Below are 57,671 nucleotides of genomic sequence, written 5' to 3'. Positions count from 1 at the left end.
CCGCTTAGTCCAGCTAGACGATATTGCTTCTCACCCACTGTAAAGGTCCCGACAATGCCATTTTTCAGTTTGACCAAAACAGAGTGGTCATCACTGTCCCATGTAATTGTGGCCCCCATTTTATCTGCCTGTGTTCGTAGTGATGCATACCCGGATGGCTGAATGTCTGCCGCATGGGTCAGTTCTGGTGATACCAGAACCCCCGTTAAAATGGCTAATAATGCTAGTTTAGTTGACTTCATATGTATGCCCCTTTTCTGAAGTGAAAATGATATAACCGACTCAGTATAAAGCGAGAATATCAAAAGGATACAATGAAAATGTAAAAGGAATGTAAAGGCGGTGTAAGCATTCAATGGACTGGCTTCCAGTATTGTTGTCTGTAATTCTTTGGAGACATTCCGAACTTTTCTTTAAAGCATTTGGAGAAATAGCTTGCTTGGGAGAATCCTGTTTCCTCGGTAATTTGTTGGACAGACCAGTCAGTTTGCAGCAAAAGACTGCGTCCTTGATCCAGGCGATAATCCATTAAATACTCAAGCGGTGTGCGCTGGAAGGCGACCTTCATACATCTGGCGAGATAGTTCTGATGTACGTGAAAATGGGTCTCCAAATCTTTATTAGTGATTGTATTTTTGTAATTCTGTTTTAGGTATATTTCGATCTGTTCCGCCAACTTAGAGGAGCTGTCTTTATTATTCTGATCATACTCCAAACTCTGAAAAACATTCACAAACGTCTGTTGGGCCTCCCATAGTGCCAGCTTTCTAGGTTTTAAAGTAGAGGCTAGTAAATAGTCTAATTTCGAAAATAGCTCATGCGGATTCACCACTTTTTGAATTTTGGGCAAATGAATGGTCGTATGTTCTGAATGAAAATGCAGCTCGGGAATGGGGGTGCTGGGTATAATAGGATTGGGCGAGGATTGTGCGCACCACATGCTATTGGTTTGAAAATGGAACCAGTAAAAGGAGGTTTGTTCTGTACATGCCTCAATGGGAAAATGATGTTTATCCGGTTCAAGAATGAGAGCGTAATTTTCAGTTACCTTCCACACTTCGTCCTCTTCGCCAATGTGCAGCAATCCTTCTTTAATGATTATTACGTCAAAATAACCCAGATTATACCTATTCGGGTGCCAATCCCCTTTTTGATATGTAGTAAAATTCCCCTCAATGAAATAAGGCAGCGGAGGGACAAGGAATGATAGAAAGTCTGTTTTGCTCATGGAAGCCAGCTCCTTTGTGTGTGAAATCGTATAAGTTTTAGTTAAAGATCGCGATTTTTTTTATAAATTCAGGTTGATAAAATAAGGACGTAGCAAGGGGAGCTCAGGTTAGCTTGTACGATATTATCATTACTTTATCCTTATTTTTTCAAAAATGAAAGCGTTCTATTTCCAGGAAGGGATGTTTATCCAATGAAAACGGCAAAGCCAGTTAAGCATGTCATCGTTGATGATTTATTTTGGAAAAAGTATAAGCAGGTTGTGGCGGAAGAGGTTATTCCTTATCAGTGGAAAGCATTAAATGATGAATTACCAGATACAGAACCCAGTCATGCGATTGAAAACTTTAGGATTGCAGCCGGGGAATCCAGTGGGGAGTATTATGGAACCGTTTTCCAGGACAGTGACATTGCCAAATGGCTGGAGACAGTTGCCTTTAGCTTAAGGGATCATCCGAATCCTGCGCTTGAAGAGCGGGCTGATGAAGTGATTGAATTGTTGGGAAGAGCTCAAGCTGAGGATGGGTATCTGAATACGTACTATCTGCTGAAGGAACCCAATAATCGCTGGACGAACCTAAGAGATAATCATGAGCTGTATTGTGCAGGGCATTTTATAGAAGCGGCTGTTGCTTATTATGAAACGACGGGCAAAACGAAGTTTCTTCACATTATGGAGAAATACGTAGACCTGATTCAGCAGATTTTTGGTACGGAAGAAGGGAAACGGAAAGGCTACCCGGGACATGAAGAAATTGAGTTGGCCTTGATCAAATTATACGACGTAACTGCAAAGGATCAATATCTCGAATTAGCGCAATATTTTATTGAACAGCGGGGACAGCATCCTATTTACTTTGCAGAGGAACAAGAAAAGAGAAAACATATTCAAACAGAGCCCACCTGGAATGATGATAACAACATTAATTTTGGCTTAGGCTTCGAATACCAGCAAGCACACCAACCTGTGCGGGAACAAAAAGAGGCAGTCGGCCATGCGGTGAGAGCGGTGTATCTGTATATTGCGATGGCGGACTTGGCCGCGAAAACAGGGGATGCTTCCCTGTTACAAGCCTGTGAAACGCTGTGGGATGATGTAACGAATCATAAAATGTACATCACCGCAGGGATCGGTTCTACTGTAAACGCGGAAGCGTTCACTTGCCATCACGATCTTCCCAATGACAGCATGTACTGTGAGACCTGCGCCTCTGTAGGGCTGGCCTTTTGGGCCAATCGTATGCTGCGCTTAGCGCCAGACCGGAAATATGCCGATGTTTTGGAGCGTGCGCTATACAACGGAACGATTAGTGGGATGGACCTGGATGGAAAACGGTTTTTCTACGTGAATCCGCTGGAGGTTAATCCTTTTCAAAAATCCAGAAAAGATCAGGAACATGTAAAAACAGAACGGCAAAAATGGTTCTTCTGCGCCTGCTGTCCGCCCAATTTGGCACGAATGATTGCATCGGTTGAGGACAATATGTACACCCAAACGGATGATACGTTGTATACGCATCTGTATATTGCCAGCAAGGTGAACATGACTTTATCTGGTCATGAGGTTGAAATTACACAAACTCATCATTATCCATGGGATGCGGATCTAACCTTTTCGATCCACGTAACAGAGCCGACTTCCTTCAAATGGGCACTACGGATTCCGGGTTGGTGCAAGCAGGCAGAGGTGAAGGTGAATGGAGAAGCTATATCATTAGACCATCTGGAAAATGGCTATATCGAGATTCAGCGTACTTGGAAGGACGGAGATGTGGTAACTCTGCATTTGGCTATGCCAGTTGAGCGCATTCGGAGCAATCCACTTGTCTCCATGAACCAGCAGCAAATTGCTCTCCAACGCGGCCCAGTCGTGTTCTGTCTGGAAGAAGTGGATAATGGAGCGAATTTGGCAGGATTAAGATTGACGAAGGATAGCCTCATTACGGAAGAGTTTAGCGAAAACCTGCTGGGTGGCATTGTAAAGTTGACTATAGAGGGATACCGGGTAAAAAATTCGAACGCATTATATAGCTCGGAGCCTCCTGAATTTGTTCCTCAACAAATTACCGCCATTCCTTACTATGCCTGGTGCAATCGGGCAAAAGGGGAAATGCGTGTATGGGTTTATGAATCATAATTCATTCGCATGGGGAGAGGAAAGATCATGAGTACGAGAATTGTGAGTACGGAACCACCGGAAAAGGCAGCAAGTACCGTTCCTTTTCATCGTAAAATCAGCTATTCATTAACGGATACGGCAGGCAATTTACTATACTGTGTTATTTCCAGTTATCTATTATATTTTTATACAGATGTATTCGGACTTTCTATCGGGATTGCCGGGACATTACTATTTATCACCCGTTTTATCGATGCCATTGATGCCCCGATTTGGGGCATCCTGATTGACCGAACCAAGTCGAAATACGGCCAGAGCAGACCCTATTTTCTATGGTTAGCTATTCCGTTCGCTGTGTTCATGGTCCTTACGTTTACGACACCCAATTGGAGTGAGTCGGGCAAAATTGCATATGCCGCCATTACGTATATCATAGCAGGTATCCTTTATACCGGAATCAGTACGCCAATTACGTCTATTCTGCCTAATCTGAGCACCAATTCTAATGAACGCGTAGTCTTGAACTCCTTCCGCATGGTCGGGGGGAATGTGGGTTTCTTCATCGCCACGACGTTTACGTTACCTTTGGTCGCTTTCTTTGGACAGGGGAATGATCAAAAAGGATTTTCCTTAACGCTCGTTTTATTTGGAATCATGGCGATTATTATGTTTTTCATAGCGTTTGCCGATTTGCGAGAAAATGCAGCAGTGAAAACGAAATCCGTTCCCATTGCTAAAAGCTTTACAGCCATCAAACGAAACTGGCCATGGATGCTCGTTGTAGCTGCCAACTTGTGCTACTGGATTGGTTTGAATATTCGTTCAGCAACGCTAATCTTTTATCTGCAATACAATCTGGACAGTAAGGACTTAGTGCCTTTAATCAATGGACTGACCTCCTTGCAGTTGATCTCGATGGTTCTGATTCCGTTTTTCGCCAGAAAATTAAGTAAAAATGCGATTATGATTATCGGATTGATATTAGCTGCGCTGGGTCAAGTCGTGATTTTAATGGGCAGTACAGACTTAACCCTCATTATTATCGGCTGGATTATTGGTGCGTTAGGATCAGGCTTTGCATGTTCTATGCCGTTCGCGATGTTGTCAGATACAGTCGATTATGGGGAATGGAAAAATGGTATTCGGGCAAGTGGTTTCCTGACCTCCATTGGAAGCGCATTCTGTATTAAAGCAGGTAGCGGAATCGGCGGATTATTGCCAGCATGGATCATGGGCAGCACCGGTTATATCGCTGGGAAAGTTCAAACCCCTACGGCGTTGTCCGGCATTCAGTTTAGCTTTATCTGGCTGCCATTTATCGTCTTCTTGATCGGAATCATTCCTATGTTTTTTTATAAAAAATTCGAAAAGAATGAAGCTTCTATTCAACAAGATTTAATTGCGAGAAGATCATAGACATTCTTTTAACAAGGGTTTAATGATATATTAAAGCATTATAATGCTGCTCCAAAACCTGTTCGCTGAGCTGAGCAGGTTTTTTTGTTTTTTTCTATTCAAATGTGAGTAAAGCCATTGACAGGATTTTCTTTTGGAGTAATACTTCTATGTAGAGAAAAGTGTACAGAATCAAGAACTAGACACATCTAGCCTTGCAACTTTATACATTTTTTCGCCATGAAGGCTCTTCTGTTGAAGGGTTTTTTTCAATTTGAGAAAAAGAATGTGATGATATGAGTCAACTGAGTGTAAGGATGAGAACACATGGCTTTCTGAATAAGCATTTTTCAGGAGAGTCTATCGATTATCGACAGATTATTGCGCTGTTTATCCCGCTTCTGATTGATCAGGCTTTTATTGTGGGTCTTAATTTGGTGAACACGGCAATGATTAGCTCGTCGGGGATGGCGGCAGTCAGTGCTGTAAATATGATCGATTCTTTGAATATTTTTCTGATTAATGTGTTTGTTGCAGTGTCTACCGGGGGAACGGTTGTCGTGGCACAGTATAAGGGGAGCGGTAACGACCTCATGGTCTCTAAAGCTGCATCCGGCACCATTTCCTCCGTTTCCTTGCTGGCCTTATGTATCAGTTTGTTTATGATGGTTTTGTACAATCCGATTTTAAGTGTTCTGTTTGGTTCGGCCTCGCCTGATGTATTAGCTAACGGTAAGGTATATCTGCTGGGAAGCTGTATGTCTTTTGTGGGGATTGCAATCGTTGAGGCAGTGTGTGGGGCGCTGAGGGGCATTGGGAAGACGAGGGCATCGCTGGCTCTTTCGCTCATCATGAACCTCTCGTATGTGCTTCTTAATGTGGTATTCATTAATGTATTGGATATGGGTGTGCTGGGCATGACGATTGCCGTCAATGTGTCCAGATATGCAGGAGCAGTATGCGCGCTGATCTATTTGGTCAGGGTAGATGATGACTTGCGTGTTCAGCTTAGAGATATGCTTTATTTTAATCTGGCTATGCTTAAAAAGATTCTGTTTATCGGGCTTCCCTTTGCAGCGGAACAGATGTTTTTTAATGGGGGCAAAATTTTAACCCAAATTTTCATTGTGAGCCTGGGGACAAATGCGTTGGCGACGAATGCCATTTGCTCATCCCTAGCTAATGTGTTCCAAATCCCTGCAAATGCTTTGGCTCTTACGATTGTAACTGTGGTCGGTCAATGCATGGGGCGTCGAAATGTCGCGGATGCCCGGAAGTTTACCAAATCGTTTATTTGGCTGTCGTCTTGTTCATTTATTGTAATGGGATTAATCCTGATGCCTTTGTTTGAGCCGATGGTGGGGCTATTTCATCCGCCTGCCGAAATCGTAGATGACATTTTTGTTGTCATTCTGATTAATACGTTGGCCCAGATTCCGCTCTGGTCCATTGCCTTTATTACACCCTCTGCACTAAGGGCAGCAGGTGATTCAAAATTTACGTCCCTCACCTCGATGCTGTCCATGTGGTTATGTCGGGTGGTGCTTGGATATATTTTGGGAATAGTGTTCAATCTGGGGATTGTTGGTGTCTGGTTGGCTATGGATATTGAATGGGGCGTGCGAGGGATCGTTTTCCTTTGGCGCTTCCGCGGCAACAAATGGGTCCAGCATCGTTTGATCGACTGAATAGGTCCACTACCATAAAATTGACTTCTGGATGAAGGCATTTTACGGTAGTGGATTTTTTTCTATTCCTATACTTCGTTCAGACCCCTTACCCTATCCTGATTCCTATATTGCCTAACTGCGCTCCCTGCTGCATACGGTGGAAGGCTTGCGGTGTGTCTTGTAGAGGAAATACGCTATCTATAATCGGATGGAGTGCATGGCGCTCCATAAACTGAAGCATAGCTGCGAATTCTTCGCCACTGCCCATAGAGGTGCCGATGATGCTGATTTGAGGGAAAAATATAGACCGCAGCGGAATCTCTACTCGATCTCCTGAGCTTGCGCCAAATGTAACGATCCGACCGTTCGGCTTGAGGATATCAAAATATTTATCGAATGTAGCAGGACCGATACTGTCAAGAACCAGATCCACAGTGTCTCCGTTCATACTTTCTTTCCATTCGCTATGGCTGTCGAATGCATGATTAGCGCCATGGGCGAGGGCAGCCTGACTCTTGGCTTCGCTGCGTGATGTGACGGTGACCCGTGCACCTGCCGCTAAAGCCATAAGCATGGCATACGTGGCTACACCACCGCCAATACCGGGAATGAGGACGTGCTCACCCTGCTGTAACTGGCCTCTTGTGAAGAGCGCGCGATAAGCGGTCAAAGCAGACAAAGGCAGTACCCCTGCTTCTTCCCATGAAAGGTATGCTGGCTTGCTGACGGCATTTTGGACGGGGATGACAACCGATTCAGCGAATGTCCCGTCCGAAGGTCCGCCCAGAATGGCTGGAACCAAGGGAACATGATGCGTATTCTCCCATCCGATACAGGGATTGATAATTACATCGGTGCCTACCAGCGAGGTTGGGACACTAGCACCCACAGCCTCAATCACACCTGCTCCATCCGATCCGAGAATGAGTGGAGCATCGTTGGCAGCTCGATCTGCCATGAGGAATAGGTCCCGATGGTTCAAGCCTGCGGCTTTGAGTTTTACTCTCACCTCATCGTGCCCTGTCTGTCTGTCCGTAACGTCTGTATACATCAGACCCTCAGGGCCATTTTTGCTGGCATGTATCACGGCTTTCATTTTAAAACCTCCCGTGGTGCGAATTTAGATGCAATTGCATGTATATTGAATTGTACAGAGCGGCAAGCATCCGGTAAAATGAACAAAATCGAACGTGAGTATCACAAATGATCATACCAAGCAGGTGACGTATACATGGAAAGCAGTGATTTGAAAATTTTTCGGGCCGTCGCTCGCGAGGGCAGTATCACAAAGGCTGCGCAAGCCTTGAACTATGTACAGTCCAATGTGACCTCGCGGATTCAACAGCTTGAGGCACAATTGAAAGTACCGCTATTTCGCCGATCTAACCGGGGAATGGCGCTAACGCCAGCAGGAGAGAATCTGCTGGAATATGCGGATACCATACTGACCTTGCTGGACGAGGCTGAAAAGTCCACTCAATATTCAGACCAGCCTGCGGGACCTTTGCGACTGGGGTCGATTGAGACGGCGGCGGTTACGCATCTGACTTCTTTATTGACGGAATATCACGCTCAATATCCTGATGTCCATCTATCGCTTATGACAGGCAGCACCCATGATCTCGTACAAAAGGTATTAAATTACGAATTAGATGGAGCGTTCGTCTATGGCCCCGTCGATGATCCGCATATAGAGTATGTTGCAGCTTTTGAGGAGGAGTTGGTGCTCATCTCGGAACCAGGGAAAAAGGACATGGACGAGCTGCTTGCCAAGCCTATGCTGTTTTTCGACGTAGGGTGCACGCATCGTACAAGAGCGGAAAGCTTTCTGAGCGAAGCAGGTGTGGCTGCGTATCAGGTTATGGAGTTTGGGACATTGGAAGTCATTTTGGGTGGTGTAGCCTCTGGTCTAGGGGTGTCCATGTTACCACAATCGTCGATTGCAAAGGCAGAGGGGGCGGGAAGTATTGTTTCTCATCGTTTGCCCAAAAAATATCGCAAATTAGAGGTGTGGTTTGTTCATCGGCGGGATTCGGTTTACTCCAGTGCACTGTCAGGCTTGCTTCACTGGATGAAAAAGGATGCTATACTTAACCGGGATTAAATTGACAACAGAGGTGTATCATTTGGAGGAACATGGTGTAACGAACAATCCATCTACAGTCGCTCCGGGACCATATGCGACGAATGGCGGCTATCATCGACGAGAACCGGATAGGATGGCAGTATTATCAGAAACATACGGAGCCTCTATTTTTTTCAGAAGATGGGCGGCTTGGATGGTTGACTTCATTCTTATCGTCTTTGGGTATGGAGGGCTGGTTTATTTTACAGCGAAAAAAGTATCTGAAGCGGAAACCCCAAATATGGGCCTGGTAGTGATGCTTTTCCTGATTGGCTCCTTCTGCTATTATCTGTTACTGGAAGGACTTACGGGCTATACGCTGGGCAAATTTGTACTTCGAATTCAGGTCGTGAATGGAGAAGGAAGGCCGCCGGGCATTGTGAAATCGTTGATCCGCACCCTTATACAGCTGGTAGATACGAATCCTCTATTTTTTCTGGGACTGCCCGCGGGGTTATGTGTGCTGGTGACACCTCGGAAACAACGGATTGGGGATATGGCTGCGAGTACATATGTGGTTAAGGTAAGGGATTTGGGAAAGGCGGGCAGAAAGAAAACCGGGATTTTTGCAGGAGCAATCATCCTGATGACGATCATTTCGATTGTCTTTGCTGTATTTTTAATTTCTACGCTCATTACTCAAATCGTGAAGCCTGAGGTATTTACCAGTAAGGATAGCCAGTTTGCGGTTACGGCTCCGTGGAATTGGTCACGAGATAATATGATTAATGAGGAAGCGGATATTTCCATTAAAAATGAATTGACCGAAAGATATTTGATTGTATTATCTGAACCGAAAAGCGATTTTGACAGCAGTATGACTCTTCAAGAATATAAAGGAATCATTGAGGAACATTTGGTGTCAGGAATTACGGACTCTGAATTGGGGATTGCCTCCGACTTGGTGGTGAATGGATACCCAGCCATTGAGTTTACCCTAAAAGGAGAAGTAGACGGGACTCCGATCATGTATAACGTGACTACGATTGAAACGCCTTCACATTATCATCAGGTGCTTGCCTGGACCTACGCTTCCCGATACAGCAGGGCACAGCAAGAGCTACGCAAGATTAGAGACAGCTTCCGTGAAATGAACATGCTGTGAAGTGAACATGGAGCAATAACGATGAATCGAAGTTATAAGGCAGTAAGCAGAACAAGCAGACAGCTTATAGGAGCGTCTGCTTGTTGTTTTATAAGCTTCCTTTAAAAAACGAACATCAAAACGGAGTAGGCGAAATAGTAGATTTATATAGATAATTTGATCATACAATAGAGTGTCTAATCACTCGTAATCCAGCTACTTTCGCCACTTTACCTTGTGGATGGGCTGTGAATTGAATCGTCACTTCATTCTTCTGGCTCGTCACAGATAGAGGAAGCTCATAGGCGAACGTTTCGAATTTATTCATTTCCTCAGACTCCAGCTTGCCTTCCCCTAAAATCTGACCATCCGCAGTGATGTCAAAGTCACCATGAGGACGGCTCAAGTCCTTCAAATAAGTGACCGCCAATTGGACAGGCTCATCCGAAAGCACCTTCATGACAAAAGAGAACCAGCCCCCAGGCCAGGTATCGCGATATTTGCGGTTATAGATGGACCCCAGGCCTACATCCTCGCCAGTAAAGGCATGATCCCGTTCAGGCTGCATTTCGGCAGGCTGCACAACGTCCACTGTAAGTCGTTCCAGCTCTAGCTGATACGCTAACGCGGTACGATATTCTGCCTCGGTTGCTGTCCATTCGTCCTTGGAAAAGAGATCCCAATAGACGGTATATGAACGATCATACATCTGATAAAACGGACGAAGCTTCAAGTCTCCGATATAGCCTAAGTCGGTCGTATGGAATGTATTGGGCTCGTTCCGGTCAGCAATCAGCTTCGTTGTTAATGAGTCGGCCGATCCGATCAGAACAGACGCAAGCAGACGTTCTTCGTTGGATTCCTGCTCAACAGGACCAAGGTCCCCAGCCAGCACTAGCGGCCCATACATAAAAGCAATTCGGCGTGGATTATCCGGCATTTCCTCGACTCTCACGGTCATAGGAATGTCATACTCGATCGTATCCCCATTGTTCCATTCCCGTTCAATTACAACGTAGCTGGTAGGACAAGCCTCTGTGACGTACTCTTCCCCGTTGATTTTAATCATCATCCCTTGCTCCGCCCAATGAGGGCATCTTAGCTTGATCGCGAAGGATTTGGGCTCCTTGCTGATGACGCGCAGCGTTCCCCGTCCATTTTGCGGAAAGAGAGTGTCTTGTTTGAGCTGTACGCCCATCTCGTCCCATGTCAAGGTAGAAGGGACATATTGATTGACATAGATCGTTTCTGGCGTATGAAAATAAATCGCAGTGCCGTACATGGAGTGGCTTTCCATACCGGAACCGACACAGCATGTAAAATCCTCATATTGAGAATTAAAGGACTTGTGTCCTCCCATTTCCAGCGATACAAAATAGCACACACGTCCATCTATAGGCTGCTGTGAAGCCAGAATATGATTGAACATCGCTCGTTCATAGTAGTCGGCATAGGCTGCATAGGCGTCCCACTCGAACATATGTCTTGTTAATTTCAGCATATTGTAGGTGTTACAGGTTTCACAGGTACCTTCGCCCAAGCGGTCATTCAGCTTCCCGGGTTCACCAAAATGTTCATTATAGCTATTGCCGCCGATCACGTAGGAATGCTTGTGAACAACCCGATCCCAGAAAAAGCGAGACAGGTCCGCATATTGCGGTTTTCCCGTCATTTCAAATTGCCGTGCAGCGCCAATGATTTTGGGAATTTGCGTATTGGCATGTCGCCCTGCCAGCGTATCTTGGCTATCTGCGAGATCATTGAGCACCTCTCCGTGATAAAAGCGTTCCGCCAGGCTCAAAAAGCGTTCTTCTCCCGAATGTTCCGCCAGATCGGTCAGCACCTCGTTCATACCGCCAAACTCGCAATGCAGCACCTGCTGCACCTGATCATCGTCCAGCCCTTGAAGTACATCCTCCAGCCAGTTGCCGAGTTTGATTTCTATAGACAGGGCCTTGGGATGATGCGCCAGCAGATGTGCATCACGCAAGCCCGCAAAAAGCTTGTGCATGGTATATAGCGGCACCCAGCCGCCGTTTAGATCAAAGCCCTGGGAGCGGATATCTCCGGCTTTTACTTCCTCAAAAATCTCTTTCCCACGTGGAATGCCGGAAATGTATCCGTTTCCATGACTGTTTTGGCATATTTCCAGTTCGTCGACCACATAGTTCACGCGTTCCAACAGTCTTTCGTCGCCTGTGGAGGCAAACATCAGTGCACAGCCGGACAGGTAGTGACCGAGTGTATGTCCGCTGATGCCACGCGCTTCCCAGCCTTCATAGTGAGCCGCTTTGGGCTCCAGTCCCGCATATTCACGAAAGCGCGATAGTAAACGGTCGGGTTCCAAACTCAGCAGGTAGGCCGTATTCAGTTCCATCGCATGTAAAAGTGGGCCGGAATCAATTCTTACTTTATGCAAGTCAAAAGCTTTAGCTTTCAAAATCATCGCTCCTTAGCTAAGATGAAAGTGTATATTTCTCCACTACATTAGCATTGCAATCGCGGTATGTCAGTAGCTTAACCATACAATGGGTGGACAAATCCGAACATGAACCTAAAGAGGCGATAACATGACCTATCTAAAAGTAAATGTAGATGCTCCGATTCAACTGATCTCGGCAGGCGAGTTTGTTAACGAGGTACCTTGGAAGCATATGAGTCGTTCCATTGAGAATTTTGAGCTGATCCTAGGTGTCCAAGAGACGGTATATATACGGGAGGAACGGGAAGATTTTGAAGTAGGCGAGGGAGATATTCTATTGCTTTACCCCGGTCGTACGCATAAAGGATACCAGGAGTCATTGCCAGGCGTGAAATTTTATTGGTTTCATTTCGATGTTCCCACGACCCCGAATGTATTATCTAATGAAGAAATGAAGCAGGAAACAAGTGCTATGGATGGGCTTTTGCAGCGTCACGGTGTGATGCGTGATATCTATTTACCGCAATGTGTACAGGCAGACAACGGAGATCGGATTCATATTATCGTCAATCAGATTTTGCATGTAGCCAACTCACATTACCTTACGTATCACAGTGCAAATTATTTGTTCACCTCGCTGCTGATCGAGATATCTGAACTGGCGCTTAGCCGCTTGCTTTCCAATCCTGTCAGTTCACAGGGGAATGTGAGTTTTAACAAAATTATCGAGTGGACTCGAATTCATGCTGAAGAGCCGTTGACTGTGACGGATTTAGCCCGAAAATTCAATTACAACAAGGATTATATCTCTCGTTTGTTCAAGCAAAATACAGGCATGCGTCCCCTGGAGTTCATTCATAGTATTCGCATTAACAAAGCCAAAGAGTTGATTTCCCGTACAGATATGAGCATTAAGCAGGTTGCCGAAGAGGCAGGATATACCGATGAGAAGTATTTTATGCGTTTGTTCAAAAAGAGAGCCCACATGACTCCTTCCCAATACCGGAATGCCTATCACAAAACATTTATGAACAATGTCTAGTGCATTTCCGCTTGGATAGGGAAATTTTATAGATAAAACATGGAGGAAGAGTCGGCTAAAATAAACTTGTAAGCGTTTCACCTATAGATAGAAGGGAGGAGAGACATCCACCATGATTACTAGAGAACAGATTTATTTGGATGAGAAGCTGGAGACCAAATCGGCTGTGTTTGAGTTTATTGCTCAAGAGGCTGAAAAGCTGGGTGTCACCGTCCATAGGGAGCAACTGGTGCAGGATTTGTGGGAGAGGGAAAAGGTATATTCGACAGGGCTTCAGGATCAGTTTGCCATACCTCATACGCAGAGCGAAGTGGTCACCAGACCAGCAGTCCTCGTGATCCGATTGGAACATAGCATTGACTGGGCCTCTCATGATGGCAAGCCTGTCCAGTATATTTTTAGTATTTTGGTGCCTAAAGGGTCCGTGGATGTATCCCATTTACAAATTATTTCCTCGCTCGCAACCCTGCTCTTAGAGGATTCCTTTAAAGAGGCGGTAGCGGGTGCCAATAGCAGCGGCGACGTGTATCATTTGCTGGAACAGTATACAGAAGGGTTGGTGTCATAATGAAAATTGTAAGCGTTACATCCTGTATCGCAGGGTTGGCTCATACTCCAATGGCGGCAAAAGCACTGGAAAAAGCAGCGGCACAGCTCGGTCACCATATTAAAGTGGAGCAGCAAGGCGCACTAGGCCAAGTGAACAAACTTACGGAGGAAGACATTGCAGCGGCGGAATTTGTACTGATTGCCTCGGATCAGACAGTGAAGGATGCAGAGCGTTTTGAAGATAAAAGAATCGTTCGCGTTAAAATCGGTCATGCGGTCAACAATGCGGAAGCGGTTCTTACCAAAGCGGTGGAGGCCATCTCTGCTCAAAAATAAGATTAGGGAGGCAACACGGACAATCAGCGGCGTAGATGATCTGAATGATATCCGATGAGCCTTTGAATAACAGTAGTATTCATGATGGGGGAGAACATGATGAAAAAATGGCTGAGTGAAGCTAAAAAGCATCTGATGACAGGTATTTCTTACCTGCTTCCGGTTATTATTGCAGGCTCCTTGATTGTTGCCGTGTGTAAAATTATCGGTCTGACAATGGGTGTCACTGACTTTGGTCCATATGCTGACAAAAGTGGATTTCTTCATATTTTATACTTAGTCGAAAATGTAGGCTGGCGCGGAATTGGACTGCTAAACATGGTTCTGGCTGGGTATATCGCCTATTCAATTGCCGACAAGCCTGCACTTGCTGCAGGGCTGATTGGCGGCGTGCTGGCACAGGAGACGAATGCGGGATTCTTGGGCGCTCTTGTTGCAGGTTTTTTCGCGGGGTATGTCACCCTCTGGGTGAAAAACAAAGTGAAAATCACAGGTCCGGCCGCAGGCTCTGTTCCGCTAATTATTTTGCCGCTCATTACGGTAGGCTTAACCGGGATTCTCATGTCCGTCATCCTAGGTGGGCCGTTGAGCGCGATTAATGAAGGACTGGTCAACTGGATTAAGCATATGAGTGAGAGCGGAACCAGCACCTTGGCGCTAGCCTTAATTTTGGGAGCCATGATTGGGTTCGATCTTGGGGGTCCCGTCAATAAAGCTGCCTGGATGGCGGGAAATGCGTTATTCCTGTCGGGTGTGTATTTACCCAATATTTTCGTAAACATTGCCATCTGTATTCCACCGCTAGGCTATGGAATTGCAACCCTAATTCTGAAACATCGCTTTTCCAAAACATATCGGGAAGCTGGAAAAGGCTCTGTGATCATGGGCATTATCGGAATTACGGAAGGGGCTATCCCGTTTACACTGCGTAACCCTGCCAAGCTGATTCCATTGAATATGATTGCCTGCGCAGCAGGTGCAGCATTGACGGCTTTGCTGGGCGCACATGTCATCATGCCTCCAATTGGCGGTTTGTATGGCGCCATCTCCGTAGGTACTCCGTTTGCATATCTGGCTGGAGGGGTTACAGGCGCATTAATCATTGTGGCAGGAACCTTGCTCGTCAATTTCCGTGAGGAAGAACAGCAGCAGGCTGAAACGAAAGAGGCCTCTGTTAAGAAAAATGGAGAAGACATTGAGCTTGTATTTGACTAAATATCACTAGATAAAGAATAGACAGCATGGAGGGAGAACGAGAATGAGCCGTACGAAAGTGCATGTCATACCACATACTCACTGGGATCGAGAATGGTATTTTACCACTTCCAGATCCAAAGTCTACTTGGTGAAGCATGTGAAAGAAGTATTGGATGCGTTGGAGAATGGGGACGGTTTTAAATACTATCTTTTGGATGCCCAAGGGTCCTTGCTTGACGATTATACCCGCTGGTGCCCGGAGGATGAAGAGCGCATTCGCCGTCTGGTAAGCGATAAACGCCTGATGACCGGGCCGTGGTATACGCAGACGGATCAATTGGTGATTTCCGGTGAATCGATGGTCCGTAATCTGTATTACGGTATGGAAACGGCGCAGAAATATGGTCATGCCATGAAGGTCGGTTATGTGCCGGATGCCTTCGGCCAGTCGGCGCAGATGCCGCAGATTTATCAGGAGTTCGGTATTCGGCATTTTCTATTCTGGCGCGGGGTAGCCGATAATACGAATCCTAAAACCGAGTTTTTGTGGAAGGGGTCGGATGGCAGTCAGGTGTTTGCGGTACAGATGCCGTTTGGCTACTACTATGGTGGGAATATTCCAGAGGAAGCGGGAGAACTTGAGGCGTATCTCGACAGCCAGATCGGTGCGCTGGAAGAAAAAGCGTCTACCCGCCATGTTTATTTTCCCAACGGCTTCGACCAAGCACCTATCCGCCTGAACTTGCCAGAATTGATTCGCACATTCAACGAGCTGGACCCGGAACGGGAATATGTGATGAATGAGCCGGAACGTTTCCTTGAAGAGATTGAAAAGGACAGCAACGACCTTCCTGTACTGGAAGGAGAGCTTATGGAAGCCAAGCATATGCGTATTCATAAGTCGATTTTTTCCACACGAGCTGACCTTAAGCAGCAAAATAACGAGATTGAACATTTAATCGTGAACACGCTGGAGCCTGTACTGTCGATCAGCCATGCACTTGGGCATGAATATCCACATTATATCGTGAAGGATATATGGAAGCTCTTGTTTGAAAATGCAGCCCACGACAGCATTGGTGGATGCAATAGTGATACGACGAATCGGGATGTGGCTTTTCGTTATAAGCAGGCGCGGGATATCGCGGAGAATGTATTGGAGCTGCACAAGCGACTGATCGCGTCGAAGATTAAGCAGGAGGAGACTTTTGCCTTCACCATCTTTAATACGTTGCCTTACCCGCGCAAGGGAGTGACAGAAATTGATGCTTACTTGCCGGAAGGAAGCTTTGTCATTCGGGATACGAACGGTCAGCAGCTTTTGTATACGATTACCGAGAAAGTGGAACAAACAGACTACGTGCTCGGTCAGCATATTGATCTGAATCCGAGCAAAAAGGTGTACCTGCCTGAGCGTGTATTCCGTGCCAAGCTGTTGGTGGAGCTTCAGGAAGTACCTGCTATGGGGTACACACAAATTATATTTGATTTTAGTGCAACAGGGGATACAACAGTAGAACGTAGCAACGGAAAACATATTGAAAATGAATTCTATAGCATAGCCGTACAGGAGAACGGGGCATTAAGCATCACGGATAAAATTTCGGGACGTGTGTACTCAGATCAGATGGTGTTCGAGGAAAACGGAGATGACGGAGATTCCTACAACTATTCTCCACCGGAACGTGATCTTACAGTTTCTTCGCTGGGTGCTGATGTGGAGACGATAACATCCAAAAGTACGGTATCCGAAGAATTGTCCCTTCGGATGAAACTGAAGGTTCCGTATGATTTAAATGAGCGTTCCGCTGCTGGGACTTCAGCTGAGTTGCCACTCCAGGCATCGGTGTCCTTGCGGAAAGGTGAACGCCTGATACGCTTCTCGGTGGATGTGGACAACCGAGTGCTGAGTCACCGTCTGCGGGTGCTATTTGATACTGGGATTGCCTCTAAGCTATCTATTGCAGATCAGCCGTTCGGAGTCATTGCCCGTCCAACTACGCTGGAGGAAGTAAAGGTATGGGAACGGGAGCAGTGGACGGAAAAGCCGATCACCATTGAAGCTATGCAAAGCTATGTTGCATTAAACGATGGTTCCCATGGGGTAGCCGTGATGACTGAAGGAGTAAGGGAATATGAAGTCATTGGGCATGAACATGATACAATAGCGCTGACGTTATTCCGCACTTTTGGTTATATGGGCAAGGAGAATCTGCTATACCGCCCGGGTCGTGCCTCAGGAGAAAAGATCGTAGAAACGCCAGATGCACAGCTGCTCGGTGAGCTTACATTTACGTTTGCTCTACATGTCCACGAGTCCGGGTTTGATGAGGCGGGCATTGCTCAAGCGGCCAAGGAATATTTAACACCATTGTCCAGCTACCAGTTGTCTGATTTTCTGAACGGCCGTTTAATTTTTGCCTTCCGAGACGAAGAAAGAATATTTGAGCAAAACTATAGCCTGTTATCTTTTAGCAAGGATTCCAATGTAATCTTGAGTGCATTCAAGAAAGCAGAGCATAGTGATGGTTATATCGTCCGTGTATTTAATCCTTATTTAGAGAAAAATGCGACTGCACATATCACATACAGCGAATCGGCCCATTACGAGTTGGTTTCGCTGGATGAGCGTTCGAAGGGAGAAACATTGGTTTCGTCCGATACGGAAGGTGCACAATTGCCGGAATTGCAGCATTGCAAGCTGTTAACGGTACTGGTAACCCCGGAATTGAACTAACGTGGAAGTAAAATACGGTTTATCGGAAAGGAGGTCTTATATCTACATGATTTTTCCCTACAAACGCTTGAAAAAGCTGTACCAGCTCGTCAGTGGAAATGATCAAGGCTGGTCTTGGACCACCAAAGCGCTCGCTGAGCGGCTGGAGGTAACAGAGCGGACCATCCGCGATGATCTTAAGAAGCTGGACAGTATGCTGAATGAATATGGAGCATATCTGGAATCCAAGAGGGGTAGCGGCTATACGATTAGGGTTGATGACCGTGAGAAATACCATTTTTTTGCGGATGAAAGTCAGGAAGAAACAGAAGTAAGTCAGCAGCTACCGGGGGCTCCAGAAGAGCGCATACGGTATGAGCTGTTCAAGCTGCTGAATGCGAGGGAATACGTGAAGATGGAGGATCTCGCCGATGAGCTGTATATTAGCCGGGCCACGATGAATAATGATTCTAAAATCATCCGTCGGATTCTGGAGGATTATAGCCTTACTCTGCGCACCAAGCCGGGACATGGTGTAAAGGTGATTGGGGAAGAAAAGAGTATTCGTTACTGCCTGGCTGAATATGCTGACGTCCGCGATGAAGAGGGACAACGCAGCGACATGCCCTTGGAACAACAACAGCTGTTTCAAGGATTGGATCTACCGCAGATCCGGACAATTATTCTAAAGCATTTGCGGAGCGTTGGGACCAAAATGGCTGATTTGGCGCTGAAAGATCTCATCACTCATTTGGCGGTCATGGTGCTGCGAGTGAAGGAAGGACATGGTTTAGAACGCTTTGAGGCGGTGGTGGGCAGTCCGCGGGATATTGAATTGGCTAGCGCCATGCTGAGGGAGATGGAAGAGGCCTTTGGCATCACCTGTCCAGAAGGAGAGTTCGATTATGTTCTGCTGCATGTCGTCAGCAAAAAGATGGCCGAAACCGAGTGGGAGCGCCTCCAATCTGACCGTCTCTTTTTGGCAGTGCGCGGGATGTTGGCATTCGTCTACGAACGCTTTACCTATGACTTGCGTGACGATGAACGGCTGTCCAAGGATTTATTTGTACATTTGAAGCCAATGCTGACCCGGCTGGAGCATGGTATGAACATGCGTAATCCACTGCTTGGACATATTCGCAAGTATTATCCGCTTGCCTATGAAATCACAGTTGGTGCGGTAAAAGAACTACAAAAATCGTTTCCGTACGACATCAACGATAACGAAATCGGTTATTTGGCACTTCATATCGGGGCTGCATTGGAACGCAAATACAATATCCCTCATCGGCGTCGCAAAACCGTGTTGCTGGTGTGCGGCTCCGGCTACGGAACCGCCCGGATTCTAGAATCCAGGCTGCGTTCGCTGTTCGCTGAGCTGGATGTATCCCGAGTGGTTTCACTTCGGGAATACGAGGAGATGTCCACCGTCGATGAGGACCTCGTCGTTTCGACCATTCACTTACAGCAGCGTAAGGATAAACCGTCCGCGGTGATTAGCCCGATTCCTTCGGAACGGGATATGGAGACAATGACGCGGATGGTACGGGCCAGCGATGAGGAACAGGAAACTTCACTGCTACGGTATTTTGACAAGCAATGGTTTATGACCCGATCCGATCAGCCGAGCAAAGATGCCCTGATTGAAGAAATGAGTGGTATTTTAAAGCAAAAAGGAGTGGTGACTGACAAGTTTTTGCCAGCAGTCAAAGAAAGAGAGAAGCTGGGCTCTACTGCATTGGATCGAGGGATGGCCATCCCCCATCCCCTGGAGCTAAGCTCTAACCGAACGGTCGTAAGCGTGTGCTTGCTGGAAAATCCAATCCCTTGGGATGCCAACCATGAGGTTCATGTGGTATTCCTGCTTTCAATCTGCAAAGAGGACTATGAACAGGCTATGGGGATTTATGATTTGTTTGTAGAACTGATCCGCCAGGAAGAGACGCTGGAACGATTAAAGCATTGCCACTCCTTTGATGCCTTTATGCTAATCGCCCGTCAGGTGCTTGCAGTCAAGAGCAATGATTACCATTGAACCTAAAAAAGAGATCATTCGTGATCTCTTTTTTAGGTTCACACATGTAGTTTGGAAGAGTGGAGCTCGATTAATAAAGCCAGCTGATTCAACGAAAATTTATGATTAACCATATCTACAGTAAAGTCTTCGGCTGCTTTCTGATCCATTTTAAATTGAAAGCCATTGTAGCGCAAAAAAATGAGTAATGCAGTAAAAGCTGTTCGCTTGTTTGCATTGTGAAAAGGATGGTTTTGCCCTAGGGATTCGAATAATGCAGCGGCTTTGCTGAATATTGTGGGGTACGCATCTTCACTAAAAGCTGATGATTGAGGACGTAGAACAGCAGACTCAAGTAGACTGGTATCTTTGACGCCGATTTGTTCGCCTTTGCTGTATCTTTCAATCATAGCGACATTAATAGCTATAACTTCTTGAATGGTTAAGAAACGAATGCTGCTCATCTATCCTTAAGTCCTTTAAGGGTTTCGTCATATGAATCCATTACTTGAGAAAGATTTTCAAGAAAATCATCACTTAACCCTGAGGGCAGAGTTATTTTGTTCGATTTTTGTATAATGATTTGTCCGCTCTTGTGATCTACTTCAACCTGAACTGTATCTCCTTGGCCCAGTCCGAGCTGCTTAATGGCTTCTGTCATAGTAATCCCTAAGCTATTTCCGAATTTAGTAATTTTACGTTCCATTCCAATCACCTTACCCATCTCTTTATCCTCCTTATCATACTATTCAACTGTTATAACAATTATACATGGTTTCAGGGTATATAAACATATACTTTTTAATTCAACTTATATCTGCTAGAAAAATAGATTGTCAGGCTTTTATTTGGTAATCTGGGGTAAGGGTTTAAATGGTTGCAGGCTATATTATTACTTCATGAAAAGGGGCGAGCGAGATGCTACAACCACTATTAAAGGATGAACTGACTCGAATACTGGAAGGGCATTCACTGGATGAAGATTTAAAAGAAGAGATTCATCAGGAAGCTCAAGCTGCTATACAATTTTATGTGGATCATGAGGAAAATTACGAACACATTGGAAATAGTCGGATCGCCGGCTATCCAGATCTGCCACCCACGATAGAGTGGCCGTGTGATTCAGACGGAGAATATTATACGTTCATTGCTCAAATTAATTTGGGCGAGCTACCTTTTTCACCATTTGAGGGATTGCCTCATCAGGGCATACTTTACTTTTTTCTTGGGCTGGATGAGCCCGCCTATGATATTGACCATAAAATCTTTTACTATAACGGTGACAGCAGCGCTTTGAAGAAAACCTTGCCACCGACCGGGAAGGTTGAAGTATGTGCTGAGAACAGGGGTTTCACATCTTATGCAATTTCTTTTCAGCCGATTGTTACCCTGCGGTCGGAGGGTGAACTAGGAGATGTTCTTGTAGATCAGTATGAAGAGCTGTATGAGCTTGTTTGTGAACAAAGTGACACGGTGTGGGGTCAGCATCAATCTTTTGCCGGGAACACCCTGCGGGATGCTTACCTACGCCGAAACGGGCTAGAGGGTCTTCTGTTTAACTGGCATAAGAGTGAGAGTCAGATTCATAAGGAAATCGAGCAAGCTATGCATAGGGAAAGTACGGATTATGCGGAGCATTTACGATCCGAAGTGCTGCCTCAGCTGCAAGAATATCAGACGAATCGAGAGAAGCACGATCGAGCTTCGGAAAATTGGCATGTTCTGCTCTCGGTCTCTTCTTTGGACGAGGTTGGTATGTGCTGGTGGGACGCAGGGTATTTGGAATTTTTGATCGATCAAAGAGACTTGAAGAACCTTGATTTCACGCGAACGTATGTTAATTTGGCAACGAGCTAGCTAAAGTTCTAGACTGGGAAAATAAAGTATTAAAGCGACGTTGTTTTATTAAGCTAACGGGCAGGTTAGTTTAACTCCAGAAACAAGAATAGGGAACAAGTGTTCTTTACATGTATTATATATGAGTATATAATCAAAACGAACCGGAGATCTGGTTTGCTTGATAAAACAATGTAGATTCTTCTTTAGTGTAAGAATATTATAAATAAATCAATTTTGGAGGGTCTGTATGCCATATTGTAAAGTCAAGAATGCCAATATATATTACGAGGAAATTGGTAAAGGCAAACCAATTGTAATGATCCATGGTTTTACACCAGACCATCGGTTAATGAGTGGGTGCATGGAACCGATATTTGAAGATAATCCCGATTGGCGTCGTATCTATCTTGACCTGCCTGGAATGGGACAAACAAAGGACTACGATCAAATATGTAATTCAGATGATATGCTAGAAGCAGTTATAAATTTTATTGAAACTCTTGTCCCAAACCAAGATTATCTCATAGCAGGCGAATCGTACGGTGGATATATTACAAGGGGAATAATTAATAGACATAAAGATCGTATTGGTGGAGCTGCTCTGATTTGTCCATTAATTATTCCTGAACACAAAAGAAGAATACTGCCCGAGCATTTTGTTGTTCATTGTGATCGCGAGTTTATGGGCACCTTAAGTGAAGAGCAAATAAGTGATTTTAGCGCAAATCAAGTCGTTCTCAATGAATATAATTGGAAAAGGTATTCTGAAGAGATAGTGGCAGGTTGTAAGATCGCTGACTACGATTTTCTTAGCAAGATTCAAAGAAACTATGGATTTTCTACCAATATAGATAAATTAGTTTTTGATAAACCAACAGTATTTACCCTTGGGCGACAAGATGCAGTCGTTGGTTACATAGATGCTTTTAGAATTTTAGAAAATTATACTAGAGCAACCTTCGCCGTTTTAGATCGAGCAGGGCATAATCTTCAGATTGAACAGGCTCTATTATTTGAGTCACTTATGCGTGAGTGGCTTGAAAGAGTAACAGAGTTTGGATTTTAGTTTTATATTAATCCATGGAACTAACGGGAGACGTTGATTCAATGAAACAACGACAACCTAGGACTTTATTTTCTGCTGACAGTATGATTGGAATGATAAAATACAAAAGCCCTTCCAGCTTTAGCTTCTCATGAGGGAAGCAGCGGAAGGGCTTTTGTTATATCTACTTGTCTATACAGTGAGCGTGCTTATTTATACTCGTTGCACGGTAAATTCGAATTCCAGCTTTTGATCGGCTGTAATTTGGTATTCTTCATGTACCGGAGCCCCCCAGCTATCGTCGCCGCCTACGCCCATTTGTTTACCAGCTATGGTGACAACGGTGTAATACACGTTTGGTAGCTCATACAGATGGTAAGCACTTTCCAGCTCGAACGCTGTGTACGGTGAAATGTTGCATTCCACAGGCGCGGTACCCGGTGCAGTAATGCGAATACCGCGTTGAGAATCGTCGGTAATATCGACACGGCGCACGCCTGTACGGTTACCGGATTCCTGCGGTACGACATACCCGGATACGTTATCCGCAGCTTCGTTACGGAATACGCCTAGTCTCGCGCCAAAGGCACGGTCGATGTAATTCTCTTCCGGTCCCATCGCGTACCAGTCCAGATGGCGGTAGTCTGCCGGAACCTTGAACGAAAGGGCAAAGATCGGCAGATTAGGCAGTCCTGAGACGCCTTCATAAGTCGATTTTACGTTCAGACTGCCATCCGCCAGGACGGTGTAGGTTACCGTTATCTGTACGTCTGCATGGATGCTCAGCGTGTAGCGGAATGTAACGGTTACACGGTCTGTCTGCTCTTCCGTGACCTGAATGTCCACGCATTTACGTGTCAGACTTGCAGCGAACCAGCCACCGGCTTCAAAGCCCAGAGCAGTTCCCCGATCATTGTCTGTGGTCGCCCGCCAGAACAATGGGGCAGGAGGCATGGCAATCATCTCACGTCCGGCGTAGCGAAGTGAAGTCAGGCTGCCTGCTCCTTTGGAGAACATCATACTGAAATCTGCACCGTGAACGCCAATGTTAACATCACCATGCACCACTCGTAAGGCACCGCCCGTAGGGATCTTCAGCGGATTTGGATCTTCCACAATGAAAATATGTTGTCCGAAGGCTACTTCATGCCCAGCCTCAGCCCAGAGCGTCGCTTCCTTCAATACGAGCGCCGTGTGAATGACATATTCCCCAGGCTTCTTGTCTGTGCTTGGGAACGTCAGTGGAATATAGGCTTCGGTCTGAGCCGCTACATCTACATGAATGGCATTACGTTCGATTTCTTGGCCTTCATGCAGTAGACTGTATACTAGCTCATAGTCGTCCGTTCCCTCGAACAGGCTTTCGTTGCGAATGGTTACACCTTTGGTATCCGGGATGAGCTTCAGATTTTGATACAGGAATTTGACCTCCTGCATCTTCGGCGAAACCTTCCGGTCCGCATAGACGATTCCGTCCGTACAGAAGCCATAGTCTGTAGCACGGTCGTCAAAGTCGCCGCCGATCGCGAGGTACTCGCGTCCGTAGCGATCTTTTTTCATAACAGCCTGATCAATATAATCCCATATAAAACCGCCCTGGTACAGCTCGTATTTGTTCTCCAGCTCGGTATACTTGTGCATGCCGCCTACGGAATTACCCATCGCATGCATGTATTCGCAACTGATATACGGCTTTTGCGGATTGTCGTTTAGATATTGCTCGATATCTGCGGGTTTGGCGTACATCCGGCTCTCCATATCGCTGGTATCATCGTACGTACGGTTGTGAAACACGCCTTCGTAGTGTACCAAACGGCTCGGGTCGGTGGCTCGGAAATAGTTGGCTACATTGCGCAGCACTTCACCTGCATACGACTCATTGCCGCAGGACCAAATCAGAATGGACGCATGGTTTTTGTCCCGTTCCAGCATGGAAATGGCGCGATCCATGACGATATCCTGCCACTCAGGCAGATTGGCGGGAATATTCCACGATGGCTCGACGGCGCCGAGTTTTTGCCAGGAACCGTGTGTTTCCAAGTTCATTTCATCAATTACATAGACCCCGTACTCATCGCATAGCTCATACCACAGAGTCTGATTTGGATAATGAGAGGTACGAACAGCGTTCATATTGTTCTGCTTGAGCGTCCGGATATCCCACAGCATATCTTCACGGGAAATCGCACGTCCGGTGCGAGCGTTAAATTCATGGCGGTTCACACCTTTAAAGACGATGCGTTTGCCGTTCAAATGCATGACCTTGTTTAGCAGCTCAAATTTACGGAAGCCAATTTTTTGTGGAATGACTTCCACAAGCGATCCACTGGCATCATAAATTTGAATGAACAACGTGTACAAATAAGGTTTCTCCGCGCTCCAGCGCTGCACTTGCTCCAAGGCTGCTGACAGCGAAGCTGTGCCATCAGTAAAGTCAGCTTTCAAAGAAGCTACAACATGGCCGGCAGCATCTTTCACATCGACAGTTGCATAGGCCGTTGCCGGCTTTTCCAAGGTCAATTTCAGCTCCAGAAGACCCTGCGTGTAGGAAGCATCCAGATCCGCCTTGGCATGCAGGTCACGTACGTGAAGAGTAGGGATGGTATAGAGATATACGTCTCTGAAAATACCGGAAAAACGCCAAAAGTCCTGATCCTCCAGCCACGCTCCCGTACTTCTTTGATATACCTCCACTGCCAGCTTGTTTTCGCCTGCTTGCAAGAACGGTGTCAGTTCAAAATCAGACGGTGTAAAGCTGTCCTCGCTGTAACCGACAAATTGTCCGTTCAGCCATACATAGAAAGCCGACTCGACGCCTTGGAAAGAAATGAACACAGGCTGCGCGCCCGAAGCCATATTTTCCGGCAAAACAAAGCTTTTGATATAGCTCCCGACCGGGTTGTGGTCCTCCGGAATATGGGGTGGACGAACGTCCGAATGTCCGTCCCATGGATACATCGTATTCACGTACTGCATTTGGCCAAAGCCTTGCGTCTGAATGTGACCCGGCACCTGAATATCGCTCCAGCCGCCATACTCAAAGCCAGGAGTATAGAACTCTACCGGACGGCTGGCTGGATTCGTTGCATAGTTAAACTTCCAGCTCCCATTCAGGCTATGACGCCAAGCCATATCAGCTTGCTGCTCCGCTTCTTGAAGCGTAGCGTAATATTTGTGATCGGAATAGGCGGGCAGCCGATGTACAGCAAATTTGGTTACGTCGGTCAGCCAGTCCAGACTAGGGGTATGGATGGTCAAGGCGAACACTCCTTATTTTTAAAATGAAATGAAGATATTACACAGTAATTTGTTATTTTACCGAACCAACCATGCCCGCTACAAAGTGTTTCTGCATCAGGAAGAATACCAGTGCAGTCGGCAGTGTGGACAGGACAATGGCGATCATGATGACACCGTAATCCGGTGCATAGCTGGAGCCAAGGTTCGAGATCAACAGCGGAATCGTTTGATTCTCCGGCGTTTGCAACACAATCAGAGGCCAGAGGTAGTTGTTCCAGCTGGACATGAATGTGATGATTGCGGCAGCGGCATAGGTTGTTTTCATCGTAGGCATATACACCCGGAAGAACAGACCCAGCTCGGATAATCCATCCATACGACCTGCTTCCAGTAGATCCTTTGGAAACATCTTGGTGCTTTGACGGAAAAAGAAGATCAGGAACGCCGTAGTTACGGTCGGAATGACGACAGAAGAGAGTGTATCAATACCGATCCACGGTATGACATTAGAAATACCGCCGAACATCCGGTAGAGCGGGATCATGATCGCCGCAAACGGAATCATCATAGACATCAGCAGGATATTGAAGACAACGTCTTTCGCTTTACTTCTGTAAATTTCAAAGCCATAACCGGCCAGTGATGCGATTAGCATAGCCAGCAGCGTAGTTGAGATGGAGACTTTTGCAGAGTTACTTAGTGCGGTAACGATGTCTACTTTTTCAAGCAAATTGTGCATGTTATCCATCAAATGGGAGCCAGGCAGAAGCTTGCCTTTGGTCACATCGACCGACAGGTTCGTGGAGCTGGATAGCATCCAGAGGAACGGGAAAATCGAAACGAACGACACAAGGATCAGAAAGGCGTACGTAAATGCTCTTTTTGTTTTCATCATTTTTTCTCACCTGCCACTTTGAACTGGATAATCGACAAGATAATGATCATAATGACGATGGAATAAGATACGGTCGCCGCATAACCAAAGTCGGATGAATATTTGAAGGAGAGATTGTAAATATATTGCGAAATTGAAGATGTTGCGTTCCCTGGCCCACCCTTGGTAATATTCATAATTTCATCGAAGAGTTGGAGTGTACCAATCGTTGATGTAATCGAAGTGAACAGGATAATCGGCTTAAGCAGTGGAACTGTAATGCTGAAAAACTGTCGGATAGGGGAAGCTCCGTCAATACGGGCCGCTTCGTAGATGGAACTGTCAATGTTCTGAAGACCGGATAGGTAAAAGATCATATTATAACCAGTCCAGCGCCATGTGATCGCGATAATAATTGTAACCTTGGCCCAGAAAGGATCTGTAATCCATTGGATGGGCGTGCCAATCACGTGCAGATTCAGCAATAAGGAGTTTACCAGACCGTCAGACGAGAACAAGTACTTGAAGACAACCGAATATGCTACAAGGGATGTGATACACGGCAAGAAGATAGCTGTGCGGAAAAAGCCCTTGAATTTCAGGTTTTTATCATTCAACAATACCGAAATGAACAGAGCCAGAATGACCATCAAAGGTACCTGGAAAATTAAATAGATAAACGTATTCTTCACGGCGGTTATAAACATTTTATCGGTGAAGAGTCGCTTGTAGTTATCAATGCCGTTAAAGCTCAGATTAGACCCTGTACCTGTCTTAAAGGACAAGATAAGCGCCTGAATCATCGGATAGAAATAAAAAGCGGCGATCATGATCACTGCGATGGATATGAACAACCATCCTGTCATACCTGCTTTGAGACGTGTTGTAGTTATTTTGGGCGCGGCTGTCTTCATACCATGTCAACTCCCTGTGCAGCAATAAAACCTTGAACTCGCAAGCCCAAGGTTTTAAGTGCTTATCGTTTTATTGTTTAGCCTTGGCTAGATGGACTGTCTTATTTAAGCTGTGCTTCCGCCTGTCCTTGAGCATCTTTCAGAACTGCGTCTACATCTTTTCCGTTCAGATAGTTTTGAATTTCAACGGTCATGATATCCTCAATGGCATACGTGTGCAGGCCATAATTGACTTTTGGAACTTGCTTAGTCCATTCTGCAAATTTCTTGTATACTTTGTCGCCTCCGAAGTACGGATCTTCCACGTCATAAGCTTTACCGCTGGAAGCTGCGTTCAATGAACCGACAATTCCAATTTTGCTCAGCATATCTTGATACAGTTCTTGATCTGTTCCGAATGTCTCTTTCAGGAAATCAGCAGCGGTATCTTGACCGTCCGAGTTAAGGACATACCAGGAGCTGCCGCCGAGGCTGGAAGCATTCACGGATTCAGGTATATTTTTCAGCTTAGGGAAAGGAACAACGGCCCATTTACCCGATTGCGAAGCTTCTGCTTTGATCGAAGGTGTAATCCAGTTACCTGTAGGTACGGAAGCAACTGCACCGCTGTTGAATGCGGCCAGGAACTGACTCCAGTCGGCATTCATTTTAACAATGTTAGCGTCGAACAAGGATTTGTACGTCAAGAGCGCTTCTTTCAGAGCTGGATTACCAGCCAGGTTTGGTGTTTTACCGTCTTCTTTCAGGTACCATGAACCTGCAGTTTGGATCATACCACGGATCAGACCGAGGTCATTTGGATCTTGAGTCAGCATTTCTTTGCCTGTTTTTTGTTTTACGGCTTTACCAATTTCAATAAATTTGTCCCAATCAATATTAGTCAGGTCCGCTACTTTGTAGCCGGCTTGTTCCAGATAGTCCGTTCTTACATACAGTCCCATAACACCGGAGTCGAATGGAACACCATACTGTTTGCCGTTGTAGCTAGTCGGTCCGATTTTATAATCAGCGAAGTCGGTTGCTTTGATCGTGCTGCTCATATCATGGAAAGAATCGGGATAGGCTTGCAGGAAGTTCTGTGCCCGATAATCCTCGATCAGAACCACGTTCGGCAGTCCTTTGGTAGAACCGGAGTTAAGACCGGCATTCATTTTTTGTACGATATCGTTTTGAGCATATTCAACAATGTTTACGGTTACATCTGGATGTTTGGCAACGTAGCGATCTTTTGCCAGCTTCAGGGCTGCGATATTAAAGTTCGGGTCCCAAGCCCAGACGGTGATTTCTTTTTTGCCTGAATCTGTGGTAGTCGCTGCTTTCTCGGAATTGCTGGAGCATGCGGATAGCAAGATCAAGCTTGCAATCAGCAGAAGGAAAGTCATTTTTTTCATTTTGTTCAACCCCTACTCTTTTTTTATATGTTGCTTGCTAGTTCTAAACCTCTTAAATGAAAGCGGTTACCTTATTTATAAATCTAGTGTACCATCCATACTTTGTCGGTGTTAGGAATATCTTTATACGGATTGGTCTTATTATTATGATTTATCAAAAAAGGTACCGCTTACATTTGTATTTTGTTTTGGTTTAGGTACTTTTTTTAGGATGAGCTTGAAATTAGATGGTGTGCTACTACGCAGGAGGATGGTGCTTCCCATCGCCACCGCCCCCGGATTTCTTGAATAAATTCCATAAGGTAGAAATCCGGGGACAAAAGCGACCGCTTCGCTTGTACAGCACCATTCCACCCACTCCGTTTTACATGCGCATTTTTTAAGTTCAATCTATATTTATTAGATAAGAGGGGCGGGTTTTACGATCAATGGCAGTGTCATTCTTACTTTGGTGCCCTCGCCCTTTTTACTGGAGATGGTCACGCCATATTCTTCTCCGTATAAAAGGGTAATGCGGTTGTGCACATTCTGGATGCCGATGCCTGTGAACAGTTGGCGCTTGCTCTTGGGATTCGGAAGTCCGTCTTGCGCCGTATGCCCGTCCAAATCCATACCGTCTCCATCATCGACCACCTCACAGATCAATGTATCCTCCGTTTTGGACACCAATATATAGATGTGCCCTACGTTTTTTTCATTAAACGCATGGAAAAAAGAGTTTTCGATAAAAGGCTGAATGATGAGCTTGGGCACATGGTACTCCAGACAATCGGGTGATACAAAATAATTCACTTGTACCCGCTGCCCGTAGCGCACATGGTTAATGAACACATAATTTTGCATGTTGGCCATTTCCTGCTCAATGGTGATCGTTTCACTCACATTGCTGATTGTATTTTGCAGTAAGGAAATGAGTGCATTGATCGTCTCGGCGGCTGTTTCCTTATTTCCTTTGAGCACCAGCATTTTGATCGAAGCCAGTGTATTGTACAGAAAATGCGGATTGATCTGCCGTTGTAGTGCAGCAAGCTCTGCGTTCCGTTGACCCTTTTGCGTCTCTAAAAGCTTACGGATATAGTCATTTAATTCATCCAGCATGTAGTTGTAAGCATGACTTAATTGTCTAACCTCATAGCTGCCCGTTACCGGGATATAATTATCAAAATTTTTCTCGCGTATGGTCGACATTTGCTTCACCAGTCGAGTCAGGGAACGAATCAGTCGACGGGATATGAGAAAAACGATCACCAAAGCAATCAGTACGATGGCAATGCAGATCCATACAACGGATTTAACGTCAATAATTTGCCCAATCGCCGCTTGTCTGTCGATCATGTTCACCAGATAAAAATCAAATGAAGGGATATAGTTGGAAAGGAGGATACTCTCCTTATTCATCACTTCTGCATTAATGTAGTTAAGTCCCTGTTCATTGATTTTTGTGGCATAGCCTAGCAGCTCACTGGAGCGTTGTCCGATCAGGTCCTGGCGGTTGCTTGATACAATCAGTCCCGACTTGTCCAAAATAAGCACATCATTGCCATTGCTTGTGAAATTGTTGTAGAAACGGCGAAATTCAGGTTCCCGGATAGCGATGTAGATCATGCCGTACAGGGTGCCGCTGGTCCGCTCCATAAATGGTTTGGAGGCGATAATATAGGGTGTTGGCTTTTGCGCGGTATTATTCATTTGTTGCTGAAATAATTCAGTATCCAACTGATACATAAGCTGTGCCGGTCGTGCTACACTTCGGGCTGTAATAGCATTGCTTTTAAGCTCTTCCGCAGTTACAGGCCAATAGGACGAGTCAGAGTAAAAGCTCCGGCCGTTCAGACCTGTTACAGCGACACCGACATCATAGGCATCGACGTTCGATTTAATTTGCTTCATTTGCTGTGCCATTCCGAAGTAAATTCTTGCCGAGTTAATCGAGTCAGATTGACCGCCAGTCAGATAGTTTTTGACCGTTCCATTTTCCGAAGCATGGGTTACGGCATTCACGATAGAATCATTGAAGGATTCAAAGCTGGATTGAATCTGGCTGAGTACCTTGGCATTTGTAATACTGAATGTCTCAGCAAAAAGTCGTTCAGACATCCGAATCGTCACCAAAGAGGTCAGCAAGGACACCGCAGTGATGCTGACCACCATAACAATAAAGATTTTGAAGAACAGACCTTGATATTTGATCTTATGGATGTATCTTTTCATATTCAATCTCTTTTCTGCTGGCAGATGTGGCTTACTCCCTAATGGAGATGCTCCCGGCGGTACTGACTGGGCGAGTAGCCCTTCACTTTTTTGAACACTTTGGTAAAATAGCTGGGGTCCGAATAGCCTACCGTGCTGCTAATATCCGAAATGGACATCGTCCCCGACCGTAGTAACTCCGCGGCTTTTTCGACCCGAATTTTGTTTAGATACTCGCTAAAACCCTCTGTATGGTGTGCTGTAAAATAACTGGACAAGTAGGAAGGGTTAAAATGAAAATATTGCCCAAGTGTCGTCAAATTGAGCGTTTCAGCATGATGCTCCTCAATATACTCCAGCAGTTTTTTCATGCTTGCGCTACTTCCTTGCTGCGTTTTAGCCATGATCTGTCTGTTCGCTTCCTCCAAAAAAGTCTCCAGAAGGCGCACGGCTTCATGTACATGAGGGGCATCATTAATTGTTTTGAAATAGGAATATTTCGCCGCATCCAGCTCCTTCATATCATACCCCTGATTCCCGAGCAAAATCGTAATGTTAAACACGATATTTCCGAGAAGCGATTTGAATTCAAAAGCGGTAGAGGTATAGTTGCCGGACATGGCGGCTACATAGGATCTCAAATCCTGAAAAGCTGTATCAAAATGCTCACGCTTCATCTCTTCTGTAAACTGTTTTAAGTTGAACGAGCTGTTCACCTGTATAGGCGGAGGGAGTTCGTCTTCTATTAGCAGCGCTGTTCCTGGGAAATAAAAGCGGTAACTCAGCAGTTTTGGCAGTTCATCCTGATAGACGTCACTAATCTGATTGAAGTCATCAAATAAATGGCTGACTGCCCAGCCTGTCTGTGGATCGACTCGCTTTGTCTCCTGAGCAACTTCCCTAACCGCAGCCATCCAGGAGTCTACTTCACGTGGATCAAGATTGGCTAAAAACACAGCCGCATAGACATCGGACGGCAGTTGTCGCAGTACGATGTGCTTACAGGCAGAGGACACTTGATCTGATAGCTTGGAAAATAGGTCCGAGGCAGAGATAGAGCGTCCTTTATTCTGCGGTGCTGACTGCTCCACGCCTATGAGCGCAAAACGGCTATAAGGAAATGCTTGGTTCAGCAACTCAGCGTCATAGTCCATGCTATACCCGGAGATCAGCTTTTCGATCACATGATCTATTGTAATTTGACTATTATTAGCATCTGCCTGATATTGAATGGATGGAATTTTGCGAGCGGTTCTCTGGAGCACTTGGAGTAGCTCATCCGTGTCCAGCTTGGGCTTTAAAATATAGTCAGCAACCCCTTGTTGAAAGGTGGATCGCACGTAATTAAATTCACCGTAACTGCTAAGCACGATGACTTCGATATCTGGATAGTTCTGTCTGACTATGCGCGTCAGCTCCTCGCCATCCATGATTGGCATTACGATATCTGTAATGACAATATGAGGGCGCAAGGTTTCAATCAGCTCCAATGCTTCTTTCCCGTTAGAAGCCTCACCTACAATTCGAAATCCATACTGTTCCCACGATAAATGGTGTTTAATCCCTTGCCGTACCAATATCTCATCATCGACAATCAAAATGTTGCATAGCTCATTCATGGCAGCACTCTCCGTAATTATACCTATTCGAGGATTTTGCAAAAATCCTGATTCAAAAAAGACCCCCATCACGTGGACGTCATATCATCTGAGGCACATATTTGACAACGCTTCCAACTTGGCTTAAATCTAAAGCATTTAATCTTTACATGCTAACATAAACCACACGGGGATTCCAAAATAATTTAGTCCAAATGGCATATAAAACAACAAAAAAGGCAGCCGAGAAAATCTCGACAGCCTAAACGACCAGGATTACCTTATACAGTACCCCATGTCCGATCTCCTGCCAAATATTTTTCAGTCAAAATAGACAGCAGTTGAATACCAACCTCATTGTGTCCTCCCTCAGGAAGGATCAGGTCAGCGTATTTCTTGGAAGGCTCAATAAATGCCTCATGCATCGGCTTAACCGTAGTCAAATAGTGATCGTGGATCGAATGGATGGTGCGGCCGCGTTCCTCAATATCGCGAAGAACCCGACGGAGAATGCGCACATCAGGGTCAGTATCCACAAATACTTTGATGTCAAGCAGGCTGCGGAGCTTTTCGTCTGACAGCACATGCAGACCCTCCAACATAACGATGTGATTTGGCAGAAGCTCTACCGTCTCGTCCGTGGAGCGTGCATGAACCGTAAAGTCATACACTGGCGCTTGTGTCGCTTGTCCTTTTTTCAGACATTGGAGATGCTCAATAAGCAATTCGTTGTCAAAGGCAAACGGATGATCATAATTGACCAAAGCACGTTCATCATAACTCAGATGTGAATGGTCTTTATAATAGTTATCCTGAGATATGAAAGTCACTTTATTAGATCCCAGACGCTCAACGACGGCGCGTGCTACCGTCGATTTACCGGAACCTGTACCGCCGGCAATACCAATAATAAGCATGGCGTTTCACTTACCCTTCCCTAAATGTATCCCGATACAACTCAAGTATTGTAGCACAATGCACACTTTTTTTCATCACTGTTGGACTTTGTATTTCTTCCATTTCCGTATCTTGGCTCTGAATGTTTTAAACGGTGCCACCGAGTTGATGTGAATCCATCTTGCCATGGGCCAGTTCGGGTTAGTACCCGTCCAGTTGTGAACGCCTTGAGTGAAGAGCTCTTCATGGCTAAGTGTGTCGATCCAATCCAGCCACTTTTGCTCAGTCAACTTGAACATATCACGTAATTCACGTAAAGATTGGTGGGAATAGGTCTTGTAAAATGATTGATATAGTTCGCCTAGTCTATTCCATTTATAATTGGGAGCGGGCATGATGACAGTTTTTCCTTCCCGTTCGTCCCTGTCCCATGTCATGACAAGATGAAGCCATCCGAGCTGGTAGGCGATCATTTCTGCAGGTGTTTTATCTACTTCGGGGATACGAATATCCTTTTGGCTCTCGTCGATCTCCTGGAATTCACTGTCAAATCGTAAGTAGGAGGCATGAATGGCTTCTTTTAACTCCAATTTGGAAGCGTAGTCGTAGCTGGACATCTAATCGCTCCTTTAAATGATATGGATGATACTCACTCCTTTATATGTACCATTCTCAATATGACAACTGTATGTCTTATACAAAAATAAAAAAATATCGTTTTTTGTGATTTTATGAAACAGCATTTGGCGTGTTCACGAAACAGGATGCAAAATTAATAGAAAAATTAAGACAAAAGATAAGTAATTAGACATATTTTAATATTTATTTAAAAGCCTATAATTATTGGAGTATAGCGCTTGGGGCCCTCATTGGTGTTGGGATATTATTCCCTTCATCAGTACGTTATATACCGTTGGGGCATGTCATGTCTGATGAACGGTGCAACCTTTGCTTTAGTATTCATGAATCTAATCAAGAAGGGGATTGTTATATGAAGTCGAGTTTGTTAAAAAAATGTGCAAGTGTAATGTTAAGCAGTACGTTGGTACTGTCTTTATCATTACCGTTGCTAGGTCATGCACATGCAGATGGAAATTTACAGATAAGTGACGATTTTGAGCAAGGAGAAGCTCAAGGCTGGACCGCAGGTTCGGGGAACTGGTCTGTGGTCAAGGATGGGAATGGTTCTACATACCAACAATCTAGTCGAAGCGAAAGCCATTCCGTCAAAGGTAATGCCTCATGGACGAACTATAGCGTGCAAGCAGATGTATATGTAAATGATTTTAATGGCTCTAATCGAGTCTACGTTGCAGGTAGATACACAGATTCCAACAACTTCTATGCAGCATCGTTGTACAACAAGAAAGACGGAGCTCTTGAGATTCGAAAAAAAGTCAAAGGCTCTATGAAGACACTGGCTACCAATAAAAAATACAAACTGGACACGAATACATGGTACAGAGTCAAGCTGGAACTATCCGGTTCGGAAATCAAAATGTATGTCAATGATCAACTGGAGCTGTCCGCAACAGACACCAGCCTCACTGCTGGAGCCATTGGTTTGGTAACTTCTAAAACAGCTGCCCAATTCGATAATGTGATTGTATCCGGTGCTTCTTCTGAGGGAGAACCAGGAACACCGCCTGTGAATCCGACACCAGGTACAGAGAAACCGACTCCTGGAGTGGATCATAACGCAACCTCCAAAAATAACTATAATTTGACTGGCTTTTCGTATGGTAATACAGGTGGTGGCAATATTGCGGATACAGATGCCAACTACAAAAAGGTTTATAACGCTGTAGATCTCAACGAAGCACTGAAGAAAGGCAGCAAAGTCAAAGTGATTGAGATTATGAACGATCTTGATCTCGGTTGGAATGAAATTCCTAGTGCTGCCAAAGTAATGCCTTTTAGTGCCAACAACCCTGTACAGACGCATCCTGTTCTGAAAAAGACAGGTGTGAGCAAAGTCTATATCGAAAATATGAATGGGGTTACGATTTTCTCTGCCAATGGTGCGAAAATCAAACATGCCGGCTTTGTTATCAAAAGAAGCTCCAATTTGATTTTCCGTAACCTCGAATTTGATGAGCTTTGGGAGTGGGATGAAGCAACCAAAGGGAACTATGATAAGAATGACTGGGATTATGTTACCATCGAAGGTACAAGTTCCAAGGTATGGATCGACCATTGCACATTTAACAAAGCCTATGATGGTCTGGTAGATGTGAAAAAAGGTAGTAACGGAGTTACGATTTCTTGGTCTTTGTTCAAAGGAGATGACCGCAGCTCCAACAGCTGGGTAACCCAACAAGTCAACGCGATGGAAGCAGACAAGTCTTCCTATCCTATGTACGCTTATCTGAGAAGCAGTGCAGTAGGCATGAGTAAAGAAGATATCATTGATATTGCAGCAGGACAAAAGAAGGCTCATCTGATTGGTGCTACGGAAATGGCTTCCGACAATGCAGACCTGGAGGTAACGCTGCATCATAATTACTACCTGGATATTCAGGATCGTATGCCTCGTCTGCGTGCTGGTAATGCTCATGCATATAACATCGTTATGGACGATGCTGGATTGGCCAGAGCCAAAAAAAGAATCACTTCTGACATGGCTAAAGCAATTGCCGCAAAAGGATACCATTTTGACGTCGTGGGTAACGGTGCGATTTCAACAGAAAACGGTGCGGTATTGCTAGAAAAGTCTTATTTAATTGATGTGTTTTCTCCAGTGCGTAATAATCAAAAAGATCCTAAAAAAGATGACTACACAGGAAAAATCAAGGCTGAAGACGTCATCTTCTCCGACAACGGTACCGTATTCAGAGGAGGCAGCGAAGAAGCGAATAGCCCATTAGCCCCTTATCCTGCGAAGACCAAGAGCTTCTCTTGGAATGGGTTCACAACGTTGCCATACAGCTATACTGCCGAAGACCCTGCTAACCTGGTTGCTCAATTGCAGGCCAAGGATGGAGCGGGTGCAGGCAAGCTGAACTGGTCGAGTGAAAGCTGGCTCAAAACGGTGTACAATACGTCCGTTACGAAAAATGCAATAGTGGAAGAAGATTCCGAATAGGTAGGCCATATAAAAAAGCAGCCAGGACAGATATGCTCTGTTTCTGGCTGCTTTTTTGGTTACCTACGTTAAGGCTGCGTTCGGTACGAACTTAACCAATAACGACAAACGAGGACACGCCAGCAGGTACAGTTCTAACCCGGAATAGCGTTCCATCGTCTCTAAAGGTACGCAGAATAAAAGCCTGGTTCGTAGGTGTACGGACTCTGCTGAATCGGGCAGTACCAAAACCATCGAAGCCTGCAGCTTGCACAAAGCTTCCATCTAGACGCCGGAGTATAGCAAAAAATCCAGTTGTGTTAAAAGGAACACCGTTTGTGTTAGCCCAGATGACCGTAAATCGGCGCAGGGTTTGTGTTGGACTCACATTGCGATATCTCGTAACAGGAACCTTCCTGCCCGTAGATTTCAATGTTTGTGGAGGACGAATGGCCACTTCAAATCAACTCCTTTGTTGTGATGAGATAGTAAATGCACACAAAGGAGTTTTGGACTGTGTTATAAACTACGACTTCTTAAAAATAGGTATATATCGAACTCAAAATGGCATTCCATGTACATTATAGTTCGATTTTGGACCTCCTTATGCCCAATCGCGTCGTAGCGTAAAGAGGTCTTTTAACGCGTCTGTAGACAGCTCAGTAATCCAGCCCTCGGTACTGGTTATGATTTGGTCGCTAAGCTGCTGCTTGCTCTCCAGCATTTCATCAATGCGTTCCTCAAGCGTGCCCAGCGAGATAAATTTGTGCACCTGTACATCCTTCGTTTGCCCCATCCGGTAGGCGCGGTCTGTGGCCTGATTTTCAACAGCTGGGTTCCACCAGCGATCAAAGTGAAAGACGTGGTTGGCGGCTGTCAGATTCAGGCCCACCCCCCCGGCTTTGAGCGATAAAATAAACACGGATGGCTGCTCGGCAGGGGGTAGCGTGTGAGATTGGAATTGATCAATCATTCGGTCACGCGCCGTTTTGGATGTGCTGCCGTTCAGATAGAGCACGGGCTCTTGCAGCTCCTGAGCGAGTACCCGTTGGAGCATTTGCCCCATACCAATATACTGTGTAAAAATAAGGCAGCGCTCGCCCTCTTCCCGCAGTTCCTTGACCATAGCCAGAATGCGCTCCAGCTTGGATGAACGGCTAATGACCGCTTCAAGATCGGCCTGACTATAACCGGAAGCAGCGGTATCTGGGAGCGCCTCCTTGGTTAAGAGGGCAGGATGGTCACAAAGCTGCTTCAACTGGGTAAGGGCGGATAAAATGGCTCCTTTTCGCTCAATCCCTTCCAGCTTCTGCATCCGTTCCATCAACTCTTTGACAATCTGGTCATAGAGCGCGCCCTGCTCAGAGGTCAGATGAATGTAGGTTTTCATCTCATTCTTGTCAGGCAAATCAAGCTGTATAGCAGGGTCCTTCTTCTTGCGCCGCAGCATGAAGGGCTGAACCAGCTTTTGCAAATCTAACGTGCGCTGCTCGTTATGTTCCTTCTCAATAGCATTAATGAAGCGATTGCTAAAGGCGCGTGAGCTGCCCAGATAACCTGGATTGATAAAATCATAAATGGACCATAGCTCGGACAAGCGATTTTCAATAGGTGTCCCAGTCAACGCAATCCGATGACGTGCAGGAAAGCTGCGCACGGCTGTGGATTGCTTGGTTTGCGCATTTTTAATGTTCTGCGCTTCATCCAGGCAGACTGAATCCCAGGTCATGCTTTGTAGCAGCTCTTGATCCAGGGTTGCCGTAGCGAAGGAGGTCAGGATGACATCGGCCTGCTCGACTTCTTCGCGGAACAAGTCTCCCTGCTCCCGCTTGCTTCCATAGTGCAGCATCACCTTCAATGAAGGGGCGAAGCGGCTGAGTTCCTTCTGCCAGTTGCCCAGCACCGAAGTCGGGCAAATCAGCAGCGAACTGGAGCGGACGCCCGTCTCGGCGGCAATATCCTGTAGGTGCAGTAAATAAGTAATAAACTGCACTGTTTTACCGAGTCCCATATCATCGGCCAGACAGGCACCCAGTCCAAAGCGACGTAAAAAAGCAAGCCATGCATACCCGTCCCGCTGATACGTCCGCAGCTCGGCTTGCAGCCCGTCCGGCACGTCCAATGCAGGCCATTCCGACTGCCGTCCGAGCTGGCTGATCAGCTTCAGCAGATGGGCATTCAGCTCGACTTCCAGTCGGAAGCGTGCCGCATCCTCCGGCTGCTCGCCCGAGGCGTCGCCTTCAGGCTCGTCGGCGTTGCCGAGCAGGTGTAGCTGCAGGATGTCCTGAAAGGACAATCCCTGAGCACTGTCGATCCCGGCCATGGCCCGGCGGATCTGCGCCAGCAACGCGGGGTCGAGCGCGATCCATTGCCCGCGGAAGCGCACCAAGCGCTCGTTGCGAGCGACCAGCTCGGCGAATTCCGACTCGCTGAGATCGGCATCACCGATGGCAACACGCCAATCGAACTGGACAATCGAGTCCAGTCCGAACAGCGAGCTACCCTTCGTGCGCTCTCCCGCCCCTTCGCCCGGGCGTACCTTGGCCCGCAGCTTTGGCTTCTTGCGGGTAGCTGCCTCCCACCAAGCCGGGAGCAGCACCTGCCAACCGCTTTCCAGCAGACGCTGGCTGTCGGTCGTCAGGAATTGCCACGCCGCTTCGTCGGAGAGCGGGCGATTCAGCACGTCATCGCGGCTTCCGGCACGCTGCCCGGCGGGCAAAATCGAGGTCAAGCGTTCTAGCCACCCGGCAGAGCGCTCACGGACATGTGCTGTCCAGGCATCGGGCCATGAGCCGGATGCGTACCCATCATCGGCGAGCTGTACAGACACCAGCAACGCCGGGTCTTGCTTGTCCTGCAACACAAGCTTGAGCTGCCAGGACGGCTCGTCGTCCTCCAGCTCTGGCTCTAGCAGTTGCAGAAGTGGCCGAAATGGCGCGGTATCGGCTTTCCAGCCGATGGCGATGAGCCAGGCCCGCGCGTCCAGACCCGCCGCCGGGCGATTGGGGGCGAAGAGAATCGGATATTCTCTTCGCAAATCGGCGGCTTCCGCTTCGGTGCCGTACCAGCGCTGAAATACGGCAGCCGAGAACGCCGCTATCAGCCCTTCCTGCTCGTCCTTCTCCAAGCGGTCGAGCAAAGCAAGCTCTGCCGGTTGGATGTTTTCCAGTGCTTCCGCATCCCACTTCCATTGCAGCTTCCCCGCCTGGAACGCTGTGAAGCTGGGCACATATGCTTTTGCCTCAATACAGTGAGCAAGTAAAGGGATCAGCCGGAGCCACGGGGCATGGGCCTCGTCCCAGACCCATTCGATATGCTTCAGAAGCTCGCGCTCTGCCAGAAAAGGAATCACCTGCTCCGAGGGCAGCAGGATAATATCCGTGTCTTGAACATGTTGAATCTCCAGCTCGGTGCCATAAAACGAAGCCTCATGCCAAGCAAACAAACGCTGCTTCAGAATTTGGCCGGAAATGCTATAGTTCATGGAGGAATCGCCATAGATCAGCGCGTCTCCATAGGTAGTTAATTGGATATGCACGGTAATCGTTTCGGTATATTGATTCATGATAACAATTTCCCTTTCCGTAATTCCTCCTGTAGCGCCCGCAGGCGGCTATGACGGCTGGTGAAGGTCGTAAAGAACAGCTCCCAGCGTGATTCCTGCTTCATTTTCTTGTACAGCTTGAACAGTCGCTTTAACAGCTTGACTGCTGCTTTATAGCTGGCTCTGTTTTTTTCCAACACATAACGTTCTACCGCTTGATGGTAAAAGGGGAGTAGTAACTCAGGCGCGTTCTTTTCAATGGGCTGTAACACGCTCACTCGAAAACTCAAAGGCTCACTGCGTATGCTTAGCTGATAGTCGATCCATGACCGCCATTTTTCGTGAGCAAGCAGCGCCTCTTCATACATTCCCCCGGCAAATGGAAGCATACCCACCAGCGTGTCCCACATGTCCTGCTCCGCTTCTGGAAGGTGCTGCAAAACCAGATCCCAATCATGTATATAATCTTGTAAATGGTCATCCCGATGACTGTGAAGCAGGGGGCCGATATGCCGCAGTCCGTCCTTGAGACGTGCCCAATCCTCGGCTTTACGCAACGCCTGTAAGAACAAAAGCAATTGACTGGAAGAAATTTTTAGTGGAAAAGCTCGTTCCGCCTCCTGAAGCAGTACCCAGGCTTCATTATCGTGCGATTGGAAAATATGCATCCAGCTGCGAGCCAACATCCACGGAAGCTGTGCTAAAGTTGTGCCGATCTCCTCTTCAGCCGCCTGTAAATGCTGTAATTCCTCCGTATATATGCTGGAGTCCTGCCTTTCGTGATGCCCCCTGTGCCCCCAGTGCAGCCAAAACTGATAATAGGCGTCTGAAAAATAAGTACCGTTACGCGATTCTGTCAGCATTTTTCGGCGTAAATAGGCTAAGGTTTCTGCCATACGGGCTTCTTGCATCGGTTCATCGGTCAGCTCCAGTGGACTCTCAAAATCACGCTCGATAGCTTCTTTAAGCTCATCGGCAGCAATTTGCGTGTAATACCCCATATAGGTATGAGAGGGATAGCCCGGCATGGGAGACTGAGGTACCAGCTTTTCCAGCACACGCAGATGAGCATGCAGTCCGTATAGCTGTTGCATGCCGGGTGAAAGTGGCGGCTTCACAGCATAGATCGAGGCTAGAGCGCTTTGGACATATTGGGAATTTTGTGTGTTCACATGGTTAAGTGCGATACACTGATCGAACAGATCATGCCACTCTGAAATGGGCATGTCCGGTATTTGGCTTGCAGTTTTACTGAGAGCGTTTCTTGTTGCTTCCTTGTGATCCGGTGAAAGGTTCGACCGGGAAGGAGGTACAGTACCCGTGTCAGCTTTTGTCGCCAATCGAGTGAATCCCGCCGAATGAGCGTTCACTAAAGCATGTACAGAACGTTCCTGTTCATTCGCGTAATTCAGTAGTACGGCGATCATATGCTTGCAGTTAGTGTGGACAGGGCATGTACATCTGCTGGCAGCAAAAGCGCTCAAGTGGAGATCCACCTCGTATAGCTCGCTTCCATCCACGACAGCTGCAATATGATCGGCATCAGGCATTGCGAATTCTTTTACCTTTCCTTGCTTAAAATACTGGAAACCTCGTTTGATCGTCACGTCATTAAAATGGTCAGCCACGTTTTCAATAAGCTGTTGCCACTGTATATCATCCATAAGATAAGTTGGTTTCATATGCATTAGTCTCCTAAGAGAGAATAGTTGATCGGGTAGTAGCTTAACTCTTCCATTATATCAGTTCACGAATATAAATTGAGTGGAGGGAGCAGTTGGAAAGTTTTCATACGGGTTGACATGTTTCCTTTTGAAGAGTACATTTCTATTATAAATATAAAATAAATATTACTAATATTTTAGGTTTGATGATCCTGTTTAGGAATGGTTTGTAGTGAACTGTATCCGTGGAGGTATGCAATAAACTTATTGTTAAGAGGGGGGAAATAATATGTCGTCTTTATATAGCTATGATATTCACCTGCCCAGCCAGCTTGATCCCAACCGTAAGTATCCAACCATTTTTACACTGCATGGGAAAGGGTCCAATGAGCAGGATATGTTCGGAGTTGTAGGGCCGTTGTCAGAGGAATTTATTATCATCGGCATTCGTGGAGACCTTCCCATGAGTGGAGGATTCCAATATTATGAGCTGAAAAGTCTGGGTAATCCGCTGCGTGAGCAGTTTGATCGGTCTATTGAACAGCTTCAGGCGTTCGTACAGTATGCCACAGATAAATATCCGGTTGATCCTAGTAAACGGTATTTCCTCGGCTTCAGTCAGGGAGCGATTTTGTCGATGTCACTTGCGCTTACCCTTGGCAATCAGTTGAAGGGGATTGTAGCGTTGAACGGCTATGTACCTGATTTTGTGAAAACAGAATACGCGCTGCAAAGCATAGAGGACGTGTCCGTATTTATTTCCCACGGCGAATACGATTCTGTATTTCCAGTGAGCATCGGCCATGAGACGGCGGCATATTTCCAGACCAGGACTTCTCACTCCACATTCAAAACATACCCGACGGATCACGGTGTCTCACCAGATAACCAGCGAGATGTGCTTCAGTGGCTGCGTGAGGATGCGGGGATAAGCTCGAAGATGTAACCAGCCTTGGTATTCGTTTTTTTGTTGTAATAGGTTATTAGGCTGGTTGCCTTCTTGTCTTCGCGCCACTAGATCACTTTTTCTCCAACCTTCTTGCAGAATGAACTAAAAAGAACCATCTTGAGACAGATGGTTCTTTGTCGCGAATACTTAAAAGGATTCATGAATAACTAATTCATTAAGGGAGAAACGTGTTGTTGGACGTGCAGGGGTTGCGGCTACACCAAGGGTGACAATCATGACAGGGATAAACCGCCCAGGAATATTCAGAGCTTCAAGCAGTCCTGCAGGATTAAATCCACCTATTGGACCACTATCGTAGCCTTTCGACTTGGCAGCTAACATGAGTTGCATAGCTGCGAGAGCTGCATTTTTGTTTGCTTCATCCCTAGCGAATTGAGGGCTTTGATAGCCTCCTTCGATTTGGGAGAACAAGATGTCTCGCACTGCTTTCGAGATGAATTCTGACTCATAAAGACGGTTATACATTTCTCTGCCAGTTCGGTTTGCCTCAAGATCACCGAGAATGACAACAACAGCAGAAGCATCTGAAATCTGTTGCTGTCCATAGGCGATCGGTTTGATTCGATCTTTTTGTTCTTGATTCTGGATAACCAGAAAGCGCCAGTGTTGAAGATTCCAGGCTGAAGGAGCTGTCGCGGCAAGTTCAAAAATTTCATTCAACGTTTCTTCTGGGATGATTACGTTTGTTTTATACTCTTTGGTAGCATGTCGTTCACGCAATATTTTCTCAATAACTTCTTCCGCGTTCTCAAAATTAGATGTATTATTTTGGTTCACAGTAGGTTCTTCCTTTCAAGTATCAAAGCTTATTATTTATATAGATCCAATGGTTTAGTGTTTGGATTGAGTTGCAGCGTAAGCAGCAAAAGGTGTTCCATCGTAGATCACTTGAACGGAGGAAATCTTGTTATCCTCTACGACGATGTATTCGGCAACCGTTGCATCCGGAACTGGAATAGTGTTGGAATGATATACGATCACAGCCTCCTTATTATCTCCAAATGCTGTAATGAGTGTTAGCTTGTTAATCATCCGGGCAAATCCTTCTGCAAAATTTTGGAATGATTCTCTACCTTCAAGGTTACCTAAGGGAGAGGTCGTAGTGACTTTGTCCGAAACCAGCGTCATCAGCTTTTCGATATCTTTATTTGCCATCGCTTCAAAATAAGCTTTTGCGATCACCAGTGCATTGTTGTTTTCATTTGTATTCATGTTGAGTACCTCGCTTTCAGTTGGAATAATTACAATATACAAGCCTTCTACTGACAACAGTTTGTCAGTAGTTCTTCAACATACTTTCCACTTCTTTTTTGACACGACTTCGAAAGGATTCAGGTTCCAATACTTTAACATTAGATCCCCAGCTCAAAATCCAATGCAATAATTCCTCAGCATATCGAACACGGAAGTCTACATAATAGCCACTCGGAAGAAGCTCAGCATGTTCCATAAAATATATTTTTGATTCATCGACTTTATCTGCAACCTCGGGCTTAAATACGGTTCGAATGGTTACATGTCGATCATCTGCCGGACGATACGTATGCAAATTGAAGTCCCGAGGTAATTCGAAACTTTCGATCATTGTACTCACATCACTCATGCGAGATATTTTAAAATGTCGATGCTCTCCTCTGAGATCACACTGAGCCACAAGCAGCCACCCTCCTTGCACAAGAACTAATCCTAAAGGTGCGGCTGTTCGTATCGTTTCACGACTATTCTCCGATTCCGATATTCGCTTCGTATATTTGAAATGTATTTTCTTTCCCTCCATCATGGCAATACGAATCGTTTTTATATTGGATTTTTCCCTTTCACCTAATTCAGGGTCTTCAGATTGAAGTCGAAAACGGATACCACTGCGGATTCGATCAGTTTCATGACGAATGGGGTCAGGTAAGATCACTTCAATTTTTCCCCGAGAGGACTGAGCACTTTGACTATATTGATTATCAAATCGCTGTTCAATGAATTCGGCTCCAAGTAAAAGGGAGACCGCTTCCTCCACCGTAAAGCTAATCGGGGGTAGGAAATACCCTTCAATTAAAGAGTAGCCGTGTCCAGGTGCACCGATAATCGGAACGCCAGATTCACTAAGAGCCTGAATGTCTCGATAAATCGTACGTACACTGGTTTCTAACTTCTCCGCTAGTTCTTCTCCCTTTAGAACCTTCCTACGCTGTAGCTCCAATAAAATCGCTAATTGCCGTTCGGTTTTATTCAATTTCCATCCCTCCTGTGTTTCAGTTGTATTTATAAACCTAATTATTTTTAATCACTATAAAAAAACACTACTGACACTTGTATGTCAGTAGTGTTCTCTCCATCAGAATTTGGTCTATAGAAAGTAATGATTCCCGGTTGTCATCCTAGATTATTATTGCCCCGCGCTTTTTAAACGGAAAGATAATTAAAACGGTATTGAACATCAAAGGTAACAATAGTGCAGTCCTCACCGCCGGAAAATACGTCCTACCATCACCCTCCTGACACACTGTTGTCAGGAGACGAGCAGTATAGTTTTATGAGGGGTACACAGTTCCATGTGGTTTCTGTAGACGATCCAAAATCGCTGAAATGAAGGAGCTTAACTGTAATGGAGAATATAAGCAGTCATTTTCATTTTGCTTCTCCTCTTCTTGAGGGTGTAATTCGAAAAAAGAAAAATCGATTTGTTATGATGGTTGAACTGGATGGGGAGCTACACGATTGCCATTGTCCTGCTACAGGCAGTATAGGAAACATTGTCTTTCATGATATCCCATGTCTTGTTTCGCGTAGTAATGACCCTAAAAGAAAAACACAGTTCACCATTGAAGCCATTTCACTGGATCTACCATCCGTTGAATCGAAGTCATGGATTGGGATTAACCAAAATGCGGCCAATCGGTATATCGAACATTTCATCACAAGTGGTCAATTTAAAGATATGATTGGCGATTTCCAGACAGTCATCCGGGAAACGAAGCTTGGTAATTCAAAACTGGATTTTCTGGTGGATCAAACTTATGTAGAGGTCAAAACGCCATTAACCACTTTACATGTCGAGATGGGCGATCATATTGTAATCAAAAAAAACGCTGAATTTAATTCTTTTGAACGTTTTATCAAGCACATGGGTGAACTCAGTGGAAGTTTATCTATAAATGAACGTGCGATTTTGATTGTTTGTTTAGTTTATGAAAACAATGGATTCAAAGTTGGGAATTCTGGGAAACACAGCGGTTATGTTATGCAAACCGTTCAAAATTCCATCAAAAATGGAGTTGAAATCTGGCAAGTTGATTTACAAATTAATCCCGATGCAGTTAGCCTGACGGGCTATTACAACATTACCAATCAATTTTTAACAGGCGATATTATTTCTGAAGAAATATACAAATAGCTACTGACACACTTTTGTCAATTAAACTCCAATATAGTGATGCTACTGAAGAAAAATGATATTTGCTATTCATCTTCACCAAGCAACCATTAATTGTTTGTTAAAAAGAAGTATACCTTTACAGACAGAAAATAGACGGTGACCTAGCGGCGGATCTCATCTGGTTTTTGGAGCAGACAAAAAAGACCGATTCATTAAGAGTCGGTCTTTATGATCCTTATAATCTTTTTTTGCTTTTTCATCCTCTGATAAAATGTGACTCCAACATGCTCAGAGAAAGCTCGGCAGTAGTGGCTACCACGATATCCGCACCTTGCATTTGCGAAGGTGTTCCTACACCGACCGCAAACATCCCGGCACCCTTGATCGCCTGTATGCCAGCCTGTGCGTCCTCTATACCGATACATTCGGCAGGCTGAACGCCTAGATTTGCGGCTCCGGTGAGGAAAATTTCCGGGTCAGGCTTGCCATGCCGAATGGCGGTAACATCCACCACACTGTCAAAATAGTAGGCTAGCTCCAGCCGCTCCAGGATAAACGTTGCATTTTTGCTTGCAGAGGCCAGCGCGATGCCGATTCGGGCTTCACGAAGTTCTGTCAGTAGCGCTTTAATGCCTGGAAGAATGTCCGAGGGCGTTACAGCTGAGATGAGCCGCTGATACTCCGTATTTTTCCGTGTGGCCAGTTCTTGCTTGCCTTCTTCTGAAAACTTATCGGACAGGTTACCGCGCGCCAGTATTTTGTCGAGCGATTCCGTACGGCTGATTCCTTTTAACTGTTCATTAAATTCCCGATCAAAAGGGATGCTCAGCGCTGCCGCCAAGCTGCCCCATGCCTGAAAATGATATTCTGCGGTATCTGTAATGACTCCGTCCAGATCAAAAATGACTGCTTTCATTTGGTTTCCCCCTGTCTGCCCGATTTATGAAACGCTGTTCGTCATTAACGACTGCCCACTGGTAATGTGCGTTGGCTCTCCATACAGCTCCAGCGTCAGCGGTTCTCCGTCCAACAGGGTAATGATTACTTCATTTTCCTGTACGAGAATACTTAACAAGCGACCGCGATAGTTGATTTTAAACGTATATTTGTTCCAGCCCTGTGGCAGGAAGGGGGAGAAGCTTAATGTTTCACGATACGTTCTCATCCCGGCAAAACCCTGTACAATCGCCAGCCAGCTTCCTGTCATGGAAGTGATATGAAGTCCGTCTTCGGTATCGTTATTGTAGTTATCCAGATCCAGACGGGCCGTCCGCTTATACATCTCGACTGCCTTTTCCTCCATTTTGAGTTCGGCAGCCAGCACGGCGTGAATGGACGGGGACAGACTGGATTCATGAACAGTCATTGGCTCGTAAAATGCAAAATTGCGTGCTTTTTCCTCCAGCGTGAACTGGTCTCCAAAGAAATACAGCCCTTGCAGCACATCTGCCTGCTTAATGAAGCAGGAACGAAGGATTTTATCCCATGACCATTTCTGATTTAGTGGAAGGTTGCTGGGATCAAGGGAGGATACAGGCTGCAAATCCTTATCCATAAAGGTATCGTGCTGTACGAAGACTTCCCGCTCCTCATCATAGGGATAATACATGTGAGTGATGATATCCTGCCAATGTGCAAGCTCATCAGCCGTAACTGCTAGATGCTCCGATTTTTCTGCTGAAATTTGAGGTAAGACCGATAATGTATATTTCAGAACCCATGCAGCCAGCGTGTTGGTATACCAGTTGTTATTGACGTTATTTTCGTATTCGTTCGGCCCGGTAACCCCGTGGATCATATACTGCTGCTGGCTTTTGGAAAAGTGAACCCGGTCGGCCCAGAAGCGGCTAATTTCGACCAGTACATCTATTCCATATTCCCGTAAATAGCTCAGGTCGCCCGTATAGTTGGTGTAGTTGTAAATGGCATACGCGATGGCTCCATTACGGTGAATCTCCTCAAAGGTAATCTCCCATTCGTTATGGCACTCCACACCTGTAAAAGTGACCATAGGGTATAGTGCACCCCGTAGCCCTTGCTGGGCTGCGTTATGCTTGGCACCCTCAAGTTGTTGGTAGCGGTACAGCAGCAGATTTCGGGTTACATCCGGGTCTGCGAGCGCCAGGTACATAGGTACGGCATATGCTTCTGTGTCCCAATAGGTGGCACCGCCATATTTTTCACCTGTAAAGCCTTTGGGACCAATGTTCAGACGGGCATCTTCGCCGTAGTACGTAGAGAACAGCTGAAAAATGTTAAAGCGTATTCCCTGCTGGGCCTCTGTATCGCCCTCGATTTCTACATCGGCTTTGTCCCAACGTCTGGCCCAAGCTGCGACATGCTCCTGCTTGAGCGAAGTGTAGCCTTTGTTCACAGCCTCCACGGCGATGCGTTCAGCTTGTGGAATCAGTGCATCCTTTTCCATATCCCGTGAGGTGGTAACAGCCACAATCTTTTGCAGCTGGATACTGTCGCCCGGAGCGACACTGTATTGATAGTGGCGTGCAGCGTACAAAAAGCTCTCTTCCGTCGTCTGCTGCTCCTGTCCCTCGGTCACAATACCCATGGTAGCGTTTACGGTAAAGCGCGGAATACCGAAGGGATTATCTATAGTTGTTGTGGACAGGCTGATGAATTGTTCTTGAACCTCTCGGGCCTCCTCCAACCAAAAAACCTCATCATAGTTCGTGTCTTCATTCTTCGTATTGCCGTCCAGATAGGGGACAAGCTCTATGGTTAGAGGCTGCTCGCTTATATTCGTAGCTTGGTAATCAATCAGGCATAGCTCACGAGTGGTGAGGCTCAGAAAACGCTCCGTAGTGATGCGAACCTGATCGTTCACGGTGCAGGTGCGTCGCAGGATACCCTGTTTCATGTCCAATTCCTGCACAAAATCGCTGATGTGTGCCGTAAATAAGTCTACTTCCTCTTGGTTTACGATCAGACTGATGCCGATGAAGTTCATGGCATTGATGACCTTGCCAAAATATTCAGGATAGCCGTTTTTCCACCAGCCGACCTTTGTTTTGTCGGGGAACCATACACCGGAGATATAAGTTCCCTGATGATGATCACCTGAATAAGCTTCTTCAAAATTGCCGCGCATGCCCATATAACCGTTGCCTATGGACGTTATGCTTTCCTGTAATCGCATGTGTGTGCTATGTAGAGTGTGTGTTGTCAGCTTCCAGCTATCTACGTCAAATAATCGGTTGTAAACCATGATTGTGTACCCCTCTCGGAAAATGAGATCGTTGTTTTAACGAAACCAGTATATGAGCGAGTTCAGTATATAGTGCAACCGTTTGCCCTGTCAACGCAAAAAAACTGATTTTATGGGTTTCCACAAAATCAGTTCTTGTTCATTCCTCAGAGAATCATAGTACCTGGCTGGACTCGCGTTCCACAATTCGGTGGGGAACAATGATGTGTTTGGTCAACTCTTTGGGGTCTTCGATTTTTTCAATCAGGCTTTTGGCTGCCTGATAACCTAGAGTGAAGATATCAATATCCACGGAAGTGAGAGGGGGATTCATCAGCTCAGCCAGCATTAGATTATTGAAGCTCACCATGGATAACTGCTCTGGCATGGACACGCCGAGCTGAGAGAGCATTTTCTGTACTGCCATGGCTACAAGGTCGTCGCTAACGATCATCGCGGTAGGCGGCGGTGTAGCCTGCAATAATGTGCGCATGTCCTCCAGATTAAATGGCTCCCTGACCACGTATTCCTTGGGTAGAGGCAAGCCCGCCTCTCGCAGCGCATCCTGGTAGCCTCTTAGTCTTTCAATATTCACGATCTGTTCATGATCACCGCCAACATAAGCAATGCGCTGATGATTCAGCCCAGTCAAATAAGTGACCACATCCTTAGCAGCCTGGTAGTTATCGTTGTCTACATGGGTAGTTTCACTAACAAATTGCTGAGGCTTACCGATTACGGTGTAAGGTATTTTTTCTTGATGAAGATACTCCACGATGCTATCTTTTTGCTTGGAGTACAGAACAATATAGCCGTCAACACGTCCGGTCCGGCTCATCAGCCTCACGCGGGATAGCAATTCATCACTCGTTTTTCCTGTGACAATGGACAGTGTATAGTTGTGCTCATTCACCCATTCGCTGATCCCGCGAAGGCTTTCCGGAAAGAAGGGATTTTGAAAGATTGCCACATCCGATTCAGGCATAATAATGCCAATCGACTGTGTGACACGGTTAGCTAGACTCTGAGCTGAATAGTTGGGTTCATAGCCAAGCGCCTTCATTTCTTTACGGACACGTGCCTTGGTGGCTTCGCTAATTTTGGGGCTGTCTTGAATGACACGGGATACGGTGGAAGTAGCAACATTAGCACGTTTTGCGACATCTTTGATGGTTACTGCCATCGTCTTCGTCTCCTTTTGCTATCTCAAGCAGGAAATATTATGTTCTATCATACGATATTGCTCGAAAATCAACAAATTCGCGGCTTTTTCGAGTTTTTACATCATCATTAACCAAGATATTTACAATTAGGGTATTGCCAATAGAAAGCGATATCATTATAATAATTGTGCAACCGATTGCATAATGTTTATAGGGTACGAACAACGCTGTACATACTATAAGGGATGGAGATTGAAGGAGCATGAAAAAACTTCTATCATTTGATTTTTGGCAAAAGCTCGGGAAAGCACTGCTAGTGGTTGTTGCTGTCATGCCGGCAGCAGGGATTATGATTTCGCTCGGTAAAGTAGTGGCGATGTTGGCTGGCGATATCCATTTCTGGTTGACTGTCGGCGGGGTCATGGAGAATTTGGGTTGGGGTATTATCAATAATTTACACATTCTATTTGCAGTGGCGATTGGTGGTTCCTGGGCTAAGGAACGAGCGGGCGGGGCTTTTGCTGCCTTAATTGCCTTTATTCTCATTAATATTTCAACAGGAACGATTTTGGGTGTGTCCTCGAAAATGCTAACCCAGGAGGGTGCCACCACCCACACTCTTTTTGGTGCATCCATTCCGGTTAGTGGCTATTTTACCTCTATCTTAGGGGCGCCTGCACTTAATATGGGTGTGTTTGTCGGTATCATCTCCGGATTTGTCGGGGCCGTGGTATTTAACAAGTACTACAATTACCGCAAGCTGCCAGACGCTTTAGCCTTTTTTAACGGTAAACGTTTTGTTCCTTTTGTTGTGATTTTATGGTCTGTCATCGTAAGTTTGATCATGTCTGCCATCTGGCCATTTGTTCAGGGGGGGATTAATCAGTTCGGTATTTGGTTGGCGACTTCGGGAGAGTCGGCTCCTTTTGTAGCGCCATTTGTCTATGGTACACTGGAAAGACTACTGATTCCTTTTGGACTTCACCATATGCTGACTGTTCCTATTAACTATACTCAACTTGGTGGCGTTTACACGACACTTACGGGTTCCGGGGCAGGAAGCGTCGTTGCCGGGCAAGACCCGCTGTGGCTGGCTTGGGCAAGTGACCTGAGTGCGCTTCGTGGTACCGATCCGACAGCCTACAATAGCTTGTTAGAAGGTGTGACGCCTGCCCGCTTCAAGGTAGGACAAATGATCGGTGGAGCAGGAATCCTTATGGGACTAGCGGTGGCTATGTATCGCCGTGTAGACAAAGATAAACGCAGCAAGTACAAGTCGATGATCTTTTCGGCAGCCGCAGCTGTCTTTTTAACAGGGGTAACGGAGCCACTGGAATTCATGTTTATGTTCGTAGCACCTGTGCTGTATGTGGTTTATGCTATTCTTACCGGTATTGCGTTCGGAATGGCCGACATCATACATTTGCGTTTACATTCGTTTGGTATGATTGAACTGCTGACCCGATTACCGTTGTCTATAAATGCGGGTTTGGTGCAGGATATTATTAACTTCGTGCTGACTTGTGTGGTGTTTGCGGTAGCAACCTACTTTATCGCTTATTTTATGATCGGTAAATTCAAAATGGCTACGCCGGGAAGACTGGGGAACTATACGGATGAGGAGCCCCAAGGGACTTCCGAGGCAGGGAGTACGAAGACAGAGGGTGTGGCAGCTACTTCCACTCAAAATCAACTGGCTACGGATATCATAAAGACACTTGGGGGTGAGCAGAACATTGTCGAGGTGGACGCTTGCATGACCCGTCTGCGTGTGACGGTGAAGGATACAGATGCCGTTGGGGACGAAAAAACGTGGAAAGCGCTGGGTGCCTTGGGCTTGATAAAAGTAGATAATGGGGTGCAGGCAGTTTACGGACCGAAGGCTGATGTGCTTAAATCAGATATACAAGACATACTCAACAGGTGATTACTTTGAAGTTGTTAACCTTAAATGCACATGCTTGGATGGAAGAAAACCAGCACGATAAGCTAAAGCAACTGGCTGCTTTTATTGATGAACAGCAGTTTGATGTCATTGCTTTACAGGAAGTGAACCAGTCCATGGAAGAGGCTCCTTTGTCAGCGGACGATTTGGGCACTTACCATAGCGCAGATCCTGAAGTTGTCATTAAGCGTGATAACTATGCTTATGTGCTGAACGGGCTATTGTCTGATAGCTATCATTGGACGTGGGCTCCCGCGCATGTTGGTTTTGCCAAATACGACGAGGGGTTGGCGATTCTGTCGAAAACACCGATTACAGCTACGGTGAACGAATATGTTTCCTCGCTACAGGATTATGACAACTACCGCTCACGTAAAATTGTCGGTATTCAAACTGTGGTGGACGGAGTGCAGGCCTGGTTTGTAAGTGGACATTTTAACTGGTGGAATGATGAAGAATCCTTCCGTGGACTATGGGATCGTACAACCAAAGTGCTAAATTCTTTTGCTCCGACTCCTGTGTTCATGATGGGTGATTTCAACAACGCGGCTGAAGTGCGCGGAGAAGGATATGACTATGTACTGCAATCCGGCTGGTCGGACACCTATCCGAATGCAGCAGTACGTGATGATGGCCACACGGTGATTAAAGCTATTGCTGGCTGGGAAAGTAATGCGGAGCCGCTCCGCATTGACTTTATCTTCTCCAATAAGGCTGCACAGGTACAATCCTCAACCGTTGTACTGAACGGGAAAACAGGACCGGTTGTATCGGATCATTTTGGGGTTGCAGTTGAGTTGGAGCTGTGATGAAAAGAAAGGAGGCCAGTTGCTTATGCAATTGGCCTTTTTCTTATAGATTTCGACTTGAATCGAATGACATATTGGATAACTATAGCGATCAACACCAAAATCAAATTGTAGTAAAAGGGAGTGTTGATGCTAAACCGTTCCATGAGTGCACCTGCGATGATCGGAGACACAATGGCCCCCAATTCGGACAAAGATACGACGTTGCCGATAAATGAGCTTCTATTTTCCTCAGGAATAACATCCCCTAGTTGCGAGTAAAAGGAATCCAGATAGCTGGCTCCTCCTATACCTCCGATGAACATCGCTAAGTATACGATCCATGGTTCTGTGAACCAAAGAAATAAGATGATTTCCACCATGATCAACAATAGACCGATGATACAAAGCATCAAGCGATCCTTAAGTAGATCAGATATTTTGCCAATAAAGGGTGCTGATATGAAGGTTGATATGCCGATAATTGTAAAAGCTAAGCTAATTTCTGCGGGACTCCAATGGAGCTTGTAGGTTGCATATACAGAGAAGTACGTTAAAAATATAGCGAATGCACTCATTTCAAGAAAATGAACGGTAGAATAGACAAGTAACGGTTTCGTTAACATGGTTTTTCCTTTGGGTTTCAGAGGGGGCGAATGCTGTTCTTGTGGCTTTAAGGGAGAACTGAGGAAAGTCATTCTTGAAACGGCAACGAAGGATATACATGAGAAAATAGCAACGAAATAAAACGGAATGGATAAAGAAAAATAAGAAACAATAGCTCCACTCATAAGAGGCCCTAAAATCATACCGGCACCTTCACTGCTGCTGATATATCCATTGAGCGTGCCTCGATTCTCTGCGGTGCTCATATGGTTGATCGTGACTCTTACAAAGACGGTTAGCCCTATAGCTACCAAGCCTTGGAGGAGTCTCAGTATGGATAGAATGATGAAGCTTGTTGCAATCGGAAACAGGAGCATACAAGCGATTTCGGCAATGAGTAGGCTCAACCCCAAGCGTTTTGCGCCAATCTTTTCATAAATTCGTCCTGCCATGCCTCCACCAAGAAATCTTCCCACATAAAACAGAGAAAATAAAATACTCATGCCGAGTGTAGATATCCCGAATTGCTCTACATAAATAGCAAAGAGTGGAAGGATCATACTCCCACTCATGTTAGCAATAAGGCTGATCACGATCATACAGGCGATATTACGATTTAAATATAAGTGTCTCACCATAACCTCGAAACCTCTCTTTGATCTTGCATCATGGGAACCGTTATTCGGATTGCACCTGATTACGGATGAACGGCTTCAGGTCGAGTTAGCGGGTTCCCATATAGGGTACGCAAGCGAGTTCCTCGTGGTGCCTAAATCCCAATGCAATGATGGAGGTATGAAGCAGCGGATGGGGGAAATCTTGATTAGAGCGTGGTGTTGCCTTAAGCGGGAAAGCCGCCTCCTGGTGGTGGCCAAGCTCCATAAATCCGGCGTAGCAGTACGATTTCACCCAAATGATATGAATTGTGGGAAGCGATATTCCGCAGAAGTCCTGCTTTCGTTTCACCTGGGAAATGAGCTAGTGAATCATCCAGTTGCGCGGTTTCGGCAATCTGCACAGCCTGATCCACGCCCTGTAAAAATTCGTTAATAACAGCCTGCCATGCCTCTTCGCTTTGCGGTCCAGTCTCTTCGGGCCAGCTTTCCATGACATTCCCCGGAAGCTGGGGCTTCCGTCCTTCCAAATGCTCCAACATAAATTGCTGCCAGTAAATCATATGCTTCAGCAGTTGGTAAATGCTGTAAGGCATTTCTGCATTTTTCTTCCCTGCCAGCTCGACGTCGATGTCTGGTAAAGCCCGAGCTACTCGAATATGTCCACGTTCCCCGACCAGTGATTTAACCAGTGCTTGACCGAATAATTGGTTTGCATCCGACATGTATCATCATCCCTTCTATGGAGAACTTGTTTCTAGCTTATTCTCATTTTACGATTATACAATTATATTTTTCAAAATGAAAATACCTACTTAGTTTGGATTGAAACAGAAATAACTTTTAAAAAAGGGTTGATAATCATTCTCAATTTCACTAAAATAAAATTGTTTCAAGGGAAACAAAGTATCTACACTAGATATATTTTGTATATATACGGAAATGTTAAAGGGGAGCTTTCCGTATACATATATTGTTTTCTATGAAACAAAAATGGGCTATAATGAAAGGAGGAGTATGCCAAAGGAGTGACCATTTGTTCGTATGGAGAAAGCGACATCAGTTCAGCATGTTTATGATTTGCTCATTAAGATGAATCACCAGCTGGAGCAGCATCAGCAGAGAGAGAGCATGACTATTCTCGAAGAAATCCACGAGCATTTTGATGGAATTGCTTCGCTCAATCTGACGGATGTGCACGTCATTGACTGTATTGGGAGGCATGAGCCGATTAATGTTACGACATTAGCGGATCGAATTGAGCTGAGCAAGGGTACAGTTTCGAAAGTCAGCACCAAGCTGATCAAGGAAGGCTGGATTCGCAGAACCCAGCTTAACGACAACAAGAAAGAAATTTATTTTCGGTTAACCCCGTTGGGGAAAAGACTCTTTCTTGTGCATGAACGACTGCATGTTAAGGTACAGCAGCAGTTATTTGAATTTTTAAATCGTTATAGCTCGGAAGAACTGAATGTCTTGAAACGTCTGCTGTCCGATGGTGTAGATCTCTTGGAAGCTATGGAGTGGCAGGACAAGAGTCTGGACTAAAGGGATATCGAATCATCAACGATGGGCACCTGTTTTATCTCCGAGTAATAGATACATGGGGAGATGCAGGTGCTTTTCTTTTAATGTCAGCAGTTTGCATAATTCGATTCCCAACGCTCGAAGGTACAATATTTAGACGGACTAACCCGTTCCGATCTATATATTGCTGATTTGTGAATACTCTTGGGATTTATGCAAAATGCTTAGTGTAATAGCCGTTTTGCTTCCATATAGAGCACCTGTACGAACTTTTTCGTATTAATGCGGGCTTGGGACAGTGAAGGCTCCACATTGTTTTGCAGCTCCAGCATTTTTTTGCGGATTTCTGTAAAATCAAAAAATTTGGATGCATAATTTTCAAATTTAGGATGCGTATAGTCGGTCAATCCGAGCGATACTATATGGCTTAGCGTCTGGAAAATAGCGCGGCGGACACGTTGCTCCGATGCTTTGATTTCCTTACTCAGCTCTACTGCTGAGGCTGAAGCCCCCAACCGTTTGGACACCACATTGGCAAATATATCCTTCAACGGCGGGAACAGATAGGGAGATAGATTGCCTGTTTCCTCCTCATACTGGTCCAGAAATTCCAGCATGTCCAGTAGATCCATACTCCCGGCTTCCCCGATCATCCCCATTTCAGAGAGCAGAAACTGCCCGGAAGTTACGATGTTTCGGGTCGGTTCAATTGTTGCCGTTGGGTTATTCGATGTGAACATCGACAACCCTTGAAGCGTGCGCTGGATATCCGTAATCGATTGCTGCATGCGCAGACGCTCAGCCACCTTATGAATAACTGCAATAATCTCCAGTCGATTCAAAGGCTTGGCCACATAATATTCAATACCGAGCGAGTACGCCTCGCCGATCATGTTTTTGGATTCGATGCGAGAAATCATAATGATTTTGCCGCTGAATTGATCGCCGAGTGCACGCACGGTCTGAATGCCGTCACGAAGCGGCATCAGCAGGTCAATCAGCAATACATCAATCCGGTTCAGCTCCAGGAGGCCGCTATTCACGTAGGTACCATCCTCTGCTTCCCCGATGACTTCCCCTAGACCTTCGTCTTCAATAATATCTGCCAGCATAGAACGAATTCCCTGATCGTCATCCACAATATAAAAACGCATCCGGGCTATCTTCCTTTCTCCGTCAGTTTCCGTAAAGGCAATGTAATTCTAAAAGTGGTCTGTAATCTATCTGTATTCTCTTCTTCATCCTGTTGCAGTTCAATCGTTCCTTCAAGGCTCTCCGCGACCTCACGCACATAAAACAATCCCATACCGGTCGACGGCTGTCCTTCCTC

At 45.8% G+C, this 57,671-nt stretch carries 46 protein-coding genes and 1 pseudogene (2 of these 47 running past the window's edge); 19 read left to right on the top strand and 28 right to left on the bottom strand.

What is annotated here, in order from left to right; genetic code table 11:
- Window positions 1–242, bottom strand: partial view of a phytase gene (locus NSS66_RS21705; protein WP_279834994.1) — the start only. Its footprint begins 1,156 nt before the window's first position; only the first 242 of its 1,398 coding nucleotides appear in the window; its start codon is at window positions 240–242; its stop codon lies off the left edge, out of view.
- 110 nt (window positions 243–352) lie between these two features.
- Window positions 353–1,228, bottom strand: coding sequence for a helix-turn-helix transcriptional regulator (locus tag NSS66_RS21700; RefSeq protein WP_023986520.1), 876 nt, complete (start codon window positions 1,226–1,228; stop codon window positions 353–355).
- A gap of 192 nt (window positions 1,229–1,420) precedes the next feature.
- Between NSS66_RS21700 and NSS66_RS21695 the strand changes: the two genes are divergently transcribed.
- From NSS66_RS21695 to NSS66_RS21685, 3 genes are all read left to right on the top strand, one after another.
- The gene (locus tag NSS66_RS21695; protein WP_340959743.1) at window positions 1,421–3,364 is read left to right on the top strand and encodes a glycoside hydrolase family 127 protein; all 1,944 of its coding nucleotides are present in this window, start codon (window positions 1,421–1,423) and stop codon (window positions 3,362–3,364) included.
- 27 nt (window positions 3,365–3,391) lie between these two features.
- On the top strand, window positions 3,392–4,762 hold the full coding sequence (locus NSS66_RS21690) for an MFS transporter (protein ID WP_076295711.1): 1,371 nt from the start codon (window positions 3,392–3,394) through the stop codon (window positions 4,760–4,762).
- A 275-nt stretch (window positions 4,763–5,037) separates the two neighbouring features.
- Window positions 5,038–6,429, top strand: a complete 1,392-nt coding sequence (locus NSS66_RS21685) for an MATE family efflux transporter (RefSeq protein ID WP_053324395.1) — start codon at window positions 5,038–5,040, stop codon at window positions 6,427–6,429.
- Between the two features lie 88 nt (window positions 6,430–6,517).
- Here the strand turns inward: NSS66_RS21685 and NSS66_RS21680 are convergent, their stop codons facing one another.
- Complete coding sequence (locus tag NSS66_RS21680) at window positions 6,518–7,507, bottom strand: zinc-binding dehydrogenase (protein ID WP_023986524.1); 990 nt, start codon at window positions 7,505–7,507, stop codon at window positions 6,518–6,520.
- Window positions 7,508–7,642: 135 nt separating this feature from the next.
- Between NSS66_RS21680 and NSS66_RS21675 the strand changes: the two genes are divergently transcribed.
- Both NSS66_RS21675 and NSS66_RS21670 read left to right on the top strand, forming a co-directional pair.
- On the top strand, window positions 7,643–8,515 hold the full coding sequence (locus NSS66_RS21675) for a LysR family transcriptional regulator (RefSeq protein WP_068938369.1): 873 nt from the start codon (window positions 7,643–7,645) through the stop codon (window positions 8,513–8,515).
- A complete protein-coding gene (locus NSS66_RS21670) occupies window positions 8,493–9,641 on the top strand; it encodes an RDD family protein (RefSeq protein ID WP_068938368.1) in 1,149 nt (382 codons plus the stop codon). The genes NSS66_RS21675 and NSS66_RS21670 overlap by 23 nt, the downstream gene beginning before the upstream one ends.
- A gap of 160 nt (window positions 9,642–9,801) precedes the next feature.
- Here the strand turns inward: NSS66_RS21670 and NSS66_RS21665 are convergent, their stop codons facing one another.
- Entirely contained in the window at window positions 9,802–12,060 is a 2,259-nt protein-coding gene (locus NSS66_RS21665; RefSeq protein WP_340959742.1) for a beta-L-arabinofuranosidase domain-containing protein, read from the bottom strand.
- A 130-nt stretch (window positions 12,061–12,190) separates the two neighbouring features.
- On the opposite strand from NSS66_RS21665, the gene NSS66_RS21660 reads away from it, so the two are divergent.
- From NSS66_RS21660 to NSS66_RS21635, 6 genes are all read left to right on the top strand, one after another.
- On the top strand, window positions 12,191–13,084 hold the full coding sequence (locus NSS66_RS21660; RefSeq protein ID WP_028541895.1) for an AraC family transcriptional regulator: 894 nt from the start codon (window positions 12,191–12,193) through the stop codon (window positions 13,082–13,084).
- Between the two features lie 112 nt (window positions 13,085–13,196).
- Window positions 13,197–13,652: a PTS sugar transporter subunit IIA gene (locus tag NSS66_RS21655; protein ID WP_025718799.1), complete on the top strand. Its 456-nt coding sequence runs from the start codon at window positions 13,197–13,199 to the stop codon at window positions 13,650–13,652.
- Window positions 13,652–13,969: a PTS fructose transporter subunit IIB gene (locus NSS66_RS21650; protein WP_339201255.1), complete on the top strand. Its 318-nt coding sequence runs from the start codon at window positions 13,652–13,654 to the stop codon at window positions 13,967–13,969. The genes NSS66_RS21655 and NSS66_RS21650 overlap by 1 nt, the downstream gene beginning before the upstream one ends.
- A gap of 99 nt (window positions 13,970–14,068) precedes the next feature.
- Window positions 14,069–15,184, top strand: coding sequence for a PTS fructose transporter subunit IIC (locus NSS66_RS21645; protein ID WP_023986531.1), 1,116 nt, complete (start codon window positions 14,069–14,071; stop codon window positions 15,182–15,184).
- 43 nt (window positions 15,185–15,227) lie between these two features.
- Window positions 15,228–17,903 carry a mannosylglycerate hydrolase gene (gene mngB / locus NSS66_RS21640; RefSeq protein ID WP_254349138.1) on the top strand — a complete coding sequence of 892 codons (2,676 nt, stop codon included), beginning with the start codon at window positions 15,228–15,230 and terminating at the stop codon, window positions 17,901–17,903.
- Between the two features lie 46 nt (window positions 17,904–17,949).
- Complete coding sequence (locus NSS66_RS21635) at window positions 17,950–19,917, top strand: BglG family transcription antiterminator (protein ID WP_068938364.1); 1,968 nt, start codon at window positions 17,950–17,952, stop codon at window positions 19,915–19,917.
- A gap of 38 nt (window positions 19,918–19,955) precedes the next feature.
- On the opposite strand, the gene NSS66_RS21630 is transcribed toward NSS66_RS21635, so the two are convergent.
- Together NSS66_RS21630 and NSS66_RS21625 are read right to left on the bottom strand one after the other, a co-directional pair.
- Window positions 19,956–20,360, bottom strand: a complete 405-nt coding sequence (locus NSS66_RS21630) for a type II toxin-antitoxin system death-on-curing family toxin (RefSeq protein WP_023986534.1) — start codon at window positions 20,358–20,360, stop codon at window positions 19,956–19,958.
- The gene (locus NSS66_RS21625) at window positions 20,357–20,620 is read right to left on the bottom strand and encodes an AbrB/MazE/SpoVT family DNA-binding domain-containing protein (protein WP_013308294.1); all 264 of its coding nucleotides are present in this window, start codon (window positions 20,618–20,620) and stop codon (window positions 20,357–20,359) included. Before NSS66_RS21625 ends, NSS66_RS21630 begins: the two co-directional genes overlap by 4 nt.
- A 194-nt stretch (window positions 20,621–20,814) precedes the next feature.
- Between NSS66_RS21625 and NSS66_RS21620 the strand changes: the two genes are divergently transcribed.
- Both NSS66_RS21620 and NSS66_RS21615 read left to right on the top strand, forming a co-directional pair.
- The gene (locus NSS66_RS21620) at window positions 20,815–21,753 is read left to right on the top strand and encodes a YwqG family protein (RefSeq protein ID WP_340959741.1); all 939 of its coding nucleotides are present in this window, start codon (window positions 20,815–20,817) and stop codon (window positions 21,751–21,753) included.
- Between the two features lie 229 nt (window positions 21,754–21,982).
- On the top strand, window positions 21,983–22,801 hold the full coding sequence (locus tag NSS66_RS21615; protein ID WP_340959740.1) for an alpha/beta fold hydrolase: 819 nt from the start codon (window positions 21,983–21,985) through the stop codon (window positions 22,799–22,801).
- A gap of 192 nt (window positions 22,802–22,993) precedes the next feature.
- Here NSS66_RS21615 and NSS66_RS21610 read toward each other — a convergent pair whose 3' ends face one another.
- The 8 genes from NSS66_RS21610 to NSS66_RS21575 form a co-directional block, all read right to left on the bottom strand.
- A complete protein-coding gene (locus tag NSS66_RS21610; RefSeq protein ID WP_340959738.1) occupies window positions 22,994–26,038 on the bottom strand; it encodes a glycoside hydrolase family 2 TIM barrel-domain containing protein in 3,045 nt (1,014 codons plus the stop codon).
- A gap of 52 nt (window positions 26,039–26,090) precedes the next feature.
- Window positions 26,091–26,915: a carbohydrate ABC transporter permease gene (locus NSS66_RS21605; RefSeq protein ID WP_028541902.1), complete on the bottom strand. Its 825-nt coding sequence runs from the start codon at window positions 26,913–26,915 to the stop codon at window positions 26,091–26,093.
- Entirely contained in the window at window positions 26,912–27,808 is an 897-nt protein-coding gene (locus NSS66_RS21600) for a carbohydrate ABC transporter permease (protein WP_013308301.1), read from the bottom strand. Before NSS66_RS21600 ends, NSS66_RS21605 begins: the two co-directional genes overlap by 4 nt.
- 101 nt (window positions 27,809–27,909) lie before the next feature.
- Entirely contained in the window at window positions 27,910–29,199 is a 1,290-nt protein-coding gene (locus NSS66_RS21595; protein ID WP_023986539.1) for an ABC transporter substrate-binding protein, read from the bottom strand.
- 399 nt (window positions 29,200–29,598) lie between these two features.
- A complete protein-coding gene (locus NSS66_RS21590; protein ID WP_103744751.1) occupies window positions 29,599–31,410 on the bottom strand; it encodes a cache domain-containing sensor histidine kinase in 1,812 nt (603 codons plus the stop codon).
- A 38-nt stretch (window positions 31,411–31,448) separates the two neighbouring features.
- Window positions 31,449–33,008, bottom strand: coding sequence for a response regulator transcription factor (locus NSS66_RS21585; protein WP_028541904.1), 1,560 nt, complete (start codon window positions 33,006–33,008; stop codon window positions 31,449–31,451).
- Window positions 33,009–33,268: 260 nt separating this feature from the next.
- Window positions 33,269–33,904, bottom strand: coding sequence for a uridine kinase (gene udk, locus NSS66_RS21580; protein ID WP_013308305.1), 636 nt, complete (start codon window positions 33,902–33,904; stop codon window positions 33,269–33,271).
- A 75-nt stretch (window positions 33,905–33,979) separates the two neighbouring features.
- On the bottom strand, window positions 33,980–34,501 hold the full coding sequence (locus NSS66_RS21575) for a ClbS/DfsB family four-helix bundle protein (protein WP_028541905.1): 522 nt from the start codon (window positions 34,499–34,501) through the stop codon (window positions 33,980–33,982).
- Between the two features lie 374 nt (window positions 34,502–34,875).
- Between NSS66_RS21575 and NSS66_RS21570 the strand changes: the two genes are divergently transcribed.
- Window positions 34,876–36,969 carry a pectate lyase family protein gene (locus tag NSS66_RS21570; RefSeq protein ID WP_340959734.1) on the top strand — a complete coding sequence of 698 codons (2,094 nt, stop codon included), beginning with the start codon at window positions 34,876–34,878 and terminating at the stop codon, window positions 36,967–36,969.
- A 91-nt stretch (window positions 36,970–37,060) separates the two neighbouring features.
- Here NSS66_RS21570 and NSS66_RS21565 read toward each other — a convergent pair whose 3' ends face one another.
- From NSS66_RS21565 to NSS66_RS21555, 3 genes are all read right to left on the bottom strand, one after another.
- Entirely contained in the window at window positions 37,061–37,405 is a 345-nt protein-coding gene (locus NSS66_RS21565; RefSeq protein WP_023986544.1) for a hypothetical protein, read from the bottom strand.
- Window positions 37,406–37,552: 147 nt separating this feature from the next.
- On the bottom strand, window positions 37,553–40,513 hold the full coding sequence (locus tag NSS66_RS21560; RefSeq protein WP_340959733.1) for a DEAD/DEAH box helicase: 2,961 nt from the start codon (window positions 40,511–40,513) through the stop codon (window positions 37,553–37,555).
- Window positions 40,510–42,174 (bottom strand): SWIM zinc finger family protein, encoded by a 1,665-nt coding sequence (locus NSS66_RS21555; RefSeq protein WP_340959732.1) that lies wholly within the window; start codon window positions 42,172–42,174, stop codon window positions 40,510–40,512. Before NSS66_RS21555 ends, NSS66_RS21560 begins: the two co-directional genes overlap by 4 nt.
- 271 nt (window positions 42,175–42,445) lie before the next feature.
- Between NSS66_RS21555 and NSS66_RS21550 the strand changes: the two genes are divergently transcribed.
- Entirely contained in the window at window positions 42,446–43,102 is a 657-nt protein-coding gene (locus NSS66_RS21550; RefSeq protein ID WP_028541909.1) for an alpha/beta hydrolase, read from the top strand.
- Between the two features lie 150 nt (window positions 43,103–43,252).
- Here the strand turns inward: NSS66_RS21550 and NSS66_RS21545 are convergent, their stop codons facing one another.
- The 4 genes and pseudogenes from NSS66_RS21545 to NSS66_RS21530 all read right to left on the bottom strand — a co-directional run.
- Window positions 43,253–43,903 (bottom strand): nitroreductase family protein, encoded by a 651-nt coding sequence (locus tag NSS66_RS21545; protein WP_023986548.1) that lies wholly within the window; start codon window positions 43,901–43,903, stop codon window positions 43,253–43,255.
- Window positions 43,904–43,957: 54 nt separating this feature from the next.
- Window positions 43,958–44,338, bottom strand: coding sequence for a nuclear transport factor 2 family protein (locus NSS66_RS21540; protein WP_028541911.1), 381 nt, complete (start codon window positions 44,336–44,338; stop codon window positions 43,958–43,960).
- A gap of 64 nt (window positions 44,339–44,402) precedes the next feature.
- Entirely contained in the window at window positions 44,403–45,353 is a 951-nt protein-coding gene (locus NSS66_RS21535; protein WP_076295720.1) for a helix-turn-helix transcriptional regulator, read from the bottom strand.
- A gap of 157 nt (window positions 45,354–45,510) precedes the next feature.
- A pseudogene (locus tag NSS66_RS21530) lies at window positions 45,511–45,588 on the bottom strand (hypothetical protein); the annotation flags it as partial.
- Window positions 45,589–45,725: 137 nt separating this feature from the next.
- Between NSS66_RS21530 and NSS66_RS21525 the strand changes: the two are divergent.
- The gene (locus tag NSS66_RS21525) at window positions 45,726–46,514 is read left to right on the top strand and encodes a DNA/RNA nuclease SfsA (RefSeq protein ID WP_023986550.1); all 789 of its coding nucleotides are present in this window, start codon (window positions 45,726–45,728) and stop codon (window positions 46,512–46,514) included.
- 238 nt (window positions 46,515–46,752) lie between these two features.
- Here NSS66_RS21525 and pgmB read toward each other — a convergent pair whose 3' ends face one another.
- The 3 genes from pgmB to NSS66_RS21510 all read right to left on the bottom strand — a co-directional run bounded on the left by pgmB (window position 46,753) and on the right by NSS66_RS21510 (window position 50,881).
- Window positions 46,753–47,412, bottom strand: a complete 660-nt coding sequence (gene pgmB, locus NSS66_RS21520; RefSeq protein ID WP_028541913.1) for a beta-phosphoglucomutase — start codon at window positions 47,410–47,412, stop codon at window positions 46,753–46,755.
- A gap of 24 nt (window positions 47,413–47,436) precedes the next feature.
- On the bottom strand, window positions 47,437–49,719 hold the full coding sequence (locus NSS66_RS21515) for a glycoside hydrolase family 65 protein (RefSeq protein WP_053324414.1): 2,283 nt from the start codon (window positions 49,717–49,719) through the stop codon (window positions 47,437–47,439).
- Between the two features lie 154 nt (window positions 49,720–49,873).
- Window positions 49,874–50,881, bottom strand: a complete 1,008-nt coding sequence (locus NSS66_RS21510; RefSeq protein ID WP_028541915.1) for a LacI family DNA-binding transcriptional regulator — start codon at window positions 50,879–50,881, stop codon at window positions 49,874–49,876.
- A 242-nt stretch (window positions 50,882–51,123) separates the two neighbouring features.
- Between NSS66_RS21510 and NSS66_RS21505 the strand changes: the two genes are divergently transcribed.
- Window positions 51,124–52,788 (top strand): PTS transporter subunit IIBC, encoded by a 1,665-nt coding sequence (locus tag NSS66_RS21505; protein ID WP_340959730.1) that lies wholly within the window; start codon window positions 51,124–51,126, stop codon window positions 52,786–52,788.
- Between the two features lie 5 nt (window positions 52,789–52,793).
- Window positions 52,794–53,615: an endonuclease/exonuclease/phosphatase family protein gene (locus NSS66_RS21500; protein ID WP_340953785.1), complete on the top strand. Its 822-nt coding sequence runs from the start codon at window positions 52,794–52,796 to the stop codon at window positions 53,613–53,615.
- A gap of 23 nt (window positions 53,616–53,638) precedes the next feature.
- Here NSS66_RS21500 and NSS66_RS21495 read toward each other — a convergent pair whose 3' ends face one another.
- Window positions 53,639–54,838: an MFS transporter gene (locus NSS66_RS21495; protein WP_068938350.1), complete on the bottom strand. Its 1,200-nt coding sequence runs from the start codon at window positions 54,836–54,838 to the stop codon at window positions 53,639–53,641.
- 203 nt (window positions 54,839–55,041) lie between these two features.
- Window positions 55,042–55,539: a DinB family protein gene (locus NSS66_RS21490; protein WP_023986557.1), complete on the bottom strand. Its 498-nt coding sequence runs from the start codon at window positions 55,537–55,539 to the stop codon at window positions 55,042–55,044.
- 319 nt (window positions 55,540–55,858) lie between these two features.
- On the opposite strand from NSS66_RS21490, the gene NSS66_RS21485 reads away from it, so the two are divergent.
- Window positions 55,859–56,362 carry a MarR family transcriptional regulator gene (locus NSS66_RS21485; protein WP_028541919.1) on the top strand — a complete coding sequence of 168 codons (504 nt, stop codon included), beginning with the start codon at window positions 55,859–55,861 and terminating at the stop codon, window positions 56,360–56,362.
- A 203-nt stretch (window positions 56,363–56,565) separates the two neighbouring features.
- Here NSS66_RS21485 and NSS66_RS21480 read toward each other — a convergent pair whose 3' ends face one another.
- Entirely contained in the window at window positions 56,566–57,495 is a 930-nt protein-coding gene (locus NSS66_RS21480) for a response regulator (RefSeq protein ID WP_340959729.1), read from the bottom strand.
- Between the two features lie 5 nt (window positions 57,496–57,500).
- Window positions 57,501–57,671: the final stretch of a sensor histidine kinase gene (locus tag NSS66_RS21475; RefSeq protein ID WP_076159906.1), read on the bottom strand. Its footprint extends 1,134 nt past the window's final position; the window shows 171 of its 1,305 coding nt (coding positions 1,135–1,305); its start codon lies off the right edge, out of view — the gene reads right to left on this strand; the stop codon is at window positions 57,501–57,503.

The organism is Paenibacillus sp. FSL R10-2748, assembly GCF_038005565.1.
Lineage (GTDB): Bacteria > Bacillota > Bacilli > Paenibacillales > Paenibacillaceae > Paenibacillus > Paenibacillus polymyxa_B.
This window is presented reverse-complemented; position numbering and strand designations above follow the sequence as displayed.

What these genes read in the sequence shown, in the direction of transcription:
- NSS66_RS21700 (WP_023986520.1), bottom strand. Translation starts at nt 1,228, where the DNA reads ATGAGCAAAACAGACTTTCTATCATTCCTTGTCCCTCCGCTGCCTTAT.
- NSS66_RS21695 (WP_340959743.1), top strand. Translation starts at nt 1,421, where the DNA reads ATGAAAACGGCAAAGCCAGTTAAGCATGTCATCGTTGATGATTTATTT.
- NSS66_RS21690 (WP_076295711.1), top strand. Translation starts at nt 3,392, where the DNA reads ATGAGTACGAGAATTGTGAGTACGGAACCACCGGAAAAGGCAGCAAGT.
- NSS66_RS21685 (WP_053324395.1), top strand. Translation starts at nt 5,038, where the DNA reads ATGAGTCAACTGAGTGTAAGGATGAGAACACATGGCTTTCTGAATAAG.
- NSS66_RS21680 (WP_023986524.1), bottom strand. Translation starts at nt 7,507, where the DNA reads ATGAAAGCCGTGATACATGCCAGCAAAAATGGCCCTGAGGGTCTGATG.
- NSS66_RS21675 (WP_068938369.1), top strand. Translation starts at nt 7,643, where the DNA reads ATGGAAAGCAGTGATTTGAAAATTTTTCGGGCCGTCGCTCGCGAGGGC.
- NSS66_RS21670 (WP_068938368.1), top strand. Translation starts at nt 8,493, where the DNA reads ATGCTATACTTAACCGGGATTAAATTGACAACAGAGGTGTATCATTTG.
- NSS66_RS21660 (WP_028541895.1), top strand. Translation starts at nt 12,191, where the DNA reads ATGACCTATCTAAAAGTAAATGTAGATGCTCCGATTCAACTGATCTCG.
- NSS66_RS21655 (WP_025718799.1), top strand. Translation starts at nt 13,197, where the DNA reads ATGATTACTAGAGAACAGATTTATTTGGATGAGAAGCTGGAGACCAAA.
- NSS66_RS21650 (WP_339201255.1), top strand. Translation starts at nt 13,652, where the DNA reads ATGAAAATTGTAAGCGTTACATCCTGTATCGCAGGGTTGGCTCATACT.
- NSS66_RS21645 (WP_023986531.1), top strand. Translation starts at nt 14,069, where the DNA reads ATGAAAAAATGGCTGAGTGAAGCTAAAAAGCATCTGATGACAGGTATT.
- mngB (WP_254349138.1), top strand. Translation starts at nt 15,228, where the DNA reads ATGAGCCGTACGAAAGTGCATGTCATACCACATACTCACTGGGATCGA.
- NSS66_RS21635 (WP_068938364.1), top strand. Translation starts at nt 17,950, where the DNA reads ATGATTTTTCCCTACAAACGCTTGAAAAAGCTGTACCAGCTCGTCAGT.
- NSS66_RS21630 (WP_023986534.1), bottom strand. Translation starts at nt 20,360, where the DNA reads ATGAGCAGCATTCGTTTCTTAACCATTCAAGAAGTTATAGCTATTAAT.
- NSS66_RS21625 (WP_013308294.1), bottom strand. Translation starts at nt 20,620, where the DNA reads ATGGGTAAGGTGATTGGAATGGAACGTAAAATTACTAAATTCGGAAAT.
- NSS66_RS21620 (WP_340959741.1), top strand. Translation starts at nt 20,815, where the DNA reads ATGCTACAACCACTATTAAAGGATGAACTGACTCGAATACTGGAAGGG.
- NSS66_RS21615 (WP_340959740.1), top strand. Translation starts at nt 21,983, where the DNA reads ATGCCATATTGTAAAGTCAAGAATGCCAATATATATTACGAGGAAATT.
- NSS66_RS21605 (WP_028541902.1), bottom strand. Translation starts at nt 26,915, where the DNA reads ATGATGAAAACAAAAAGAGCATTTACGTACGCCTTTCTGATCCTTGTG.
- NSS66_RS21600 (WP_013308301.1), bottom strand. Translation starts at nt 27,808, where the DNA reads ATGAAGACAGCCGCGCCCAAAATAACTACAACACGTCTCAAAGCAGGT.
- NSS66_RS21595 (WP_023986539.1), bottom strand. Translation starts at nt 29,199, where the DNA reads ATGAAAAAAATGACTTTCCTTCTGCTGATTGCAAGCTTGATCTTGCTA.
- NSS66_RS21590 (WP_103744751.1), bottom strand. Translation starts at nt 31,410, where the DNA reads ATGAAAAGATACATCCATAAGATCAAATATCAAGGTCTGTTCTTCAAA.
- NSS66_RS21585 (WP_028541904.1), bottom strand. Translation starts at nt 33,008, where the DNA reads ATGAATGAGCTATGCAACATTTTGATTGTCGATGATGAGATATTGGTA.
- udk (WP_013308305.1), bottom strand. Translation starts at nt 33,904, where the DNA reads ATGCTTATTATTGGTATTGCCGGCGGTACAGGTTCCGGTAAATCGACG.
- NSS66_RS21575 (WP_028541905.1), bottom strand. Translation starts at nt 34,501, where the DNA reads ATGTCCAGCTACGACTACGCTTCCAAATTGGAGTTAAAAGAAGCCATT.
- NSS66_RS21570 (WP_340959734.1), top strand. Translation starts at nt 34,876, where the DNA reads ATGAAGTCGAGTTTGTTAAAAAAATGTGCAAGTGTAATGTTAAGCAGT.
- NSS66_RS21560 (WP_340959733.1), bottom strand. Translation starts at nt 40,513, where the DNA reads ATGAATCAATATACCGAAACGATTACCGTGCATATCCAATTAACTACC.
- NSS66_RS21555 (WP_340959732.1), bottom strand. Translation starts at nt 42,174, where the DNA reads ATGAAACCAACTTATCTTATGGATGATATACAGTGGCAACAGCTTATT.
- NSS66_RS21550 (WP_028541909.1), top strand. Translation starts at nt 42,446, where the DNA reads ATGTCGTCTTTATATAGCTATGATATTCACCTGCCCAGCCAGCTTGAT.
- NSS66_RS21540 (WP_028541911.1), bottom strand. Translation starts at nt 44,338, where the DNA reads ATGAATACAAATGAAAACAACAATGCACTGGTGATCGCAAAAGCTTAT.
- NSS66_RS21525 (WP_023986550.1), top strand. Translation starts at nt 45,726, where the DNA reads ATGGAGAATATAAGCAGTCATTTTCATTTTGCTTCTCCTCTTCTTGAG.
- pgmB (WP_028541913.1), bottom strand. Translation starts at nt 47,412, where the DNA reads ATGAAAGCAGTCATTTTTGATCTGGACGGAGTCATTACAGATACCGCA.
- NSS66_RS21515 (WP_053324414.1), bottom strand. Translation starts at nt 49,719, where the DNA reads ATGGTTTACAACCGATTATTTGACGTAGATAGCTGGAAGCTGACAACA.
- NSS66_RS21510 (WP_028541915.1), bottom strand. Translation starts at nt 50,881, where the DNA reads ATGGCAGTAACCATCAAAGATGTCGCAAAACGTGCTAATGTTGCTACT.
- NSS66_RS21505 (WP_340959730.1), top strand. Translation starts at nt 51,124, where the DNA reads ATGAAAAAACTTCTATCATTTGATTTTTGGCAAAAGCTCGGGAAAGCA.
- NSS66_RS21495 (WP_068938350.1), bottom strand. Translation starts at nt 54,838, where the DNA reads ATGGTGAGACACTTATATTTAAATCGTAATATCGCCTGTATGATCGTG.
- NSS66_RS21490 (WP_023986557.1), bottom strand. Translation starts at nt 55,539, where the DNA reads ATGTCGGATGCAAACCAATTATTCGGTCAAGCACTGGTTAAATCACTG.
- NSS66_RS21485 (WP_028541919.1), top strand. Translation starts at nt 55,859, where the DNA reads ATGGAGAAAGCGACATCAGTTCAGCATGTTTATGATTTGCTCATTAAG.
- NSS66_RS21480 (WP_340959729.1), bottom strand. Translation starts at nt 57,495, where the DNA reads ATGCGTTTTTATATTGTGGATGACGATCAGGGAATTCGTTCTATGCTG.